The organism is Fusobacterium sp. DD2, assembly GCF_018205345.1.
Classification (GTDB): Bacteria; Fusobacteriota; Fusobacteriia; order Fusobacteriales; family Fusobacteriaceae; genus Fusobacterium_A.
Map to the genome: position 1 here is coordinate 1 of NZ_JADRHM010000014.1, position 41,853 is coordinate 41,853.

Sequence of the window (41,853 nt, forward strand, 5' to 3'; positions counted from 1 at the left end):
TTATCCTTAATAAATAAAAAATATTTTTTGGCGGAAGCGTGTAGGAATCGAACCTACCAACGATTAAAAATCGCCCTACAGTTTTGAAGACTGCTGAAAACACCAGTTTTCTTCCGCTTCCATTAAATTTCCTGGATTTCTTTTTTCAGGCCAACTTTATTGACAAGATATTTTTTTACTTGAATATTTTCCTGTAAAAGTAATTTTTCAACTTTATCTTTGTCATTTAAGTCAACTTTTATTGATAACCCACATCCTGCACTGATCTCACCAGGCAACGGTATAATTCTACAACATATTTGTGAATTTTGCAATACTTTTTCAAGTTTCATTACAAAGTGAGTAGAATCAGATGCAAGAAGTAAAAATTGTTCGTTTTTTATCATGGTTTAATAACCTTTGTAGATTTCATTTGTCTTTCAGCAATTGTATACATGTTAGTAACTGTTCCTGCTTTTAATTTATCAGTTAGTCCATAGAAATTTAAACATGTTCCACAAGATAAGATTTCTACTCCTCTAGCTTCAAGTGTAAGAAGGTCGTTAAGGCTTTCAGAACCTTCTACAGCAAGTTTAACTCCTTCATTGTAAAGAAGTATAGTCTTAGGAAGAAAATCCATTTCAGAAAGGGTATAGATGAATCCTTTTATAAGTATTTTACCTAATTCTGGATCTCCATTTCCCATATGCAGTGAACTTATAACAACTACTGTATTATCGTGTTCTTCCATTAAACCTACTGTTTCTTTAACTTTATTTATCACTATTCTGAAAGTATCTCCAGAACTCTCAACGTCATAAGCATAACCCATTTCTTGTGACATTTTTTCAAGATTTTCAAGAGAAATTTTGTTATCAACAGAAACTTCAACTTGACCTTCTTCGATTTTTTTTAATGCATTTTTTGTCATAATAATTGGTACAGGACAAACTTGCCCTACAGCATCTACTTTAATCATTTCTTCCTCCTATTTTATTAAAATCCTTATATCATTAAGCTGTTTTGTAATTTTTAAACTATCAAGTGTTTGTAAGATAAGTATAGCACTATCCCTGTTACAATTCAAGAGTTCCCTGGTTTTTGCAACAGTTAAAGAACTATTATTTTCAAAGTATTCCTGGATAATTTTTATAGCTTCTTTAAGATATCCTTTTAATATAAAATGGTTGTCCTTTGTATGTATAATAAAATTATTTTTTACCATGTAATTGTGCATTCTATTGAATAATTCATTATCTTTATAATTTGAATAGATCTCTTCATAAGATTTAAGGTTAAATTTTTCAGCTTTATACATACCAAAAATAATCTCTTTCATTGTTTTTTCTTCTTTATTGAGTCTGATTTTAAAATCTTTTCTTGAGATAAAATCTCCATTGATTTTTATAATCTCTTTTTCTATTCCAAGCTCTATTAGTGCATTAAACTCTTTTGAGCTATAATCACAGAAAAGCTTATTTTTTAACTCCAGTTTTTCAATTCCAGGGTCTAAAGAATACTCTGCATGAAATAAGTTTAGAGTTTTTACTATTTCGTCAAAAACCTCTTTTATTCTATCCTTATGAATATATCTTTTATCAAGAATATAGATAGTTTTATTATTTTTAAGTGTTTCTATAATATTTGAGGAAGAGGTTCTTGCAAAACTTTCTATCTCTTTCTGTGTTATAAGATTTGAATACTTAATCTTGTTTTCTATCAGAATATCAAGTTTTTCAGTATCTAATTCTTTTAGCATATTAAGATAGTTTGCCTCATACTTTTTGAAATTTTTACTTGGGATATTTAAAATTTTTATTCTACCAATTGTTGTAATAGGGGAATAATTTCTTATAATTCCAATATCTCCATGAGCACCAGACATATTTCCCTCTATAGTGATTTTTCCATAGGCTGTTTCTCCACCAACAAGAAAATTTCTATCAGCAAAATTAATTCGGCCTATCAATTCAGAAGTACCAATATCTACTCTTACTCTGCTATTATTTTTTAATTTTTTTATCTCTGGCAGGAGATAAAAAACAGCATCTGCACTATTAGAAGAATAGATTGTATCACTTTTTGCTAGAATATTTCCTCTTTGTATCTCATTTTTATCAATGTTAGCGAGATTTAGTGCACATCTGTGTCCATAATCAAGAGTTTGTACATCTACTCCATGGTTTTGTATGTTTTTAACTTTCACTTCTATATTTTGTGGATATAGAGTTAGAGTATCACCAATAGCGACTTTACCACTGGAAATTGTTCCAGTTACTACTGTTCCAAAACCTTTAACTTGGAAAGATCTATCTATGTTCATTCGAAAATCTAAATTTTTAATATTTTTAATATCTTTGATTTTCTTCCAGATTAGATTTTTAAGCTCTTCATATGAACCTTTATCATCAGGAGAAACAGTAAAAATATTCTCTTGTAAAAAAGTACCCTGAAAAAATTTATAACATTGTTTTAATACTTTCTCATATTGAATATCGTCCACAAGGTCTCTTTTTGTAAGAACAACTATTCCATTTTTTATTCCTAAAAGCTTTATAATTTCAAAATGTTCAACTGTTTGTGGCATAATTCCATCATCACATGCAATGACTAAAATTACAAAATCTATACTTGATACACCTGCAGTCATATTTTTAATAAATTTTTCATGACCAGGTACATCAATTAATCCAACAGAGCTTCCATCTTGAAATTCAAGCTTGGTGAAACCAATATCAATTGTCATACCACGTTTTTTTTCTTCTGGTAAAGAATCAGTATCTATTCCTGTAAGAGCATGTACAAGTGTTGTTTTACCATGGTCAATGTGGCCAGCCATACCGATAATAAGATTACTCATATTAGTAGATTTCCTTTATATTTTTTGCTTTATTTAGGATAACTGGAATATCTTCATCAAAGATTGTCTTTAAATCAATTATAAAGGCATCTTCTGAAATACGCCCAATTATATTTGTATCTCCTTCACGGAATTGTTTTTCAATTACTTGTGGATTTCCTTTAAATCTAACAGCATAGCTAGGGACAGTTTCTTCTGGCATTGACCCCCCACCTATTTTAGCTCTTGTTTTTATAATTGTTGTTTTAATATTTAACTCTGAAAGCTTTGAGTATAATTCATCAGCTTTTTTATAAACATCTTTTTCATTTTCAGTAATCATCCTTAAAGTTGGAATCTCTTTTATAGCTTCTCTTTCATCTAAGTAAAGTTGTAGAGTCATTTCAAGCGTACTTAGAACCATTTTATCAACTCTAAAAGCTCTTAAGTATGGATTGTTTTTAAGACGCTCTATAAGTTCTTTTCTTCCTAAAATAATACCACATTGAGGGCCACCTAAAAGTTTGTCTCCACTTATTGTGACAATGTCGATTCCTGAGGCTATACTTTCCTGAACAGTAGGCTCCTTTGTAATACCATATTTAGAAAAATCAACAAGAACTCCACTTCCTAAATCTTCCATAGTAAGGATGTTATTATCTTTCCCTAATTTTGCAATTTCATGATTAGGAACAGACTCTGTAAATCCAATTATTTTAAAATTAGATGTGTGTACTTTCAGTATTAAACCAGTTTCTTCATCAATTGCTCTCTCATAGTCAAATAAATGAGTTTTATTTGTACTTCCTACTTCTTTTAAAGTAGAACCTGAAAGTTCCATAATTTCAGGTATTCTAAAAGAACCACCAATTTCAACAAGTTCCCCTCTGGAAACTATTGATTTTTTTCCTTTGGCAAATTCATTTAAACATATAACAACTGCTGCTGCATTGTTATTAACTACAAGTGCAGATTCAGCACCTGTAAGCTTGCAAATTATCTCTTCTACGTGAGAATTTCTATTCCCTCTCATACCAGTTGAAATTTTGTACTCAAGGTTGTTATAACCAGTAGCTATTTCTGATACATATTCAAAGACCCTTTTATTTAAAATAGAACGTCCAAGATTTGTATGGATAATAACTCCAGTTCCATTTATTACTCTTTTTAAATTATGCTGGTTGTATTTTTTAGAATTATTTAAAATATTATCAATAATCTCTTCTAATGAGAAATCTTCAATCTCTTTATTTTTAATTTTATTTCTAAAGTTAGCAATTTCATCAGTTACTAATTGATAAAAAGAGTTATAATTAAGTTTTTTTTCAAGTTCACTTAATCTTTTATCCTTCATTAAAATATCTACTTTCGGTAGTTTACGAAAAAGATTTTGCATGTTTTACCTCACAATCAAATATTTATTCTGTTTTTCTTCAACAGAACCTACGATAAATGCGTCAACATTTTTTGACTTAAATTCATTTAGAAGATTTCCTAGATATTCAGGTGAAATTGAAAATAGTAATCCTCCAGATGTTTGGGGATCAAAAAGAATCTCCTGTAACCATAAAGGTGTTTTTTCAAATTCGATATCTCTACCTACGAAATTTCTATTTAGTTGCCCACCAGTTGTGATCATAAAATCTTTAGCATACTGATCAGCACCAGTAATGAATGGAATAAATTCCTGTTCAAAAATTAAAGTTTTTTCTGAACCTTTTGCCATTTCATATGCATGACCTAGGAAACCAAATCCTGTAATGTCTGTACATGCAGTTACAGGGTATTTAGTTATTATTTCCCCAGCATATTTATTGAGCATAGTCATATATTTTATACTTTCATCTATTGATTCTTTGCTGGCAAGATTAACTTTTGATGCAGTTGTAACTACTCCAGTACCAAGTTTCTTAGTATATATAAGTATATCACCATCTTTACATCCATGGTTTTTAAGTATCTTATCAGGATGAGCAAGACCAGTTACAGAAAGCCCATATTTTATTTCAGGATCATGAATTGAGTGTCCACCACTTAGGACAGCTCCAGCTTCTACAACTTTTTCTGCTCCACCTTTTAAGATTTCACCTAATATATGGATATCCATTTTTTGAGGGAAACAAACAATATTCATAGCTGTTTTAGGAGTACCTCCCATTGCATACACATCACTTAGTGAATTTGCAGCAGCTATTTGTCCAAAAATATATGGATCGTCTACCATAGGTGTAAAGAAATCCAATGTTTGTATCATTGCAATATCATCAGTAAGTTTATAAACTGATGCGTCATCAGATTTTTCAAATCCAACTATCAGGTTTTCATCTTTCACACTTGGAAGATCTGATAGTATCTCAGAAAGGACCTCTGGTCCTATTTTACTTGCTCAGCCACCTACTGAGCATCTATCTAAATGTAATTTTTCACTCATTTTTCCACCTCATTTACATTAATTTAACTATGTATCTTAATGCTCCAACATAAAACTCTCTTTTTGCCTTATTATCAGCTGAATAAATCATATCAGCCAGTATTTTTATATCTTCTCTAATATCTTCTTTTGTAGCTCCCTGATAAATTACAGCAAGCTCACCTTTGAAATCCTGCATAAAATAATCATAAAGTTTACCAGCAACAAGTCTTTTTCTACGAGTGCTATTATAAGTATCACAAGCTTCTACAATTGCATCTATTCTTTGGTTATTCACAGTCTATCTCCTCCGTTATCATTGCACCATTTAAGTTGTCAGATTCAGATACAGTAATTTTGTTACAATTTAATAATTCCATTATTGTTTTTAAAATAATTGTTCCTGCTATAATTACATCAGCTCTTTTTTCTTCAAGACCTATAATTTTCTTTCTGTGTTTTAAATCTTTTGATAAAAAAAGTGAAAGATTATCTTTTATATTTTCATGATCAAGTGTGAAAAGATGAACTTTTTTAGAATCATAGTTTTCCATCTGTTCAAGGACAGAAACTTGAGTTGTAGCTGTACCTGCTACTCCAATTAGATTAAATTTCTCTTTTGAAATTGCAGCTAGAGGTTTTAAAATATCTTTTATCCAGCTGATACATTCATCTATTTTTTCCTGTGTATAGGTATCATTTTTAAAGAAAAGCTCAGTTGCTCTTACAGCTCCTATATTAAAACTTTTTATAAAATCAATTTTATCTTTTGTACCCAGTGTAAATTCAGTACTTCCTCCTCCAATATCAACAACGAGAATTGGATCATTAAAAACAATAGTGTTTCCTTTAAAATTAAGTGTTGCTTCTGCTTCACCACTTATGCATTTTATTTTAATACCAAGTTTATCTACTGCTTTTAAAAACTCATCCCTATTTGAAGAATCTCTGGTAGCAGATGTGGCAAAAGCATTTAAAGAAAGAACTCCATATAATTGAGCTATATTTTTATACTCCTTTAGACATTTTAAAGTTCTTTTTATTGCTTCTGGTTTAAGATAATGATTTTTATTGACATCTTCACCAAGTTTTACTATTTTTACAAGTTTTATAATCTCTTTTTCAATTGTAATATCATTGTTATTTTTTAAAATCTGAGCAATGAAAAGTCTGCATGAATTTGTTCCAATATCAATTATACCTTTTATAGACCTATTTTTGAATAGGTCAATTACAGAAATTATATTTTTTTCATCTACTTTATCCTTGTACACTGAATAATCAGAATTAAAAAGAATAAAGTTAATAGCTCCATAACTATTTTTCTTATCTTTTTTCAATCCATTTAAAATTGTAGTGTAGTTATAAAAAATAGGGTATGGATTGATATTATATTTTTTGAATAGCTCAATAACATCACAAATAAATTTCTCAGAAATGTTATTAAGAAGGTTTGAAAGATAAAGTTCAAATACAGTTCCTTTAGCTACTGCTTCACCATGTGTAATTCCTTTGAAGTTAAAAAGTTTTTCAAGGGCATGCCCATATGTATGTCCAAGATTTAAAAGAGCTCTCTCTCCAGTTTCAAATTCGTCTGCTTCAACGAATGATTTTTTAATGTTACATGATGTTTCTATCATATCAATTATAGTTTTTTCATCTAAATTTGAAATTTTATCTGAGTTATTTTTTAGGAATTCAAAATAGCTTTTGTCTTTAGAATATATAATTAATGAATGTTTTATTATTTCAGACATTCCAGATGAAAACTGTTCCTTAGGAAGGGTAGGCAAAAATTGGGTATCAATTAATACAAGCTTTGGTTGTTTAAAGGCACCTATAAGATTTTTTCCTTTTGGATGGTCAACTGCTGTTTTTCCACCAATACTTGCATCAACTTGAGCCAGAAGGGAAGTTGGAATTTGAATAAAATCTATCCCTCTCATAAAAGTTGCTGCAGTAAAGCCACCAATATCACATACTACTCCACCACCTAAAGAGATAAGAAGAGATTTCCTTGAAAATTCATTATCTATCATAAAATCATAGGTACTCATAACTGTTTCTATATTTTTATGCTCTTCTCCCTCTGGAATTGTAAAATAGTAAATCTGCTCCTTTGAAAAGATAGATTTAAATTTGTTAAAATACAGCTTTCCAATTTCATCATTTGAGAGGATAATTATTTTGTCATAATTATCTATATACTCTTTGAGCTGAGAAAGAATATTTTTCCCTAAAAGAATTGAATATTGAGCTGTTGAAGTGTTAATTTTTATTTTTTTCATAAAATAGCTCCTTACAAGATATCTTTTGATAATTATACCTAAAAAAAGCCTTTTCTTCAAGTATAATGAGGAGGAGAGGCATTTCTATAAATCCGATTTTCTATCATCAAAATAATTATTTTTACATTTTTAGTATATTATTTTTATTATAAAATGGTATAATAGGACAAATGAGTTTGAAATAAAGGAGGGATTAAAGTGAATACTTTAAAAACTTTTTTCTTAATGGCAATAATGACATTTATATTAATGTTTATTGGAAATTTAATCGGTGGTCAAAATGGAACATTGATAGCCTTAATCTTTGCTGGTGTAATGAACTTTGTTTCTTACTGGTGGAGTGATAAAATTGTACTTTCAATGTATGGAGCACAACCAGTTGATTCTAATAGCCATCTGTATCAGATAGTTGCTAATTTGGCACAGAGAGCAAATCTTCCAATGCCAAAGGTATATATAATTAATGAACAACAACCTAATGCCTTTGCAACAGGAAGAAATCCTCATCATGCAGCAGTTGCTGTAACTAGAGGACTTATGGATATTGTAGATGACAATGAGCTGGCAGGAGTAATAGGACACGAATTAGGGCATGTTTCTCATAGAGATATTCTAATAAGTACTGTTGCTGCTACCATGGCTGGAGCTATCTCTTTTCTTGCAAATATGGCTAAATGGACTGCTATATTTGGTGGAGGAAGACGTGATGATGACAATCGTGGAGGAAATGCTATAGGACTTATTGCTGTTGCAATCTTTGCACCTTTAGCTGCAATGCTCGTTCAAATGGCTATATCTAGAACTAGAGAGTATAAAGCTGATAGATTTGGTGCAATGGTAAGTGGAAATCCTGAGTATCTTGCAAATGCACTTAGAAAATTGGATATGTACAGCAAAAGAATACCTATGCCAAATGCCGCTCCAGCAACTGAAAATATGTTTATTGTAAGCCCACTTGCAGGAAGTAAAATGGCTAATTTATTTAGTACACATCCTTCAACTGAGGATAGAATAAGAAAACTTGAAGAAATGAAATATGAGAGATAATCTCAAATACTTGGAGGGAAAAATGAAAAAGAACTTGATTATGTTATTAGGAGGACTTTCTTTATTAGGAGCTACTACTTATGGAGCTGAGATAATTCCTGAATACTATTTAATGGAGAGATTACTTATAAATTTGGAACAATCTCATACATACATATCAAAAGACAGTTCTAAAGAGTTAAAAGCAATTCAACTTAATAATGAAATTTTAAAGAAATTAAATACAAATGAAAATCCAATATATGTGTACGATTCTGATGGAAATCAGAAGCTTGTAAGAAAGGGAGATTATTTTGTAGCTCCTACAAGACTTTCTAGTATATATGTTATGGAAAAAGATAAATTTGAAAATGGGTATAGAGATGAAACTCTTCCTGAAAAAAATATAGGAACTGTTATAGAAAGTGATGATAATAAAGTTAACCCAACAGATGTAGATGAAGGAAGTATGGATATAAAAGAAATTGCACAATAAAATAAGTGAGGTTTGATGTTATGGAGACAAAGTCGGTCAAGGAGTTTTTCAACGAGATGATATCTCAGGGAAAAATTAGTAATATAATTAACGTTGTAAAAAAAGCATTGGAGAATTATAGAAGAGCAAACTCAAAATTATGGGTTACATCCTTATGTTTTTATACAATTTTATCCTTGGTTCCAATTTTTGCAATTCTCTTCAGTTTAGGAAGTTGGTTGGGAATAAATGACTATTTTTTAAGGAAAATGATAGATTATTCTCCACTAAATGAGGAATCTGTTGAGCTTCTGGTAACATTTGCACAAAATTTTATAGAAAATACACGTACAGGTATTTTAGCTGGATTAGGTTTTTTAATATTAGGTTGGACATTGATTTCCATGTTTTCTATTATTGAAAAGGCCTTTAATGATATTTGGAAAGTTGAGAAAACAAGAATGTTTTTGAGACAGATAACTGACTATATATCTTTTATTATTTTGTTTCCAACACTTATTGTTATATCTAGCGGAACTACAAAACTTATGGAAGTATTAGGTTATTCAGATGGATATTTTGGAATGTTTATAAATGCTATACCATTTATTACACTTATGACTTTTTTTACAGCTTTATATATGATGATTCCAAATACTAAAGTGAATTTTATTCCAGCATTTATATCTTCAATATTTATAACAATGTTTTTTTATGGATTCCAATCCCTATTCTTCTTGTTACAGGGGATGGTAGCAACTTACAATAAAATATATGGAAGTTTCTCAGTTGTATTTATATTTCTATTCTGGTTGCGTATGATGTGGTTTTTCTTGATTTTAGGAGCACATTCATGCTACTTTTTACAAAACAGAGATACTCATCTTGAAAAAGACCCAGAAACTGTCTCTTTTAGAGGAAAAGAGTATGCAGCAACTGTTGTCATGAAGGAGTTAATTGAAAAATATATGAACAATTCAGCTCCTGCAACAGTAAAAGAGATAAGTAAAAAATATGATATTCCATATGAAATTATACGATATGTTATTGATGTTTTAATTGATGCACAGCTTATAGCAGAAGTGGTGAATACGGGAGTAGCTGAAGAAAGCTATGTAGTTATAAAAAATGTTGATGGAATAAAATTTAAAACTGTCTATAATGCCTTGGAAAATTATGGAGAACCGTTAATCATTCATGAAAATGAAGAGTTGGATAATCTCCTTTCAGTATCTGTAAATAAAGATTTTGAATTTGAATTTAAAAAATATATAGAAAATAAAAACCACAGCTAAAACTGTGGTTTTATTTTACTATTTTATATGGCCATGTATTTATTCCACCAAACTCATAGATATTTTTATAACCTAGGAAATGAAGTTTAAGTGCAGCATGAAGACTTCTATGACCACTTCTGCAATAAACAAGAAGTGGTTTATTCATATCTGATAGCTCTTCAGGTGGTTCATACCCTATCTCTTCATTTGGAAGATTTATTGCATTTTCTATATGGCCTAAATTAAATTCCTGAGGAGTTCTTACATCTAAAATAATATAGTCTGGATGTTCATCCATCATTTGCTTTGCTTCTTCGTGACCTATTCTATTATAAGGTAGTGTATTGTTATTATTCATTATTTCACCTTTCTAATGTTTATTTTTTTACTCAACTATTATAGCATTAAGAATTCACTGATACAAGTAAAATTTAAAAAATATAGAGGTGTTTTACTTGAGTAAAAGTGTATAAAAATTGACAAATGAAGATTATAAGGGTAACCTATAATTAGAGAGATAAATAATTGAAATTGATTTATATAATAAAAAGGGAGGGGAAAATTTGAAAATTAATTTATGGCAAATAGAATTAAAAGTATTTCTTCTAAAAGATATTGCCTATAGAGATGTCGTGACAAAAGTGGCAACATTTATAGATAGTGCTCTTTTAAATGATGAAAAATGGAGTACTTATCATTTAGAACAGAAGTATAAAGGTTATTCGTTCAATTCTTTGTACCCTATAATGAAAAATGGAATATATAAAAAAGGAAGAGTTTATACTGTTCAGATTAGAACAGTGGTGGAAGAATTAAAAGACTTTTTTATGGAAAGCTTAAAGGATAATATAACAGAGGAAATGAAAGGTTTACTAACTCATGTTAGACCAATGAAAACTAAAAAGAGTATAGATAAATTAATATCAGTAACACCTTTAGTTATCAAAACTAAAAAATCTTATTGGCGTAAAGAGATGAATGTAGAGCAATTTTTAAAAAAGATATGTACAAGTATTACAAATCAGTATAAAGAGTTATATGGCGGGACAATAGATGAAAATGTTCCTATTTTTACAGGAATAAAGTTTAGAAATAGATTTCCTATTGTAACAAGATATAAAAAGGTAAAACTTCTTGGAGAAAAGGTTGTTTTAGAAGTTGCTGATAATGAGATAGCTCAAAAACTTGCATTTTTAAGTTTAGGAGTTGGAGCTGGACATATGGGTGCAAGAGGATTTTCTTTTATGAATCCTAGGTGGAAGTAAGTAATTTTATGAAAAATATAGAAGAGTTTGAATTATGAAATATAAAATTATTATTGTTATAACAGCTAAAATAGGATATAATCATTCTTGAAAATCCTATAATTTTAAATTTTTTGTAAAAAAATTTTAGAAAAATAATATTTACATTGGTGGTATTTAAATATATACATAAAACTAAAGTATAGGATAATTGAATATTTACAGAAGCTGTATCACAAAAAGAGAATTGTAATTCTCTTTTTGTATTTACTTTTTTTAATATATTCAATATAAATAAAACTAAAAAGATATTGACAAATATAAAAAATAGAGGTACCCTTATATTAAGATAAAGAAGTAAATTAATACATTATTTACAATTATAACACAAAAGGAGGGAAAGTATGAGTATAAATTTGTGGCAGATAGAGCTGAAGGTTTTTCTTCTTAAAGATATTGATCATAGAGATGTAATGTCTAAGGTTGCTGTTTTTATTGATACCACTCTTAAAAAGAGTGATAAATGGAAACAGTATCATGAAGAAAAAAAATATAAGAATTATTCTTACAACTGTCTCTATCCAATCATGAAGTGTGGTATATATCCTAAAGGAAGGGTGTATACAATACAGATTAGAACAGTTGTAGAAGAGCTTAAAGATTTCTTTGTAGAAAATCTGAAAGATAACACTACTGAAGAGATGAAAGGTCTTATAACTGAAGTAAGAGTTTTAAAACCTGATAAGTTTATTGATAAACTTATCTCTGTTACACCGCTTATAATTAAAAGTGATAAGCCTTACTGGAGAGAGGACTTAACAGTTGAACAATTTTTAGACAAGATAAGAGTACTACTTACCAAAAAATATAATGAAATTTACGATGACAAAATTGATGAGGAGATTCAAGTTTTTACTGGAATCAGTTTTAGAAACAAGTGTCCAATAGCAACTAAGTATAAAAATATACGTATTCTCGGGGAAAAGGTAGAACTAAATGTTGCTAGAAACGAGACTGCACAAAAACTTGCATTTTTAAGTTTAGGTGTTGGTGCAGGTCACATGGCAGCTAGAGGATTTTCTTTTATGAATCCTAGATGGATATAAAAGGAGGTGAGGTAGATGTTGCAGGAATGCATAGAGATATTTAAAAAAGAGTATCTTGAAAAGGGAGAGAATCTTATTACAGACAACTATAAGCTTGGAGTTGGAGACTATTTCATAGTTAAAGATGATGGAAGCTATAAGCATGTAGTAATAGATAAAAAAACAGAACCTAAAAATGAAGAAGAGTATAGTTATTTAGCAGAACGTGATTATCTGAGCAGTCTGTTAGATATGAATAAACCAATGGATAGTACAAAACAGATTCACTCAAATAACTATCTGAGTTTTTATGTAAAAAATAATGTTCTTACTGAAAAAAAAGAAAAGTTACGTAACAGTATAAAAAGTTTTTATGAAACTTTAAAGGATCCACGTTTGAAATACAAAGGTGAAAAGAAAAAGAATTATGAAGAACTGGAAGAAAAAATAGGAAAACCTGATACAGATAAAATTGATAAAATTCAAGGATGGATTGAAGAAAATCTTTGGAAACTACAAGAGGAAAGTGCAAAAGGAAAAGACTATATAAAAATATTTTTTGATGCTGATTTAGAAGAATACAAGAAAGAAAATGAAAGGTATGTACTTCCAAATATTTATAATTCTACTGACTTCAATGTTGTTATAGATGAAAAAACTTTTGGATTACCAAATAATAACTTAGGATTAAATGCAAAGAAACCGTTCTTAGAAAATAAGACTAGAAAGAAAAAATACACAGTTCCTTATTTACTTAATGAAGAGGATGTATTTTTGCAGAAAAAATTCTTTGATTATCTTTTTAACTGGGCATGTAAAAATCGCAGAAATATCTATTTTAGTCAGAATGGAATAGAGCAATTTACTGATAAGGATTTACCTTCAAAAAAAATAAATGGATATTATATGAGAGCTGTAAAAAATAAGAGTGAAGCAGAGATACAGAGATTTGATGTTATAACTAACTATAATCCATACTTGGAAAATAGAATCAAGGTATTGGACTATTTAAAGAAAACACATGATTCAAAATATGCAAAGTTAAATTATGGACATGAAATAGAGAGTTTAAAGGCATTGATTGAGACTATAAACTCACTTATTTTAAAGGGGAAAATGTATGGAATAATTTTTGAGAATATAAAGGATTTAAAAATAGCAGATTCAAGACTTAAATATATTGGAAATATGTATAAAGATGTTTTCTATAACCTGGTAGTAAGAGGAGACCTGGATGGATTTATTAAAATATACAGGAAACTTTTTATTTACTGTATAAAGAGTAGTTTGATAAATAGCAATTATGATTTTGAAGCATGCGAACTTTTTAATTTAATGCTAAGTATAGAAGATAGTTTTGAGGATAAGGAGGGAAGATTTATGACACAGGTAAAAGACATTCGTGAAAAGCTCAAAAAATGTTTTGAGAAAAAAGAAGGAGAGTTTGTAAATGATAGGGAGTATTATTTTGCAATAGGGCAACTGGCACAATTTTTATTGAGTAAAAAGAAAAGTACAAGTAAAACACATGAAAGTACAGTAAGGTTTATAGAAGCTAAATATGATGAAAAACTGAAGAAAGAGCTAGTACATCTATTTAAAAGATATGGATATGATATAAACAGGTTTAATACTAGATTCAATCTGCTGTTTTCCATGGTTATGGATTATACTCCAGAAAATAAAAAAGTTGATGAAAGTGGATTATTATGTGGAATTTTAAGCAACTGTTTATTGTATGAAAAAATGGATAAAGCTATAATTGAAAATGAAAATGAGGAGGCATAGTTATGAAAAATAGAGTATATGGTATCATTGGTATTAGCTCTATAATGGCTAACTGGAATGCAGATTTTAGTGGATTTCCAAAGAGCCTTTCTACAGGGGAAGTATTTGGTAGTGACAAGGCATTAAAATATCCTATGAAAAAAATGTGGGATTCAAATGGTGAAAAAGTTTTATATATAAAAACTATGAAGGTTGATGAGGATAAGAAAAAAGGTGAAATTTCAGTAAGACCGAAATCACTTAAAGAGAGATATGATGAAATATTTGAAACAAATCTAAAAGAAGAAAAGGACAAACTTCAGGTTAGAAGAAATCTTTTTAGTGCAATAGATGTAAAAAACTTTGGAGCTACATTTGCAGAAGAAAAAAATAATATAGGGATTACCGGAGCAGTTCAGATAGGACAAGGACTAAACAGATACGAGGACACATATGCTGAAGAACAACAGATATTATCTCCATTTAGAGATGGAAGTAAAGATGCCGAAGGAGAAAAAGATCAATCTACTCTTGGAACTAAGATATTTAGTAATGAAGCTCATTATTTCTATCCGTTTACGATAAATCCAGCATCTTATGATGAGTATGTAAAAATGGGAGTAACTGAAGGGTATACAGAAGAGGATTATAAGAAATTTAAAGAGGCAGCTCTTGTTTCGGCAACATACTACAATTCAAATTCAAAAGCAGGATGTGAAAACGAGTTTGCGATATTTGTAAAAACTAAGCCTGAATTCTACCTTCCAAACTTAGATCAATATTTGAAATTTGAAAAGGGAGAGGAAATCGATACTTTAAAACTTGGATTTGATGAAATGTTAAATGACTGTAAAGATAATATTGTATCAGTAGAAATTTACTATAATACTTTAAACCTAAAGGTAGAACATAACATAAAAGGTGCAAAGGAGTTTAATATATTTACAAGAAAAGGAGTATAGTTATGGAGATATTAAAATTCAGGTTAAATGGAAAAACAGCTTTCTTCAAGAATCCTGAAGTTAATACTTATCTGTATTTTTCATATGGAAATATCCATAAAGTTGCTATACTTGGCATTCTTGGAGCAATACTTGGACTTAAAGGCTACAATCAGCAAGGAAGTAAGGAGAACTATCCAGAGTTTTATGAAAAACTTAAAGATATAAAAATAGCTATTGTTCCACTTAATAGCAGAGGAATGTTTGATAAGAAAATTCAATCATTTAATAACTCTGTAGGTTATGCCAGTGGAGAAGAGGGTGGAAATCTTATTGTAAAAGAGGAATGGCTTGAGAATGTAGACTGGGAAATTTATATTTTGATTGATAAAAATAAAGTGGTTCAGGAGCTTAAAGATAGATTATTAAATAGACAATTTAAATATAATATCTATCTTGGAAAAAATGATCATCCAGCAAATATCTTGGAAGTTGAACTTTTACAAGGGAAAGAGATCAAAGATATAACTTCTGAAATAGACTCCCTATTCATAAAAGGAGAAGCAGAATCTTATACTGAAAATAGTGGATTGAGAAAAAGAAGAAGTGAAATTATCAAATTTCTATATGATGAAAGGCTGCCTTATGCATTGCATGAGCAGTCAAATCAATATCAAATGAAGAACTTTATTTTTACAAATTACAAACAAAAGATTAATGGAGATAATTTTGTGAAAATAAATGATAAGTTAATACAACTATTTTAAATAAATAAAGGGAGAGAGGTAAGTGTTACTGGAGAATAAATTGATTATGACAAGTGCGGAGAGTGAGATTTTATTAAATAATAAATTCAAGTTGTTTCCGATAAAAAAATTTGTAAAGAATATTGATAAATATCTTGCTCATATTGAAAAAGATAGAAAAGAAAAACTTACAGAACACATGATTCTTGTGATGAAAAAATTTATCCAAATATGTAATAAAAAAAAACTCTTTCCCATTCTATCAAAATTTTGGAATGGGTCAGAGTCTTTTTTAAATTTCTGGATAGAGATGCTTGTAAATACTATATACATGCATGATATAGGAAAAATTAATATAGTATTTCAAAAAGAAAAAATGAATAATTCTATTTCAGATGTAGATTTTGATATGCAGGATTCAAAACATTCGCTGTTTTCAGCAGAAATATATATTCAATATTTTATGATGAAACTTAATGATTTATCAGAACAAGATGATGAAAATATAAAAAGGTTAATGTTATTTATATATTTGAATGGATATATTATTTCGCGTCATCATACGAAACTAGATAACTATTCTGTTCAACTGAAAAACATATGTGAAGAAATTAATAAGGAAGATTTTTTAGAGGAAACAAAAAAATATTGCCCAGATTTAAATTTTAGGGATTTGGATTTAAAGTTTCAAAAAGATTTGAATGCATTAGATTTAAGTTATAATTATATATTACACCCAATTGAAGGAGAAGAAAATGAATTAATAGATTCCTATGGAAAAGATTGGGAAAGTATTGATTTGTATGTATATTCAAGACTTGTTTATGGTCTTCTTGTATCCGCAGATTTCTATGCTACATATGAATTTATGACTGGAAATAAGATAGAAAATCTTGATGTTATTGAGAATGTAGAAGAATTTTGTGAAAAATTTGATACACATTCTATAATTGAGGGAATTAGGAAACATGATTCAGGAGAAAAGAGATTTGATGAGAAGAATATCAACAAATATAGAAGCGAGATCTTTGTAGAAGCTGAAAAAACAATTAAGAAAAACGCAGATAAAAACATATTTTATCTGGAATCTCCTACTGGTTCAGGAAAAACTATTACTTCCATAAATCTTGCATTAACACTTTTAAAAGAAGATAAGAGATTAAGTAATATATTTTATATTTTTCCATTTAACACTTTAGTTGAGCAGACATCCAACTCTTTACATGAGTTTTTTGATTCTGAAAAGATAGGGGTTATAAATTCAATTACACCTATGGATTTTGTAATGAAAAGCAGAAATGGTAGTGGAAAATATTCTGATGTAAAAGAAAATATAAAATCAGAGGGAAATTATAGTGATATTGATTATGAGGCTACTTTAATGAAACGTCAGTTTATTCATTATCCACTTGTAATAACAACACATGTACATTTTTTTAGAGATCTTTTTGGTCTGGAAAGAGATGCGAATTTTGCACTTCCTCATTTGGCAAACAGTGTAGTAATAATGGATGAAATTCAAAGTTACAAAAGTGACATTTGGAAGGAAACAATAATATTTTTGAAAAAATATGCTGAGCTCTTGAATATAAAAATTATAATAATGTCAGCTACACTTCCAAACTTGGGAAAACTTTTAGATACTACTTATGAGATACCAAGTCTTATAGATAGAGCAAAATATTTTAATAATCCGATTTTTAAAGATAGAGTGTGTCCTGATTTTAGTCTGCTAAATAAGAATGATAAGAATACTGAAGAAAAAGAAGAGTTTTTTGAACAGTTGATGGAAAAAGTAATCACTGAGTATAAGAGTAATAAAAAAGTTATAATCGAATTTATTCTTAAGAAAAGTGCAAATGAATTTTTTGCTAAGTTGTCAGAAAATTCTGAAATAGATAAAGCAGATCTTTTTCTTATGACTGGTGATGATAACAAAGTAGAAAGAGAGAGAATTATAAATATTACTAAAGAAAAAGAGAGAACAAAAATGATTCTTGTTGCAACTCAAGTGATAGAAGTTGGAGTTGATATTGATATGGATGTTGGATTTAATAATATATCTCTGCTTGATTCAGAAGAACAATTTTTAGGTCGTATAAACCGTTCTTGTAAAAAGAAGCAGGCAAAAGCATATTTCTTTTATTATGATGAGCCTAAAATTATCTATAAAGATGAAGTTCGTGTTCAAAACAAAAATCTTTTGATAGAAGATGAAATTCAGGAAAAACTTTTGAATAAATCCTTTGATAAATACTATCAGATTATTTTGCAAGACCTGAATACTGAAAGTAATAGATTTAATGAAAATAATATTGATACATTTAAAAATGGTATTGTCAGAGTTCTTGACTACAGAGGAGTAATGGAGAGAATGGAACTGATAAAGGATAAGGATACTGCTACACTCTATTTGCCAAGTGTAATAGAGTATAAAGGAAAAACATACGATGGTTTCAAAGCGTGGGATGATTTTAAAGAGCTGTTTGAAAACTCTAAAATAAGTTATGCAGAGAAAAAAGTTAAAATGGCAGAAATTATGGAGGTTATCAGTCTGTTTTCTTACAATTTACCTAAGGTATATCTCTATGGAATTAGTTATAATGACTACATAGGGGACAGGATATTTAGAGTAGATGATTATGAAAAATATTTTGTAAATGGTAAATTTGATAGAAATAGATTGAAACAGTTGAAAGACGATAGTTTTGAATTTATAGTATAGGAGGAATATGATCAATATAACAGGAACTGTAGTCAATTATTATGTGCATTGTAAAAGGCAATGTTATCTATTTTACAATAAGATAGAGATGGAGGATGAAAGTGAACTTGTTAGAATTGGACGTGCCCTTCATGAAGAAAAAGAAACTGAAGAGATAGCTATTGAAAATATCAAATTGGATAAAATGAAAGGTGACTATCTTATAGAACTAAAAAAATCTGATGCTGATTTAGATGCTGCAAAAGCTCAGCTTCTGTATTATCTTTATATTTTAAAAAATAAGGGTATAGTAAAAAAAGGTAAAATAGAAGTTGTAGAAAAAAATAAGCAGAATCACAAAGTAATTGAAGTTTTACTTGATGAACAAAATGAAAATTATTTAAAAAAAATGCTTACAGATATAGAAGAATTATTAGAAAAGAATAAAGTTCCAAAGGTAGAGAAGGATAAGAAATGTAAAAAATGTGCCTATTATCCATACTGTTATATATAGGAGGGTAGGATATGCGTAGATTGAGAACCAGCACTAGAGTAATAATGAGTATGGGAACGTTAGAGAGAAAGGATAATTCTTTATGTTTTAAAGGAGAAGGTAAAAAAGTATATATTCCTGTTGAAAATACTAAAGAAATATATGCACTTCAGGAAATTAATCTAAATAGCAAATTATTTGGATTGCTTGCAAAACATGGGATAATATTGCATATTTTTGATTATTATTGTAACTACTGTGGAAGTTTTTATCCACGTGAGAAGCATATAAGTGGTAAATTAACAATAGAACAAGTAGGTTGTTATCATAAATATAAGGAAAAAATAGCAAAAAGGATTGTCAGTGGAATAGGAAAAAATATATATGAAGTTTTATACCACTATTATAGACATGGAAAGCAAGAGTTGAAAGAGTATCTTGACTGGCTTGCGTTAAAGGTAGATGAGAGACTGGAAGAGTGTGTAACAATAAACGATATTATGGCAGTAGAAGGTGAAATTTGGAGTAAGTTCTACAATTCATTTCAATATTTTCTTAATCCAGATTTTATAATGAATAAGCGTGTTAAAAGGCCACCTGATAATCCGATAAATGCGTTGATATCTTTTGGAAATAGTGTTCTTTACACAAAAACTATCTCTCAATTATACCAAACTCAACTAGATCCGAGTATAAGTTTCTTGCATTCACCAGCAGAAAGAAGACTTTCATTGTCTTTGGATCTTTCAGAGGTATTTAAACCTATAATAGTATTTAAAACAATTTTTGAATGTATAAACAATAGACGTCTAAGTGTGGAAAAACATTTTAGGAAGAAATATAACTACTGTTTACTAAATGATGACGGAAAACAAATATTTTTAACAGAATTGTTTTTACGTATGGAGGAAACCTTCCTGAATCCCAAACTTAATAAAACCATGAGCTACCTCACAGCAATAAAATATGATGGATACAAGCTGATTAAATTTATATTAGAAGGAGAAGAATTCTATCCTTTTAACATCAAGGAGAAGATTTAATGAGTAGGAATAGATATAATTTTAACTATATTTTTCTTTTTTATGATGTAAATGAAAAAAGAGTAAATAAGATTTTTAAAGTATGTAAAAAATATTTAACACATTATCAGAGATCTGTTTTTAGAGGAGAAATAACACCAGGTAATCTTCTAAAATTAAAAAATGAGGTAAGGAAAGTTATTAATGAAAAAGAGGACTCTGTATGTATAGTCAAATTTATAAATGATAGGTATTTTGCAGAAGATACACTAGGAGTGCTATGGAAAGAAGATGAAGATTGTTTTATATGAGTTTTCCAAGTGGAAAAATAAAAAAAACTTTGAAATCCTCATAAAATAATTGTTTGCAACGAAAAATATAGAATGTTGAAAATTTGATGTGAGGTTGGAAAAAAATTGAGGCATTCCTTAAAATATGGTATATTGAAAGAAAGTTGTGATTTCAGAGTAAGCTGATTATGACCATTGAATAATTACATTGGTAGTATTTAAATACTGGTTCTCCATTTACAAAAGCAGGACCTTTAAACATTGAATAATTACATTGGTAGTATTTAAATTCACAAGGAACTTTACACCAAAATTCAAGGTTTTTATTGAATAATTACATTGGTAGTATTTAAATTATGAACTTGAATTAGTTAAAAATGTTTCAGCTGGATTGAATAATTACATTGGTAGTATTTAAATTGCCAGAATTTAGGCTTATTGAGCACGAAAAAACGGATTGAATAATTACATTGGTAGTATTTAAATTCTTTTCCAAACTTTTCTTCTGTTATTTTTTCAAGCATTGAATAATTACATTGGTAGTATTTAAATTGGCAGTTAATATCTTTTAAATCCTTATTATAAAAATTGAATAATTACATTGGTAGTATTTAAATTCACTTCCAAGCCAAACTGCACCAAATGAACCTCTTATTGAATAATTACATTGGTAGTATTTAAATAAGGATTGATTATGACTTAGATGATGATTTGCTTGAGATTGAATAATTACATTGGTAGTATTTAAATTCATCCGAATTAGTCATCTCATCTGTCCACCCCATCATTGAATAATTACATTGGTAGTATTTAAATCAAAAATACAGAAGTCTTTACAATACTGATGGAATATTGAATAATTACATTGGTAGTATTTAAATGGGCCGTTGTTTATTATTTTATCCCCATCAATCCAATTGAATAATTACATTGGTAGTATTTAAATTCACTTCCAAGCCAAACTGCACCAAATGAACCTCTTATTGAATAATTACATTGGTAGTATTTAAATTTTTTTAATTCATCCTTTTTATAATTTTGGAATTTTATTGAATAATTACATTGGTAGTATTTAAATAATCTACAAAACATATAGATTTATTGAAAGTTATTGATTGAATAATTACATTGGTAGTATTTAAATAATTAAAGTTTATAAATAATTTCAAAACTAAACAGAATTGAATAATTACATTGGTAGTATTTAAATAGTTATACTTCCAACGTGTTGAAGAGAGCAAAAAAAAATTGAATAATTACATTGGTAGTATTTAAATTATTCTATTGATTTAGGGGAAAGAAAAAACCCCTCTATTGAATAATTACATTGGTAGTATTTAAATGTGAAACGGATCACTCCTGGGGGTATTCAAAAAAAAATGAATAATTACATTGGTAGTATTTAAATTAAGTGAAAACGCCCCCCTTTACAAAGTGTTTACATTGAATAATTACATTGGTAGTATTTAAATAACTCCATAGGTATTATAACATACCTCAAAAACCTATTGAATAATTACATTGGTAGTATTTAAATGCTATTACTCCTCTTTCTCTAATATTCCCTATATCAAATTGAATAATTACATTGGTAGTATTTAAATTATTGTTATAATAGCTTTTGTAAGTTGTGTTTAAAATTGAATAATTACATTGGTAGTATTTAAATCTTAAAGCAGATTTTAAACCAACAGAAAAAGAAGTATTGAATAATTACATTGGTAGTATTTAAATTAAACATACTTGATACAACTGCATTCATTAGTTCATTGAATAATTACATTGGTAGTATTTAAATTTTAGAGTTTTCAGAGTCTCCAATGTTTCACTTCTATTGAATAATTACATTGGTAGTATTTAAATGTAGTAACACGAGGGCTCTTTAGTTTATCAACAAAATTGAATAATTACACAGGTAGTATTTAAATATACTTCACCTAAAAACTTACACAACTAAGAAGGACGGTGGAGTTTTTTAGTTTTAAGAACAGAGATTATTTTTATTCTAAAAGAGGCCTATATGTGGTATAATTAAAACATTGAAATAGAAGTAGGAAGTGAAATGATGGGAAAAATTATTTATTTTATAGGTGGAGCTAGAAGTGGAAAAAGCTCTAAAGCTGAAGGGTATATTTTTGCAAGAAATTATACTAAAAAAATATATGTTGCAACAGGTATAGCTTTTGATGAAGAGATGAAAGCTAGAGTAAAAAAACACCAAGAACAACGAGGCAATAACTGGTTGACAATTGAAGGATATAAAGACCTTGTAGAAAAAATAAAACCTCATGTTGAAGCAGGTGGGGTAATTCTTTTAGATTGTTTAACAAATATGGTAACAAATTTGATGATAATGGATAAAGAGTATGACTGGGATAAAATTTCAGTTGAAGAGGTTGAACAGTTGGAAAAGGAAATTACTGATACAACTATTTCTCTAATTGACTATCTAAAATCAATAGAGATGGATACAGTCGTAGTATCTAATGAATTAGGAATGGGACTTGTTCCAACATATCCATTAGGAAGACATTTTAGAGATATATGTGGACGTATTAATCAGCTTGTAGCTGGATATTCAGATGAGGCATATTTAGTAGTGTCTGGAATAATGATGAAGTTAAAATAGTTTTAGGAGGAAATAATAGATGAATGGAATAGCTTTACTTTTTAGATTTATGACTAGGTTACCAATGGGGTATGAACCTGAGTTTGATTCAGATAAATTAGGAAAAAGTATGAAATTTTTTCCAATAGTTGGAATGGTAATAGGAGCAATAAACTTTTTATTTTTCCTACTACTGGCAAATACAATAGTTTTTACACCAATGGTTATGGTAGTTTTATTGGTAATGGTTGAGGTAATAGTAACTGGTGGATTGCATTTAGACGGACTTGCAGATACTTTCGATGGCATTTTCAGCTATAGAAGTAAGCAAAAAATGTTGGAAATTATGAAAGATTCAAGACTTGGGACAAATGGTGGTCTTGTTCTTATTATGTATTTTATTTTAAAAATAACACTTTTATATGAATTAGATACTGTAGCTGGTGTTCCTTCTGGTTTAGTTCTTTTTGTAGTGCCAGTATTAGCAAGACTTAATAGTGTTGTAAACTGCGCATCAGCACCTTATGCTAGACCAACAGGGATGGGAAAAACATTTGTGGATCATACAGACGGTACTGGAGTGTTAATAGCAACTGTGCTAACTGCAGTATTTACAGGATGTGTATGTTATGTCTTTGGACTGCCTTATCAAATTTTAGCTGTAATACCAGTTTTAATGATACTAGGTTACGGTTTTGCAAAACTTATAACTAGAAAAATTGGTGGAATTACAGGAGATACACTGGGAGCTGTTTTAGAACTTTCAGAAATAATTGCAATATTTTTAATATATATTGTATTTAGATATATAGTGATGTAAGGAGTGGATACAGGAGAATGGGAAGACTTATTATAGTAAGACATGGACAGACACAGATGAATTTAGATGGTCTTTTCTTTGGTAAGCTTGACCCAGTTTTAACAGAACTTGGAGAAAAGCAGGCTTATGATGCTAGAGAGAGATTAAAAGAGATTAAATATGATAATATATATTCAAGTGATTTAAAAAGAGCATCACAAACAGCAGAAATAGTAAATTATCTTGATAAAGAGATTCAATATGATAGCAGACTTCAGGAGATTGATTTTGGAATTTTCGAAGGATTGACTTATGAGGAGATAAAAGAAAAATATCCTGCACAGTGTGTGAGAAGTCAAAATGATTGGGAAAACTATGATTTTGAAACTGGAGAGAGTCCAAAGGATTTACAGAAAAGAGCTGTATCTTTTATAGAGAGCCTGGATTTAGAAAAGGACAACCTTATAGTAACTCATTGGGGAATAATTGGTTGCATTTTAAGTTGGTATCTTTCAACAGGTTTGAAAAGTTACTGGAACTATTCAATAAATAACTGTGGAATAGCAGTGATTGAATTTTCTGATGGATTTCCAGTGCTTACAGCATTAAATATATAGGGTGATTAATTTGATTAAAGAGATAAGAGAAATGTTGGGAAATATTTCTGGATTAGATGAAAAATCAGTTCAAGAGGCACAAGATGAGCTGAATAGAAAAATGAAACCTCAAGGAAGTTTGGGTATTCTTGAAAAAATAGCAATTCAAATGGCAGGAATATATGGATTTCCAGTAAAAGGTGTTGAGAAAAAATGTCATATTGTTGCATCGGCAGATAATGGCGTAATTGAAGAGGGAATCTCATCATGTCCATTAGAGTACACACAGATTGTTTCTGAAGCTATGTTAAACAGAATAGCAGCTATTGGACTTTTAACTAAAAGATTAGGTGTAGAATTTAATCTAGTAGATATAGGGATTGCAGGAGATATTCCTAGAGAGTACCCAAATCTTTATAGATTAAAAGTAAAAAAAGGAACAAAAAACTTTTATAGAGAACCAGCAATGACCAGAGAAGAGTGTCTAAAAGCAATTCAAACTGGAATGGATATGATAAAGGACAAAGGAGAAGGAGTTACTGTATTCTCTAATGGTGAAATGGGAATAGGAAACACTTCAACAAGTTCAGCTGTATTGTATTCTTTTACAAGAGGGGATATTGACAGTATAGTTGGAAGAGGTGGAGGCCTTTCTGACAGTGCCCTTGTAAAGAAAAAAAAGATAATAATAGAGTCATGTGAAAAATATAATACATTTGAGATGGATCCAGTGGACGTTCTTGCACATGTTGGAGGACTTGACATTGCATGTATGGTTGGAATGTATCTTGGATGTGTAAAATACAGAAAACTTATGCTAGTAGATGGGTTTATATCTGCAGTTGGTGCATTAGCTGCATGTAGAATTGAACCACTTGTAAAAGAGTTCATCTTACCTACACATATGAGTGAAGAACCTGGAATGAAAATAGTTTTAAATGAAATAGGAAAAAAAGCATTTTTAAATATGGAGATGCGGTTAGGAGAGGGAACAGGAGCTGTTCTTACATATCCTATGATAGATTGTGCATTAGATGTTATTAATGGAATGAAAACACCTGTAGAAGTTTATAAGCTGTTTTCTTAAAACTAAGGAGGGGATGGAGTGGCAAATTCAGAACTTGTAAAAGGGCATAGAAAAAGATTAAAAGAGAGATACAAAAAAGGTGGCTATGAAACTTTTGAGGAGTATGAATTTTTAGAGCTGCTTCTGACCTATGCAATACCTAGAAAAGATGTAAAGGATGTTGCAAAAAAATTATTGACAGATTACAAAAATATAACTAATATAATAAATTCAGATATTAAATCACTTACAAAAGTAGAGGGAGTAGGGGAAAGTACAGCTTTATTTTTGAGACTTTTAGGTGATGTAGTTAAGAATACGACTAGTAATGAGGTAATGGATAAAGATTTATCAACCTTTATTGGAGAGATAAGAACTAAAAATTCTCTTCTTAATTATTTACATGCTAAGATAGGTCATTTATTAGATGAGGAATTTGATGTTTTATACCTTAATAATGCAAATAAATTACTAGCGACAGAAAAACTTTTTTGTGGTACAATAGACAAAAGCGTTGTATACCCACGTAAAATCATTGAAAGAGTGCTATTTTACAATGCTAAAGGAGTTATTTTTGCTCACAATCATCCTTCAGGAAATATAGAGCCGTCAAGAGCAGATGTAGAGCTTACACAGCATATGAGAGATGCTTTGGATATGATAGACGTAAAACTATTAGACCATGTTATAATTGGTAAAAATAGGTATTTTAGTTTTTTAGAAGAAGGACTGATGTGAGAATAGGAGGATTTAATGGAAAATTTAAATATAGAGCAAGAAGAAAAAAAAGTAGAGACACAGGAGCTTAAATATTATAAGGTTCTTGGAGTGATGTTTGAAGTAACTAAAAAAAGATATTATTTTGAAGTAACTGATGATACTGAATATAAAAAGGGAGATAAAGTTATTGTAGATACTGTAAGAGGAAAAGAACTTGGAAGTGTCTATGGAGAAGCTAGAATGTTGCCTGAAACAGAGCTTGTATTACCTTTAAAACCAGTAATAAAGAAAGCTGATGAAGAAGAACTAGCAAAGTATACACAATTGAAGGAAGAGGCAGCAAAAGCCTTTGAAATATGTAAAGATAGAATTGCTCAGCATAAACTTCCAATGAAACTTGTTGAAACTGAGTATACTTTTGATAAAACTAAACTTATTTTCTATTTTACAGCAGAAGGAAGAATAGATTTTAGAGAATTAGTTAAGGATTTAGCTAATATTTTTAGATTAAGAATAGAACTTAGACAGATTGGAGTAAGAGACGAAGCAAGAATACTTGGAACTATAGGAATTTGTGGTAAAGAGCTTTGTTGCAGAACTTTTATAAATAAATTTGATTCTGTATCTATAAAAATGGCAAGAGACCAGGGACTTGTAATAAACCCTACAAAAATTTCAGGTGTATGTGGAAGACTTCTTTGCTGTATAAATTATGAATATAGTCAGTATGAAGAGGTACTTAGAAAATATCCCGCAGTTAATCAAAGCGTAAGAACAGCTAAAGGAGAAGGAAAGGTAATCAGTATCAGTCCTTTAAGTGGATATATGTTTGTTGATATTGAGGATAAGGGAATCATGAAATTTGAATTACATGAAGTTAAATTCAACAGAAGAGAAGCGAATAAACTTAAAAATGTTAAAACAGCTGAAGAAATAGAGCACAGTGAATTAGAAAAGGAATAGAAATGTCTGTGGTAGAGGATAGAAGTGTACTGGGAAATGGATTTGAAATAATTCAGGATAAATCAGGATTTAGATTTTCAGTAGATGCAGTGCTTTTAGCAGATTTTTTTACACCAGGAAAAAAAGGAAAAATTTTAGATATCGGGACTGGAAATGGAATTATTCCCTTGTTGATAGTTATGAGAGATAAGGGAGATGAAATTTATGGTATTGATATTCAAAAAGAGAGTTGTCAATTAGCTGAAAAAAATGTAAAATTAAATAAGCTAGAAGAGAAGATAAAAATTGTAAATTGTGATGTCAAAGAGTATCCCTATGGGAACTCTTATGATTATATAGTTTCTAATCCCCCTTACATGACAATAGATGGGAAGAAACAAAATGAAAATGATAGTAAGTCAATAGCTAGGCATGAATTAAAACTTAATCTTAGAGAGTTGATAAAAAATGCTAAAAGACTATTAAAGCCCATTGGAACTTTTACAATGGTGCATCGTAGCTATAGATTTATAGAAATATGTAGAGAGTTAGAAGATTGTGGTTTTTCTGTAAAGAGAGTTAGATTTGTGCATTTTTCTAAAGAAAAAAATTCAAACCTTGTTTTAGTTGAAGCAGCAAAAGGGAAAAAGTGCAAATTGGAAATTGAACCGCCAATCTTTCTTGAGGAGAGTGGTTATTAAAAAAGATAGTGCTAGGATTAATATTTTAACGATTATATAATAAAAAAATAAAGGAGATTATTTACAGAAGGCAAAATGGAACTTTTAAAATTTGTTGAAGAAAATGACTTAGAAGGGTTTAAAGATAATTTAGACATGGATTCAATGGAAGAACAAGATAGTGATAGAAATACTATTTTACACCATTGTGTTGATATGGACAAAATTGATTTTGTGGACACGTTATTATATAATGGGGCTGATCCTAATATAAAAAACAAGGATGGAAACACACCTCTACATATTGCTGCACAGAAAGATTTAGGAAAGATAATGGAATTACTTCTTGAATTTGGTGGAGATATTGATATAAAGAATAACCGTCAAAGAACAGTGCTAAATCTTGCAAATGTGGGAAAAGCAAAAAAGGTATTGAAAGCTATAGAAAATAGTGGTGCAGATTATGACTTCACATCTGGTGTTGAGAAAATAAGTCATCACAGAAAATTTGAAGATTTCTAATACTTTTGCAAATTGATATAAATGCAATGTTAATAAAGACTCTGGATATAAAACCAGGGTCTTTTTTATGTGATCTGGTAAATAAATAAGGTTAAATAAATAAGATATAGTATAGCAAGTAAAAATATTTATGTTATAATTAAACTGTAAAGAAATTGAGGTAAGGTGGTAAAATGTTTAAGTTGCACTCAAATTATCAGCCTACTGGGGATCAACCAGAGGCAATAAAAAAAATTGCTGAAAATATAAATGATGGTATAACAGATCAGGTTTTATTAGGAGTAACAGGGTCTGGTAAAACTTTTACCATTGCAAATATAATAAAAGAAACAGATAGACCTGCACTTATTTTGGCACCTAATAAGACTTTGGCAGCTCAGTTATATTCGGAGTATAAAAAGTTTTTTCCAGAAAATGCAGTTGAATATTTCGTATCTTATTACGATTACTATCAGCCAGAAGCATATATTGCAGTAACAGATACATATATTGAGAAAGATTCATCTGTAAATGATGAGATAGAAAAATTAAGACAGGCTGCAACTGCCGCTCTTATTAACAGAAGAGATGTAATAATTGTGGCATCTGTGTCAGCTATTTATGGATTGGGATCAGCTGAAACTTATAAGAAAATGACTATTCCAATAGATAGACAGACTGGAATATCCAGAAAAGAGTTAATTGAAAGACTTATAAGTATAAGATATGAAAGAAATGATATTGCTTTTGAAAGAGGTAAATTTAGAATAAAAGGTGACGTAATAGATGTATATCCTACTTATATGGAAACAGGATATAGATTGGAATTTTGGGGAGAAGATTTGGAACAAATGTCTGAAATAAATACTTTAACTGGTCAGACTATTAAACGTAATTTAGAGAGAATAATGATATACCCAGCAACTCAATATTTAACAGCTGATGGGGATATAGAAAGAATAATTGCAGAGATACAAAGGGACAAAATTGCTGAAGTTGAGGCTTTTGAAAAAGAGGGAAAACTTTTAGAGGCTCAAAGATTAAAACAGAGAACAGATTATGATATAGAAATGATAAGAGAGATAGGATATTGTAAAGGAATAGAAAATTATTCCAGATATCTTTCAGGAAAGAAACCTGGAGAAACTCCAGATACACTTCTTGAGTATTTCCCAAGAGATTTTGTAACATATATTGATGAATCGCACATATCAGTACCACAGATTCGTGGAATGTATAATGGAGATAGAGCAAGAAAAGAATCTTTAGTAAAGAATGGTTTTAGACTTAAAGCAGCTTTAGATAATAGGCCATTGAGATTTGAAGAGTTTAGGAACATAACAGGTCAGACAGTATTTGTTTCTGCTACACCTGGAGATTATGAATTGGAAGTTTCAAATGGAAATATTGCAGAGCAACTAATTAGACCAACAGGAGTTTTAGATCCTGAAATAGAGGTTCGTCCAACTAAAAATCAAGTGGATGATCTTATGGAAGAGATTAGAAAAAGAGCTGAAAAGAAAGAGAGAGTTCTTGTAACAACACTAACTAAGAAAATGGCTGAGGAGCTTACAGAGTACTATATTGGTTATGGATTAAGAGTTAAATATATGCACTCAGATATTGACACATTGGAAAGAATAGATATAATAAATGGGTTGAGAAAAGGAGAATTTGATGTGCTTGTAGGAATAAACCTTTTACGTGAAGGGCTTGATATTCCTGAGGTGTCATTAGTAGCAATACTTGAAGCAGATAAAGAGGGATTTTTAAGAAGCAGAAGATCTTTAGTACAAACTATAGGGCGTGCTGCAAGAAATGTGGAAGGTAGAGTTATATTATATGGAGATGTGATGACTGATTCTATGCGTGAGGCAATAGAAGAAACAAATAGAAGAAGAAAGATTCAAAATGAGTATAATATATATAATAATATAGATCCAAAGAGTGTAGTAAGAGAGATTGCTGAAGAGATGGTTAATCTGGATTATGGAATTTCTGAAGAATCTTTTGAAGAAGCCAGAGAGAAGAAGGTATTCTCATCAAGAAAAGATATTGAAAAAGAGATATCAAAACTTGAAAAAGAGATAAAAAGATTATCACAAGAATTGGATTTTGAAACTGCAATTGTTAAAAGAGATGAAATGATTAAATTGAAAAAGTTATTATTAGAATTTTAAGGGGTAATTATGTTTGAAGAAAGAACTTATACAGTAACTGAATTAAATAAAAGGGTAAAAGGGTACTTAGAGGGAAATAGTGAATTTAGAGAATTTTTCTTAGAAGGGGAGATGTCAGGAGTCACTTATTATAAAAGTGGACATCTTTATTTCAATCTGAAAGATAAAAATGCTCAGGTAAAATGTGCAGCATTTAGTTATAAATTCAAAAAAATACCTGAAGATTTAAAAGATGGAGATGCAGTAAAATTATTTGGAGATGTTGGATTTTACGAAGCAAGAGGAGATTTTCAAGTCCTTGTAAGACATATTGAAAAACAGAGTAAATTAGGTCAGATGTATGCAGAACTTGAAAAGGTAAAAAAAGAGATGGAAAAAGCTGGATATTTTGATCCATCAAAGAAGAAACCACTGCCATCATATCCTAAAAATATAGGTGTTGTAACTGCACTTACTGGAGCAGCAGTGCAGGATATAATAAAAACAATTAAAAAAAGAGATGACAGAATAAATATATATGTATACCCTGCTAAAGTTCAGGGAACTGGATCTAAAGAGGAAATCGTTAAAGGGATAGAAGTGCTTAATAGGATTCCTGAAATCGATCTTATAATTGCTGGTAGAGGTGGAGGAAGTGCTGAGGACTTATGGGCATTTAATGAAAGAGAAACAGCAATGGCTTATTTTAATTCGGAAAAACCTATAATTTCAGCTGTTGGGCATGAAGTTGATTTTATGTTAACAGATCTCACTGCAGATGCAAGAGCAGCTACTCCTACACAGGCAGTAGAGATGTCTGTTCCTGAAAAAGTTAAAAGCGTAGAAAATGTTCAGGATAGAATAAGATATGTAAGAACTCTTTTATTGGGAAAAGTTGAAAGAATGAAAAAAGAACTTAGACTTAGAGAGGAAAATTACTATATTAAAAACTTTTCAAAAACAATTGAAGAGAAAAATCAAAGTTTAATAGATCGTGAAAAAGAGATTAAAAGTCTTATGGAACTTAGTATAAGTAAATTTCAGAATGAATTTGATAAAAGAATACATAAGCTTATGGCATTAAATCCATTGAGTACACTGGAAAGAGGTTATAGTGTAGCAACTAAAGGGGATAAGGTCATAAAGAGTGTAGAAGATATAGAAGTTAATGATGAGATGAATATAAAAGTTTTAGATGGAACAATAAAAGGAATTGTGAAGGAGAAAATTTATGAAAAAAACATTGATTAGTCTGCTTGCATTAGCAGTATTTAATTTTTCATATGGAGAAGAGGTATACACTGTTGTAAGAACTGTTACACCATATATGACAGAAGAACAGCAGGAAATGAGTCAACGTTGGGAAAGAATAAAAAAAATGGATGCTCAAATAACATATCAACCAGACAAAAATGTGCTGAGACAGATTCATGATGATTATGACAACGAGTTTAAAATTTATATGGAGTATTTAAAAGAGAATCCTTCTGAACTTTTCCGTGTTGGAGATTATTATTTTAGAAGCGGTAGATATGAGAAAGCTTATGAAGTTTTTTCACAGGGTACTGGAGATGTAAAAAGTATGTTTGGTGCTGCTACTGCTGCAAGATTTTTAGCAGATAATGTAAATGCATTGAAATTTTATAACGAAATAATAGAAAAAAATCCAAAATTTTATGAGGCTTATCTTGGAAGAGGAATCATAAATAGAAATATGGGTAACTATGAAGGTGCTATAAGTGACTTTAAAAAATACATGGAATTTGTTCAGAATGAATCTGTATATTTAGGATTAGGAGATTCATATCTTGCTTCAGGAAAGTATGTAGAGGCTAAAAACATATTGGAGATTGGTAGAAGCAAATTCCCACAATCATCGCTTATAAAGGAGATGTTGATGAAAGCATACTCAAATTTAAAATAGGGGGAATTTAATGGAATGGTTTAGACTTGAAGCAACAGGGGTGAGAAGAGGGACACAGAGAATACTTTTAAAAAGATTTGAAAATTATGAGGATATTTTTAAATTGGGGAAGAGTTATTTAACAATGGCAATGAAAATAGATAACGATGAGGTTGAGAAAATTTATCTTTCAAAAGATATAGATCTGTTATCTGAATTAAAAAAGTTGGAAGATAGTGGAGTTGGAGTTTTATTTTTAAAAAGTAAGAATTATCCTGTAGAACTAAAAAATATTGCACAACCTCCAATATTTATCTATTATAAGGGAAATATCGATCTTTTAAAAGGCAGAAAAATAGCAGTAGTTGGAACAAGAAAAGCAACTACATATGGTAAGATAACATGTGAAAAATTTGTACGGGAATTAGTTGAAAACAGTATTACAACTGTAAGTGGTTTAGCATTGGGAATAGATGGAGTATGTCATAAAATAACTTTGGACAATAATGGTAAAACTATAGCAGTTGTAGGAAGTGGACTGGATATGATATATCCTAGTAGAAATGAAAAACTTTGGAAAAGGATTGAAAGATATGGTCTTTTATTAAGTGAATTTCCATTGGGGACAGAACCTTTTACCTATAATTTTCCTTTAAGGAATAGGATAATTGTTGGGTTGTCCAGAGGAGTTTTAGTTGTTGAAAGTCAAAAAAAGGGAGGTAGTTTAATAACTGCTGAACTTGCATTAGAAGAGGGGAGAGATGTTTTCGCTGTACCAGGAGATATTTTTTCACCATGTTCAGAGGGAACTAATATGCTTATAAAAAATAGTCAGGCAAAATTGGTATCTGATGTCAATGATATATTGAGTGAATATGGTTGGGAAAGCGATAAATTGGATATCACAAAAAAATTAAATTTGACAGAACATGAAATAAAAATATACAATGTTCTTGATAGAGAAAAAAATCTTGATGAAATTATACTTGAAAGTTCGATGAAAGCTGGAGAGATTCTCTCTATTTTAATGGAATTAGAGGTAAAGAAAATAATTTGTAGTGTACCTGGAGGGAAGTATCGAAGAAGGGTATAGATAAAATATTGATTTTTTTCGTATAATTTAGTAGAATGTTACGGGAAAAGAAAGGAACCGATAGGGGTGAAAAATGTGGCAGTTAAAAAAAATCTGGTGATAGTTGAGTCACCTGCAAAAGCTAAAACAATTGAAAAGATTTTGGGGAAAAAATTTCAAGTTGTAGCATCTTTTGGTCATGTTAGAGACCTGCCAAAAAGTAAACTTGGTGTAGATGTTGAGAATGGTTTTACACCATCGTACAACACAATTAAGGGAAAAGGTGAAGTAATAAAAACCTTAAAAAGTTATGCAAAGAAATCTGATAAAGTTTATCTGGCATCTGACCCGGATAGAGAGGGAGAGGCAATTGCATGGCATATTGCTCACGCTTTAAAATTAGATGAAAATGCTGATAACAGAATTGAATTTAATGAGATTACAGAAAATGCTATAAAGGAGTCTATTTTACATCCTAGAAAAATAGATATGGATAAAGTAAATGCACAACAGGCAAGAAGAATACTTGATAGACTTGTTGGATATGGAATAAGTTCTCTTCTATGGAAATGTATTGCTTCAAATACAAGTGCAGGGAGAGTACAATCAGTTGCATTAAAACTTATTTGTGATCTTGAAGATAAAATAAAAGCATTTGTTCCAGTTAAGTTCTGGGATATAAAAGGAGATTTTACAGGAAATCTTAATTTAGCATTATATAAAATCGAAGATAAAAAAGTTGATAAACTTACAGAAGAAAAATATGTAAAAGAGATAAAAAAACTTGAGAAAAAGGATTTTGAAATAAGTCAGGCAAAAGTTAGTAAAAAGACTAAGAATTCGCCTAATCCTTTAAAAACAAGTACTCTTCAGCAACTGGCATCTTCTTATCTTGGATTTTCAGCTTCTAAGACAATGAGAGTAGCTCAAGGTCTTTATGAAGGTGTAGATGTAGATGGAACTCATAAAGGGCTTATTACTTATATGAGAACTGACTCAATAAGAATTTCAGAAGTAGCTCAGGAAATGGCGAAAAAATATATATTGGAAAATTTTGGTAAAGAATATTTAGGTACTAAAAAGACAAGCAAGAGCAAACAAAAAATTCAGGATGCTCACGAAGGAATAAGACCTACAGATATCAATCTTACACCAGAATTTTTAAGTAAATATTTAGATGCAGATCAATTAAAGTTATATAGATTGATTTGGGAGAGATTTTTAATTTCTCAATTAGCTCCAATGAAATATGAACAATTTGAACTTGTAGCATCACGTGATAAGTTTGATTTCAGAGGAACTATCAACAAGATAATTTTTGATGGATATTACAAGGTATTTAAAGATGAAGAGGATTTACCACTTGGAGATTTCCCTGATATAAATGTTGGGGATAAAGTTTTACTTGAAAAACTAAATATAAAAGAGGACTATACAAAAGCTCCTTCAAGATTTACTGAATCATCTTTAGTTAAAAAATTAGAATCTGAAGGAATAGGTAGACCATCTACTTATGCAGCAATAATAGAAACTTTAAAGAAAAGAGAATATGTGAAACTTGAAGGAAAAAGTTTTGTTCCTTCAGCACTGGGTTATGAAATAAAAGATGTGTTAGAAGAAAACTTCCCAAATATAATGAATGTTAAATTTACTGCAGAACTTGAAAATGAGCTTGATGATGTTGCAGATGGACATAAAGATTGGGTAGGACTTTTATCGATATTCTACAAGGAGCTAAAAGAATATATTGATAAATTTAAGGTAAAAGTAGAAGAAGAAGCAAACAGAATAATAGAATCAGATATGCCTTGTCCTTGTGGAAAAGGAAACATGATAATGAAGACAGGAAGATTTGGAAGATATCTCGCATGTCCTGTATCTGAAGAAGATGGAGGATGTAAAGAGAAAATCTCTCTTAAAGGAATTGAGATAGATCCCGAAGAGATCAAAGAGGGTAAAATCTTTGTAAAAAATAGAGTTCAGGAGTTATTAAAAGAGAAAAAAGGTAGACCTACTGATGTAAAGACAGATAAAGGGGATATCTATCTGTTAAAAGTTGGAAGATATGGTGCATATCTTGAGAGTGAAAAATATTCTGAAGATAAACTTAGAATGCCACTTCCATCAGAAATTAGAAAAAAATTAAAAAACAATGAAATTATAGAAAAAAATGGAATTGTTCAGATAAATGGACTTCTTCAAGCTATAAAAGATGAAGAAGATAGAATAATTAAAGAAGCTGGAGTCTGTGAAAAATGCGGAAAACCATTTAAAATTGGAAGAGGAAGATGGGGAAAATTCTTAGCATGTACAGGATATCCAGAATGTAAAAATATTAGAAAGATACCAAAACCTAAAGAGGAGAAATAATGACAGGAAACAAAGAAGTAATAGTAGTAGGTGCTGGACTGGCAGGAAGTGAAGCTGCTTATCAGCTGGCAAAAAGAGGAATAAAAGTTAAACTTTATGAAATGAAGTCTAAAAAGAAAACTGAGGCTCATAAAAGTGAGTATTTTGGAGAATTAGTATGTAGTAATTCACTTGGAGCTGATAATCTTGCTAATGCTTCAGGTCTTATGAAAGAGGAATTAAGAAGACTTGACTCATTGCTTGTAAGAATAGCAGATAAGCATAGAGTACCTGCAGGGCAGGCATTAGCAGTTGATAGGGAAGGTTTTGCCAGTGAGATAACAGAAACATTGAAAAGCATGGAAAATATTGAGATTATTGAGGAGGAATTAACTGAGATTCCTAAAGATAAAATAGTTTTGATAGCTTCTGGTCCTTTAACATCTAAAGATTTATCAGATAAAATAGGAGAGTTAACTCATAGTGGATATCTTTATTTCTATGATGCTGCAGCACCAATAGTTACTGCAGATTCAATAAATATGGATATTGCATATCGTCAATCTCGTTATGGAAAGGGAGATGGAGAGTATATAAACTGTCCAATGAATAAAGAAGAGTATTATAATTTTTATAATGCACTTATCAATGCAGAGAGAGTTCCATTAAAAGCATTTGAAGAGGAGAAAATATTTGATGCATGTATGCCAGTGGAGAGAATAGCCATGACTGGAGAGAGAACACTTGTATTTGGACCACTTAAACCTAAGGGATTGATAAATCCTAAAACTGATAAAATGGACTATGCAGTAGTTCAACTTAGACAAGATGATAAAGATGGAAAATTATATAATATTGTTGGATTCCAAACTAACCTGAAATGGAGAGAACAGAAAAAAGTATTTACAATGATCCCTGGATTAGAAAATGCAGAATTTGTTAGATATGGAGTAATGCATAGAAATACATTTATAAATTCTACAAAACTTCTTGATGAAACTTTAAAATTAAAAGGAAATGATAATGTATATTTTGGCGGTCAAATTACTGGAAGTGAAGGATACGTTTCTTCAATAGCTACTGGAATGATGGCAGCTATAAATATTGCACATAGATTGGAAGGAAAAGAACCATTTATATTAGATGATAGAAGTGCTATTGGTGCTATGGTCAAATATATAACTGAGGAAAAGAAAAATTTTCAACCTATGGGACCAAACTTTGGAATTATAAGAAGTTTGGATGTTAAAATAAGAGATAAAAAAGAGCGTTATAATGAGGTTTCAAAAATTGCTCTTGCTTATCTTGACACAAAATTACATGAGATTAGATAAACATAAGCAGGTGTGTATAGATGGAAAATGAAAATTTTGAAAAAAATATAAGAGAATATCTATATTTTGCAGAATTTGGAGAGAATAAAAGTCAAAATACTATCTTATCACTAAAGAAAGACCTTTTTCAGTTTTCAAAATATCTTTTAGAGATTGAAAAAACTGAAAGTGCTAAAGAGGTTTCTTCAGTTATGATAAGAGGGTTTATACTTTTTTTGCAGGAAAATGGTAATTCTAAACGTACCATTAATAGGAAGCTCTCTTCTTTAAGATCATTTTTCAAATATCTTGTTAGAAACAATATAGTATACCAAAATCCAGCTGAAATAGTGGCATCTCCATCTTTTTCTGTTGAAAAACCAGATGTATTAACTATTGAAGAGATAAATAGTTTAAGAGAGGTGATTTCACTTAAGACAGCTAATGGAATAAGAGATAGGCTTATGCTTGAGCTTTTATACTCAAGTGGTATTACTACAGTAGAGTTGCTTAGTGTGGGAGAGGGAGTTTTTGATTTAGATAAAAGAGAACTCTATGTTACAAATGGGAAAAATAATAGAATAGTATTTTTTAGTGAAAGAGTTCGTAAATATTTTAAAGACTATGTAGAAGCAAAAAAAAAGAAATATAAGGAAAAATACAATCCAGATATACTTTTTGTCAATGGATCAGGAAATAGATTAAGTGACAGATCCTTGAGAAGAATAATTGATAGATATGCCAAAAAAGCAGGAATAGAAAGAGAGATCAGTCCATATAGCTTTAGGCATACTTTTGCTGTGCATATGCTTTCTCATGGTATGGATGTACTATATGTAAAGGAATTAATGGGACACGTTAATATTGAAAGTACAAAACTTTATGAACAGATGATAAGCGGTGTAACATTGAATTTATAAATAAGGAGTGAACACAATGATTAAAGCAACTACAATAATAGCTATAAAAAAAGATGGTAAAGTTGCAATGGCAGGAGATGGACAAGTTACCTTTGGTGACGTTGTATTTAAAAATAATGCCAAGAAGATAAGAAAAATTGAAAAATATAAAGTAATGGCTGGTTTTGCAGGAGCAGCAGCTGACGCTTTTGCTTTAATGGATAAATTTGAAGCAAAACTTGTTGAGTTTGAAGGAAATTTAAAAAAGTCTGCAGTGGAACTTGCAAAAGAGTGGAGAACAGATAAGGCTTTAAGAGTTTTAGATGCTATGTTAATTGTAGCTGATAAAGATACTATCCTTATCCTTTCTGGGAATGGAGATGTTATAGAGCCAGATGGAAATATAGCAGCTATAGGTAGTGGAGGAAACTATGCTTATGCTGCTGCAAAAGCATTACTAAACCATGTGGACACAATGACAGCAGAAGAGATAGCAAAAGAAGCTATGTCAATAGCTGGAGATATATGTATATACACAAATAAGAATATTATCTGTGATGTAATCTAAAAATAAGGAGAGATATTATGAGTGAGAAAGTCTGTATAGGTTGCGGTATTGAACTGCAATGTGATGATCCCAACAAAAGTGGATACCTTCCACCTGAAAAATTTAATGATTCGCATGATCATTATTGCCAAAGATGTTTTAAAATAAAAAATTATGGACAATATATTCCTGTAAAACTTACAAGAGATGATTATAGAGAAGTTGTACAAAAAGAGATGCAAGATGCCAAAGTTGCAATAGCAGTATTTGATATTATTGACTTTGAAGGATCTTTTGATGATGAGATATTAGATGTGTTAAGAGAGATGGACTCAATAGTTGTAATAAATAAACTTGATTTGATTCCAGATCAAAAACACCCTTCAGAAGTTGCAAACTGGGTAAAAGGAAGACTTGCAGAAGAGGGGATAGCCCCACTTGATATAGCTATAGTAAGCAGTAAAAATGGATATGGAATTAATGGGATTTATAAGAAAATAAAATTTTTCTATCCAGATGGTGTGCAAGCTATAGTACTAGGAGTTACTAATGTTGGTAAATCTAGTATTGTAAATAGATTGGTAGGAGCTAAAACTGCTACTGTTTCTAAATATCCAGGAACAACTTTAAAAAGTGTTAAGAGACAGATACCACATACAAATATAGTATTAGTTGATACTCCAGGATTAATTCCTGAAGGAAGAATATCTGATATGGTATGTGAAAAATGTAATTTAAAGATGGTTCCTTCTAATGAAATATCTAGAAAAACATTTAAAGTAGCTAAAAATAGAGTTCTAATTGTTGGACAACTAATCTGGTTTAAAGTTTTAAATGATGATGGTATAAAACCTATTTTTTCACTTTATGCAGCTAAAGATGTAATGTTCCATGAGACAAATGTTGAAAAAATGAAAGAATTTATTGAAACAGATAAAGGTAATATGTTGAATCCACCTTGTGACAGCTGTAGAGAAAGTTACAATGCTTTAGAAAAAGTGAAACATAGATTAACTATTAAAGCAGGACAGGAACTGGCAATAAAAGGTTTAGGATGGATATCTGTTAAAAGAGGACCTTTAGAAATAGAACTTGTTTGTCCAAAAGAAGCTGGAATAGTAATAAGACCTGCTTTTATAAAACCAAAGAGATAGAAAATGGCAAGCAAAGATAAAAAAATAGAGTCTTTTATCATGTGGTTGTTTATAATAGTAGCAGTTGTTGTAGCTGTTGTATTAGGAACTTTCAGTGTAAAAGATATAAGAGAATCCAAAAAAGCAGAAAATGTTGTAAATGATTTAACTGAACTCAGAATAGCTCTTGAAAAGTATTATCAAGTAAGCAGACATTACCCTGAACTGACAAAAGATGGAGCAAAGGATAATTTAAAACTACTTGATTATATAGATGAAAATGGTAAAAAAATATCTTTTGCTGATATTTATGGACATAATACAATGCCTAAAACTTCAGCAACAGAAAGCATAACTGAGAATAATGAAGTATTTGATACGAAAAATTTTGACAATGGAACAGAAACAGGTGGATGGAATTATGATTATGCCAACCAGACTGGAGAGATTCATGCAAATTTGAAAGATAATGCTTATTCTCAGGGAATAAAATGGCAAGAATACTAGTGGGAGGATGTTGTTAATGAAGTATGATATTATATTTTTAGGTGGCGGACAAGCTGGAGTATTTGGAGCTTATGAAGCTGTTGAGAAAAATCCAGATCTTAAGATACTTATACTTGATAAAGGAAAGATGTTAACTCAGAGAGTTTGTCCAAAAGAAAATATAGGAACATGTGTTAATTGCCCAACTTGTTCAATTATTTATGGAATGAGCGGAGCAGGAGCATTTTCAGACTCAAAATTCAATATGGATTATAGAGTAGGTGGAGATGTGCATGTTATCACAGGAAAACAGATTGTAAATGAAACAATACTTGATGTAGTTAAAGTATATAGAAAATTTGGTTTCAATGAAGAGCCAACTGGACTTAGATACAATAGTGCAATGGAAAAGATAAAAAGAGGATGTATAGAGAATGGGATTCAGCTTGTAGATACTCCTACAATGCACCTTGGAACAGACGGTTCAAGAAAACTGTATACTAAGTTGATAGAATACCTTATGTCAAAAGGGGTAGAGTTTGTAACTGAAAGAGAACTTGATAAACTAATAGTTGATGACAACAGAGTTAGAGGAGTAATTGTAACACATAGAGGTCAGGAAGAGAAATATTATTCGGATCATGTTGTTGCAGGTTTAGGAAGAAGTGGTGCAAAGAAAATGATGGAACTTTGCCAACTTCACAATATTAAATATGAAAATGGTGCTATTGATATCGGTGTAAGAGCTGAAATACCAGACATCATCATGAAAGAGATAAATGAAAATTTCTATGAAGCAAAAATGATCTATTATTCAAGAAACTACAGAGATAAGATGAGAACTTTCTGTAGTAACCCAAGTGGATTTATAGCAGCTGAAAAATATGATGATTTTGTTCTTGCAAATGGACACGCATATAAAGATAGAAAATCTACAAATACAAATCTTGCACTTTTATGTACTAAGAAATTTACAAAACCATTTAATCAGCCTTTTGAATATGCAACAGCTATTGCTAAAATGTCTGCAATGTTAACAGGTGGAAAATTGATGGTTCAATCTTATGCAGATTTAAAAGAAGGACGTAGATCTACTGATGAAAGATTAGCAAGATTAAATATAGTACCTACAACAGAGGATTATGTAGCAGGAGATATTGCTCTAGCATGTCCTCAAAGACTTTTAGATAATATAATGGAATTTATTGAAGTATTAGATAAAATTACTCCAGGATTTGCTTCAGGAGACCTATTACTTTACTTCCCAGAGATAAAATTTAGAAGCACTAGAATAGAAATTGATAAAAATATGGAAACAAGCATGCAAGGACTTTATGCAGTTGGAGACAGTTCAGGATATGGAAGTGGACTTAATATTGCTGCAGTAATGGGAATACTTGCTGTAAGAGATATTTTAAGTAAAAAATAGTTGTAATATATATTTTTAGGTAAAAATGGTACTTTATTTCTCAAAAACTGAGAAAAAAAGTATCA

Annotated in this window: 39 protein-coding genes, 1 tRNA gene and 1 CRISPR repeat array; of the genes, 31 read left to right on the plus strand and 9 right to left on the minus strand. The window is 30.0% G+C overall.

Annotated elements, in window-relative coordinates:
- Positions 1-28 precede the first annotated feature (28 nt).
- The 8 genes from IX290_RS03510 to aroB all read right to left on the minus strand — a co-directional run bounded on the left by IX290_RS03510 (position 29) and on the right by aroB (position 7,516).
- Positions 29-121, minus strand: a tRNA-Sec gene (locus tag IX290_RS03510).
- A gap of 1 nt (position 122) precedes the next feature.
- Complete coding sequence (locus tag IX290_RS03515) at positions 123-386, minus strand: DUF3343 domain-containing protein (protein ID WP_211491828.1); 264 nt, start codon at positions 384-386, stop codon at positions 123-125.
- The gene (gene yedF, locus IX290_RS03520) at positions 383-958 is read right to left on the minus strand and encodes a sulfurtransferase-like selenium metabolism protein YedF (protein ID WP_211491829.1); all 576 of its coding nucleotides are present in this window, start codon (positions 956-958) and stop codon (positions 383-385) included. Before yedF ends, IX290_RS03515 begins: the two co-directional genes overlap by 4 nt.
- 9 nt (positions 959-967) lie before the next feature.
- Complete coding sequence (gene selB / locus IX290_RS03525; RefSeq protein WP_211491830.1) at positions 968-2,839, minus strand: selenocysteine-specific translation elongation factor; 1,872 nt, start codon at positions 2,837-2,839, stop codon at positions 968-970.
- A gap of 1 nt (position 2,840) precedes the next feature.
- Positions 2,841-4,214, minus strand: a complete 1,374-nt coding sequence (gene selA / locus IX290_RS03530) for an L-seryl-tRNA(Sec) selenium transferase (RefSeq protein WP_211491831.1) — start codon at positions 4,212-4,214, stop codon at positions 2,841-2,843.
- 3 nt (positions 4,215-4,217) lie between these two features.
- Entirely contained in the window at positions 4,218-5,249 is a 1,032-nt protein-coding gene (gene selD / locus IX290_RS03535) for a selenide, water dikinase SelD (RefSeq protein WP_211491832.1), read from the minus strand.
- Positions 5,250-5,262: 13 nt separating this feature from the next.
- Positions 5,263-5,526 carry a hypothetical protein gene (locus tag IX290_RS03540; RefSeq protein WP_211491833.1) on the minus strand — a complete coding sequence of 88 codons (264 nt, stop codon included), beginning with the start codon at positions 5,524-5,526 and terminating at the stop codon, positions 5,263-5,265.
- Positions 5,519-7,516, minus strand: a complete 1,998-nt coding sequence (gene aroB / locus IX290_RS03545) for a 3-dehydroquinate synthase (protein ID WP_211491834.1) — start codon at positions 7,514-7,516, stop codon at positions 5,519-5,521. The genes IX290_RS03540 and aroB overlap by 8 nt, the downstream gene beginning before the upstream one ends.
- A 198-nt stretch (positions 7,517-7,714) precedes the next feature.
- Between aroB and htpX the strand changes: the two genes are divergently transcribed.
- The 3 genes from htpX to IX290_RS03560 are packed head-to-tail and all read left to right on the plus strand — an operon-like array spanning position 7,715 to position 10,312.
- Positions 7,715-8,563 (plus strand): zinc metalloprotease HtpX, encoded by an 849-nt coding sequence (gene htpX / locus IX290_RS03550; protein ID WP_211491835.1) that lies wholly within the window; start codon positions 7,715-7,717, stop codon positions 8,561-8,563.
- Positions 8,564-8,585: 22 nt separating this feature from the next.
- A complete protein-coding gene (locus IX290_RS03555) occupies positions 8,586-9,038 on the plus strand; it encodes a hypothetical protein (protein WP_211491836.1) in 453 nt (150 codons plus the stop codon).
- 20 nt (positions 9,039-9,058) lie between these two features.
- A complete protein-coding gene (locus IX290_RS03560) occupies positions 9,059-10,312 on the plus strand; it encodes a YihY/virulence factor BrkB family protein (RefSeq protein WP_211491837.1) in 1,254 nt (417 codons plus the stop codon).
- 10 nt (positions 10,313-10,322) lie between these two features.
- On the opposite strand, the gene IX290_RS03565 is transcribed toward IX290_RS03560, so the two are convergent.
- Positions 10,323-10,652, minus strand: coding sequence for a rhodanese-like domain-containing protein (locus IX290_RS03565; protein ID WP_211491838.1), 330 nt, complete (start codon positions 10,650-10,652; stop codon positions 10,323-10,325).
- A gap of 205 nt (positions 10,653-10,857) precedes the next feature.
- On the opposite strand from IX290_RS03565, the gene IX290_RS03570 reads away from it, so the two are divergent.
- The 28 genes from IX290_RS03570 (at position 10,858) to IX290_RS03705 (ending at position 41,788) form a co-directional block, all read left to right on the plus strand.
- Entirely contained in the window at positions 10,858-11,559 is a 702-nt protein-coding gene (locus IX290_RS03570; protein WP_211491839.1) for a CRISPR-associated endoribonuclease Cas6, read from the plus strand.
- Between the two features lie 383 nt (positions 11,560-11,942).
- Complete coding sequence (gene cas6 / locus IX290_RS03575) at positions 11,943-12,644, plus strand: CRISPR-associated endoribonuclease Cas6 (protein WP_249168832.1); 702 nt, start codon at positions 11,943-11,945, stop codon at positions 12,642-12,644.
- Between the two features lie 15 nt (positions 12,645-12,659).
- Positions 12,660-14,411, plus strand: a complete 1,752-nt coding sequence (locus IX290_RS03580; protein WP_211491842.1) for a hypothetical protein — start codon at positions 12,660-12,662, stop codon at positions 14,409-14,411.
- 2 nt (positions 14,412-14,413) lie between these two features.
- Positions 14,414-15,352 (plus strand): type I CRISPR-associated protein Cas7, encoded by a 939-nt coding sequence (locus tag IX290_RS03585; RefSeq protein WP_211491843.1) that lies wholly within the window; start codon positions 14,414-14,416, stop codon positions 15,350-15,352.
- Between the two features lie 2 nt (positions 15,353-15,354).
- On the plus strand, positions 15,355-16,098 hold the full coding sequence (gene cas5b / locus IX290_RS03590; protein WP_211491844.1) for a type I-B CRISPR-associated protein Cas5b: 744 nt from the start codon (positions 15,355-15,357) through the stop codon (positions 16,096-16,098).
- A 46-nt stretch (positions 16,099-16,144) separates the two neighbouring features.
- Complete coding sequence (gene cas3, locus IX290_RS03595; RefSeq protein ID WP_211491846.1) at positions 16,145-18,802, plus strand: CRISPR-associated helicase Cas3'; 2,658 nt, start codon at positions 16,145-16,147, stop codon at positions 18,800-18,802.
- Between the two features lie 7 nt (positions 18,803-18,809).
- Positions 18,810-19,295, plus strand: a complete 486-nt coding sequence (gene cas4 / locus IX290_RS03600) for a CRISPR-associated protein Cas4 (protein WP_249168834.1) — start codon at positions 18,810-18,812, stop codon at positions 19,293-19,295.
- Between the two features lie 11 nt (positions 19,296-19,306).
- The gene (gene cas1b, locus IX290_RS03605; protein ID WP_211491847.1) at positions 19,307-20,317 is read left to right on the plus strand and encodes a type I-B CRISPR-associated endonuclease Cas1b; all 1,011 of its coding nucleotides are present in this window, start codon (positions 19,307-19,309) and stop codon (positions 20,315-20,317) included.
- The gene (gene cas2, locus IX290_RS03610) at positions 20,317-20,607 is read left to right on the plus strand and encodes a CRISPR-associated endonuclease Cas2 (RefSeq protein ID WP_211491849.1); all 291 of its coding nucleotides are present in this window, start codon (positions 20,317-20,319) and stop codon (positions 20,605-20,607) included. The genes cas1b and cas2 overlap by 1 nt, the downstream gene beginning before the upstream one ends.
- Positions 20,608-20,780: 173 nt before the next feature.
- A CRISPR array of direct repeats spans positions 20,781-22,514; the repeat unit is 30 nt; unit sequence ATTGAATAATTACATTGGTAGTATTTAAAT.
- Between the two features lie 137 nt (positions 22,515-22,651).
- A complete protein-coding gene (gene cobU, locus IX290_RS03615) occupies positions 22,652-23,215 on the plus strand; it encodes a bifunctional adenosylcobinamide kinase/adenosylcobinamide-phosphate guanylyltransferase (RefSeq protein WP_211491850.1) in 564 nt (187 codons plus the stop codon).
- Positions 23,216-23,234: 19 nt separating this feature from the next.
- Entirely contained in the window at positions 23,235-24,014 is a 780-nt protein-coding gene (gene cobS, locus IX290_RS03620; RefSeq protein ID WP_211491852.1) for an adenosylcobinamide-GDP ribazoletransferase, read from the plus strand.
- A gap of 17 nt (positions 24,015-24,031) precedes the next feature.
- Complete coding sequence (locus IX290_RS03625) at positions 24,032-24,610, plus strand: histidine phosphatase family protein (protein WP_211491853.1); 579 nt, start codon at positions 24,032-24,034, stop codon at positions 24,608-24,610.
- Positions 24,611-24,623: 13 nt separating this feature from the next.
- Positions 24,624-25,676, plus strand: coding sequence for a nicotinate-nucleotide--dimethylbenzimidazole phosphoribosyltransferase (gene cobT / locus IX290_RS03630; protein ID WP_211491870.1), 1,053 nt, complete (start codon positions 24,624-24,626; stop codon positions 25,674-25,676).
- Between the two features lie 18 nt (positions 25,677-25,694).
- Complete coding sequence (radC, locus tag IX290_RS03635) at positions 25,695-26,393, plus strand: DNA repair protein RadC (RefSeq protein WP_211491854.1); 699 nt, start codon at positions 25,695-25,697, stop codon at positions 26,391-26,393.
- Positions 26,394-26,408: 15 nt separating this feature from the next.
- Entirely contained in the window at positions 26,409-27,338 is a 930-nt protein-coding gene (locus IX290_RS03640; protein ID WP_211491855.1) for a stage 0 sporulation family protein, read from the plus strand.
- A gap of 2 nt (positions 27,339-27,340) precedes the next feature.
- Positions 27,341-28,018: a tRNA1(Val) (adenine(37)-N6)-methyltransferase gene (locus tag IX290_RS03645; protein WP_211491856.1), complete on the plus strand. Its 678-nt coding sequence runs from the start codon at positions 27,341-27,343 to the stop codon at positions 28,016-28,018.
- 75 nt (positions 28,019-28,093) lie between these two features.
- The gene (locus IX290_RS03650) at positions 28,094-28,519 is read left to right on the plus strand and encodes an ankyrin repeat domain-containing protein (RefSeq protein ID WP_211491857.1); all 426 of its coding nucleotides are present in this window, start codon (positions 28,094-28,096) and stop codon (positions 28,517-28,519) included.
- Between the two features lie 173 nt (positions 28,520-28,692).
- Positions 28,693-30,678 (plus strand): excinuclease ABC subunit UvrB, encoded by a 1,986-nt coding sequence (gene uvrB / locus IX290_RS03655; protein WP_211491858.1) that lies wholly within the window; start codon positions 28,693-28,695, stop codon positions 30,676-30,678.
- Positions 30,679-30,687: 9 nt separating this feature from the next.
- A complete protein-coding gene (gene xseA / locus IX290_RS03660; RefSeq protein WP_211491859.1) occupies positions 30,688-31,908 on the plus strand; it encodes an exodeoxyribonuclease VII large subunit in 1,221 nt (406 codons plus the stop codon).
- The gene (locus tag IX290_RS03665) at positions 31,889-32,581 is read left to right on the plus strand and encodes a tetratricopeptide repeat protein (protein WP_211491860.1); all 693 of its coding nucleotides are present in this window, start codon (positions 31,889-31,891) and stop codon (positions 32,579-32,581) included. Before xseA ends, IX290_RS03665 begins: the two co-directional genes overlap by 20 nt.
- 10 nt (positions 32,582-32,591) lie before the next feature.
- On the plus strand, positions 32,592-33,653 hold the full coding sequence (gene dprA / locus IX290_RS03670) for a DNA-processing protein DprA (RefSeq protein WP_211491861.1): 1,062 nt from the start codon (positions 32,592-32,594) through the stop codon (positions 33,651-33,653).
- Between the two features lie 75 nt (positions 33,654-33,728).
- A complete protein-coding gene (gene topA / locus IX290_RS03675; RefSeq protein WP_349290739.1) occupies positions 33,729-36,002 on the plus strand; it encodes a type I DNA topoisomerase in 2,274 nt (757 codons plus the stop codon).
- Positions 36,002-37,315, plus strand: coding sequence for a methylenetetrahydrofolate--tRNA-(uracil(54)-C(5))-methyltransferase (FADH(2)-oxidizing) TrmFO (gene trmFO / locus IX290_RS03680; protein ID WP_211491863.1), 1,314 nt, complete (start codon positions 36,002-36,004; stop codon positions 37,313-37,315). Before topA ends, trmFO begins: the two co-directional genes overlap by 1 nt.
- A 20-nt stretch (positions 37,316-37,335) precedes the next feature.
- Positions 37,336-38,214, plus strand: coding sequence for a tyrosine-type recombinase/integrase (locus IX290_RS03685; RefSeq protein WP_211491864.1), 879 nt, complete (start codon positions 37,336-37,338; stop codon positions 38,212-38,214).
- 16 nt (positions 38,215-38,230) lie between these two features.
- The gene (gene hslV / locus IX290_RS03690) at positions 38,231-38,761 is read left to right on the plus strand and encodes an ATP-dependent protease subunit HslV (protein ID WP_211491865.1); all 531 of its coding nucleotides are present in this window, start codon (positions 38,231-38,233) and stop codon (positions 38,759-38,761) included.
- 17 nt (positions 38,762-38,778) lie between these two features.
- Positions 38,779-39,894 carry a ribosome biogenesis GTPase YqeH gene (gene yqeH / locus IX290_RS03695; protein WP_211491866.1) on the plus strand — a complete coding sequence of 372 codons (1,116 nt, stop codon included), beginning with the start codon at positions 38,779-38,781 and terminating at the stop codon, positions 39,892-39,894.
- Positions 39,895-39,897: 3 nt separating this feature from the next.
- A complete protein-coding gene (locus IX290_RS03700; RefSeq protein ID WP_249168835.1) occupies positions 39,898-40,380 on the plus strand; it encodes a hypothetical protein in 483 nt (160 codons plus the stop codon).
- 16 nt (positions 40,381-40,396) lie between these two features.
- On the plus strand, positions 40,397-41,788 hold the full coding sequence (locus IX290_RS03705; RefSeq protein WP_211491867.1) for an FAD-binding protein: 1,392 nt from the start codon (positions 40,397-40,399) through the stop codon (positions 41,786-41,788).
- Positions 41,789-41,853 lie beyond the last annotated feature (65 nt).

Excerpts from the sequence above, each read along its gene's own strand:
- IX290_RS03515 (WP_211491828.1), bottom strand. The coding sequence starts at position 386 with ATGATAAAAAACGAACAATTTTTACTTCTTGCATCTGATTCTACTCAC.
- yedF (WP_211491829.1), bottom strand. The coding sequence starts at position 958 with ATGATTAAAGTAGATGCTGTAGGGCAAGTTTGTCCTGTACCAATTATT.
- selB (WP_211491830.1), bottom strand. The coding sequence starts at position 2,839 with ATGAGTAATCTTATTATCGGTATGGCTGGCCACATTGACCATGGTAAA.
- selA (WP_211491831.1), bottom strand. The coding sequence starts at position 4,214 with ATGCAAAATCTTTTTCGTAAACTACCGAAAGTAGATATTTTAATGAAG.
- aroB (WP_211491834.1), bottom strand. The coding sequence starts at position 7,516 with ATGAAAAAAATAAAAATTAACACTTCAACAGCTCAATATTCAATTCTT.
- IX290_RS03555 (WP_211491836.1), top strand. The coding sequence starts at position 8,586 with ATGAAAAAGAACTTGATTATGTTATTAGGAGGACTTTCTTTATTAGGA.
- IX290_RS03560 (WP_211491837.1), top strand. The coding sequence starts at position 9,059 with ATGGAGACAAAGTCGGTCAAGGAGTTTTTCAACGAGATGATATCTCAG.
- IX290_RS03565 (WP_211491838.1), bottom strand. The coding sequence starts at position 10,652 with ATGAATAATAACAATACACTACCTTATAATAGAATAGGTCACGAAGAA.
- cas6 (WP_249168832.1), top strand. The coding sequence starts at position 11,943 with ATGAGTATAAATTTGTGGCAGATAGAGCTGAAGGTTTTTCTTCTTAAA.
- IX290_RS03580 (WP_211491842.1), top strand. The coding sequence starts at position 12,660 with ATGTTGCAGGAATGCATAGAGATATTTAAAAAAGAGTATCTTGAAAAG.
- IX290_RS03585 (WP_211491843.1), top strand. The coding sequence starts at position 14,414 with ATGAAAAATAGAGTATATGGTATCATTGGTATTAGCTCTATAATGGCT.
- cas5b (WP_211491844.1), top strand. The coding sequence starts at position 15,355 with ATGGAGATATTAAAATTCAGGTTAAATGGAAAAACAGCTTTCTTCAAG.
- cas3 (WP_211491846.1), top strand. The coding sequence starts at position 16,145 with ATGACAAGTGCGGAGAGTGAGATTTTATTAAATAATAAATTCAAGTTG.
- cas4 (WP_249168834.1), top strand. The coding sequence starts at position 18,810 with ATGATCAATATAACAGGAACTGTAGTCAATTATTATGTGCATTGTAAA.
- cas1b (WP_211491847.1), top strand. The coding sequence starts at position 19,307 with ATGCGTAGATTGAGAACCAGCACTAGAGTAATAATGAGTATGGGAACG.
- cas2 (WP_211491849.1), top strand. The coding sequence starts at position 20,317 with ATGAGTAGGAATAGATATAATTTTAACTATATTTTTCTTTTTTATGAT.
- cobU (WP_211491850.1), top strand. The coding sequence starts at position 22,652 with ATGGGAAAAATTATTTATTTTATAGGTGGAGCTAGAAGTGGAAAAAGC.
- cobS (WP_211491852.1), top strand. The coding sequence starts at position 23,235 with ATGAATGGAATAGCTTTACTTTTTAGATTTATGACTAGGTTACCAATG.
- IX290_RS03625 (WP_211491853.1), top strand. The coding sequence starts at position 24,032 with ATGGGAAGACTTATTATAGTAAGACATGGACAGACACAGATGAATTTA.
- IX290_RS03640 (WP_211491855.1), top strand. The coding sequence starts at position 26,409 with ATGGAAAATTTAAATATAGAGCAAGAAGAAAAAAAAGTAGAGACACAG.
- IX290_RS03645 (WP_211491856.1), top strand. The coding sequence starts at position 27,341 with ATGTCTGTGGTAGAGGATAGAAGTGTACTGGGAAATGGATTTGAAATA.
- IX290_RS03650 (WP_211491857.1), top strand. The coding sequence starts at position 28,094 with ATGGAACTTTTAAAATTTGTTGAAGAAAATGACTTAGAAGGGTTTAAA.
- uvrB (WP_211491858.1), top strand. The coding sequence starts at position 28,693 with ATGTTTAAGTTGCACTCAAATTATCAGCCTACTGGGGATCAACCAGAG.
- xseA (WP_211491859.1), top strand. The coding sequence starts at position 30,688 with ATGTTTGAAGAAAGAACTTATACAGTAACTGAATTAAATAAAAGGGTA.
- IX290_RS03665 (WP_211491860.1), top strand. The coding sequence starts at position 31,889 with ATGAAAAAAACATTGATTAGTCTGCTTGCATTAGCAGTATTTAATTTT.
- dprA (WP_211491861.1), top strand. The coding sequence starts at position 32,592 with ATGGAATGGTTTAGACTTGAAGCAACAGGGGTGAGAAGAGGGACACAG.
- trmFO (WP_211491863.1), top strand. The coding sequence starts at position 36,002 with ATGACAGGAAACAAAGAAGTAATAGTAGTAGGTGCTGGACTGGCAGGA.
- IX290_RS03685 (WP_211491864.1), top strand. The coding sequence starts at position 37,336 with ATGGAAAATGAAAATTTTGAAAAAAATATAAGAGAATATCTATATTTT.
- hslV (WP_211491865.1), top strand. The coding sequence starts at position 38,231 with ATGATTAAAGCAACTACAATAATAGCTATAAAAAAAGATGGTAAAGTT.
- yqeH (WP_211491866.1), top strand. The coding sequence starts at position 38,779 with ATGAGTGAGAAAGTCTGTATAGGTTGCGGTATTGAACTGCAATGTGAT.
- IX290_RS03700 (WP_249168835.1), top strand. The coding sequence starts at position 39,898 with ATGGCAAGCAAAGATAAAAAAATAGAGTCTTTTATCATGTGGTTGTTT.
- IX290_RS03705 (WP_211491867.1), top strand. The coding sequence starts at position 40,397 with ATGAAGTATGATATTATATTTTTAGGTGGCGGACAAGCTGGAGTATTT.